The sequence below is a fragment of the Cohnella sp. GbtcB17 genome, from assembly GCF_019091135.1.
Lineage (GTDB): Bacteria > Bacillota > Bacilli > Paenibacillales > Paenibacillaceae > Cohnella.
The window spans coordinates 1-49,351 of record NZ_JAGXJW010000057.1 but is presented as its reverse complement, the minus strand read 5'-3'; the positions used below and the strand labels follow the sequence as shown (position 1 = coordinate 49,351).

The window sequence follows — 49,351 nt, the reverse complement described above, 5'->3', positions numbered from 1 at the left end:
TAAGGCATGTTCGTAGGCCCCGGCGTGATAGTCGCTCAGGCCGTGGCTGCACCGATAGGTGCGGCAATGTACAACGGAACATTGCTGCTTCCGGATAGCCAAAAACGGTCAGCTTCCTTTTCCCGGCAAGTACTCGCGAGCGAATGCACCGCTTTACATAAAGCTCCCGCTTTTCTGCATGAACTGCGCTGTCCCAGGCCAATCTAACGGAGCGGAGGTGCATGATTCATGTCAACCGAAGATAAACTTACGATTCCTCAATCCGAGCTTGTGCAAAGATGGCAGAGCGAGCTTCAGCAGCATTTGCACGGCGGCGACCAAGCCGAGGTGCGCGCGGACGAAGCGAACCCGGACGGTCTGCTCGTTCAGATTCGCAGTGCTGGGCGTCAGAACCTCGAGTTCGACTTTTCAGTCCGCTATGTGGACAGCCGCGAGATCGAGATCGGTCTCTCCGACGTCGAACGGGACGGTCAGGCGGTGGATGAGCGCAGCGATGTGCTGCAGGAGCTCATCGTCGACTATCGCAGACATCTGCACGAGTGCGCGCAGACGCTGCAGCCTTACACGCATGCTTAGGGGTGAACGAAATGGCCAATGACAACGGGATGGCGGATAAGAACCTGAGCAACGTCGTGGAGCATCTCGCGGAGGAGAAAGTCAACGCGCATCATGCCCAGCAGCTCAATCAGCAGCACAACGATCGCCGTCACCAGGATTCGATGAACCATGATCAGCCGGTCAACGACAAGACGCTGAAGCACCACGACTAACGAGCGAAGGGAGCCTTTCCGATGAGCAAGCCCAAATCGCAGCCGGTGCCGGAGGCGAATCCGCAGGAAGAGCGGGACGAGCGCAGTCCGGGACACCGTGGCGGACAGGAGCCGTTGTCCGGCTCCAAAAAAGTCAAAAACCGCAATCATGTGAGCCACAATAACCCGCAGGGTTAACGGAGTCTGTGGCGGCCGCGCAAGGGTATAAAGCAACGAACGATACCCTGTGCGAGGCCGCAACGGCCTCTCCTGTGCATATTTAGCGATTTAAGCTGCCACTGAGCGGCCTGAATCGCTTTTTTGCGTTGAAAATGGCCAAATTCGCTTAAAAATGCCCGAATTTTTAATACTGTGTCTTTTCTGCGCATACTTTAAACTGTTATAATAAAATCAGAAACTGTCCAGCAGGAGGTGCCTATGACCAGTTCGAAGAAATCCAAACTCCAGTCTCCCCCAACGCAAGGCCACGCGGCGGTCCAAGCGCCTGCCAAGAAAACGCAGCATTCGGGACTTCCGTTTTTTGAAGTCGCCAAGCGCGTCATCGCCATCATCGTCGGCGCCGTACTGGTCGGCGCGGCGCTCGAAGTATTTCTGGTTCCAAACTCCATCATCGACGGCGGCATCACCGGCATTTCCATCATGGTCGCCTATCTTACGCATTGGCCCATCGGTATCTTCCTGTTCCTATTCAACATTCCTTTCCTCATCATTGGCTACAAGCAGATCGGCAAGACTTTCGCGCTGTCTACCTTGCTCGGCGTCGTCACGCTGGCAATTACGACGCAGGCGCTGCACCACGTAGACCCCTTCACGGATCAGACGCTGCTGGCCGCCATCTTCGGCGGGATCTTTCTCGGCGTGGGCGTCGGTATCGTCATCCGCTTCGGCGGTACGACGGACGGGACGGAGATCGTCGCGATCCTGTTCAGCAAGCGCAGTCCTTTTTCCGTCGGCCAAATGGTCATGTTCATCAATGTATTCATCCTAGGAAGCGCAGGTCTGGTATTCGGGTGGGACAACGCGATGTACTCCCTGATCGCCTATTATATAGCGTTCAAGGTCATCGATCTGACGATCGAAGGCTTCGACGAATCCAAGTCGGTCTGGATTATCAGCGACAACTACCGCGATATCGGCGATGCGATCGTCAGCCGTCTCGGCCGGGGGGTCACCTATCTGAACGGAGAAGGCGGCTATTCGGGCAATGCCAAGCAAGTGATCTTCTGCGTCATCTCCCGTCTGGAGGAAGCCAAGCTCAAGCTGATCGTCAACGAGCTCGACCCTGTCGCTTTCCTCGCCGTCGGCAATATTCATGACGTCAAGGGCGGCCGTTTCCGCAAAAAAGATATCCATTAAACGGGAAACGGATACAAGTCCCTTTAATCTACTTTTTAACAAAAAATAGCTTCCATCTTCGTCCCCAATGGACTAAAATGGAGGCTGCTTCTATTTTTAGAGGTCATCATCCAGAATCGAAGGGGGCATTTGTTATTTTGTTTACATCCAAAAGGTTGCTGGCCGTCGTCGCCGCGCTGCTGGTGCTCATCCTGGTGGCAGGCTGCACGGGCTCCAAGTCGACCGAAGAGACGCTTCAAGACGCGCTGAAGAAATCATCCCAAATCAATTCCTATAGCATGAAAGGGAGCCTCCAGATCTCCGACCTGAAGCTGCCCGAAACGGCCGATGACGGCGGGTACACGAGCATGGTCGGCGGCTTCCTGAGCAATGCGGAGCTGTCCTGGACGGGCGGCTACCGCAAGGACCCGATGCTCGCCGAGATCAACCTGCAAGTGGCGATCAAGGGCGACCTCGCGATGACCGTCACCGTGCCGATCCTCATGAACAAAGAAAAAATGTGGGTCAAGGTGCCGAACATCCCGATGCTCGGACTGCCTGCCGAGATCGTCGGCAAGTATATCGAGGTCGATCTGAAGAAGCTCGCCGAACAGCAAGGCCAAGAGATCCAATCGCTCGACATCGGCACGACGCAGAAGCTTGTGAACGACGTGTCGGCGATCGTATTCAAGCACATCGACGAGGAAACCTATCTGAAGGATGTCTCAGCCAAGGATGCGGGCATCACGGCGGACGGCGTGGACAAGGTCGTGCAAACACACGTGACGAAGGACCAGGTCGAGCCGCTCATCCAGACGGTCGTGAACGAGATTGCGCCGGAAGTCATCGACCTGCTCTCCAAGAACGAAGAGTACCGCAAGATGCTCAAAATCGAGCAATCCGACCTGGACGAAGCGAAGAAGAGCTTGGCCGAATCCAAGGATAACGATATCTCCAAGGACCTCGAGGAATTCAAAAAGAGCGTGCAGACGCTCGATATCCTCTCCAATATCGGCATCAACGGCAAGGGCTACGTCAGCTACAGCGATGCCAAGATCGCGTTCGCCGGCTCTGAGGACGGCCAGTCCGCCAGCGGCACCGTGAAGATTGTCCAGGAGCTGACCGATATTAACGGCGACGTGAAGCTGTCGGGAGAGCCGAAGGCCGAGGACGTGCTCACCGAGGATCAGCTGAGCCAGCTGGGTCTTCCGGGAGTGGGCGGCGGCAGTCTCTAAAACTATACGGATAAGCAACTGCACGGGCGGCCTTCGGGCCGCCTTTTTTAATGGTTGATCGGCTTGGTCGGGGCTGCTCAATCGTTTCAAGCAGCAGCAACTTTTTTACAGGATGATCGTCCTATTATAGGAAATGTTTGCTTATCAACCAAAAGGGGATCGAGCCATGAAGCTGCAACGTACGCGTATGATTCGGCAGGCCACCGCGCTTGCCTTGCTCACTTCCCTGCTAGTTGGAGCCGCCGGCACTGCAGCTCCCGTGGCTGCGGCGAATTGGCAGATTTACGATCGGGGCGAGCATTTGCTGCTGCCTGAAGGACCGATCGACGAGCAGGGGACGCTGATGGTTCCGCTGCGTCCGATCGCGGAGCGGTTTGGCTACACGATCGCCAAATCGACGGCGTCCGAGGTTGTGCTGAAAGGCGGCGTCATCGGGCTGGTCAGCCTGAAGCCCGGCAGTACGAGTGCCGTGCTCAACGGGACCGTCGCGAAGACGATTGAACCCGCGCCGCGCTCGGTGAACGGGACGCTGTTCATTCCTTTAAGCTTTGCGGGGGAGCTGACGGACATCGGCTACACCGTCGTGCCGGGCACGAACCTGGTCCAGCTTCGTCCGGCGGAGATCCCGGCGGGCGGCAGCGCGGCAAGCTTGCTCGACGAGCAGTACTGGTATTCGTTTAATGCATATAACGGAACGGTCTACGTCGACAATCAAGGCAAGGAGCGGCTGCGCAAGCCGGGGCTCTTCGGCCTGGGCTTCGGCTACGAGGACGTGGTGGCGGTCAAGGGACCGCTTGGCGGATATGGGCTCATCGACCGCACGGGCAAGACGGTTATGAACGTGAATGCCAAGTACTACGGAATCGACTCCTTCAGCGAAGGGCTGGCAACCTTCAAGACGCTGACCAAAGGCAGCGTCGTCAAAATGGGTGCGCTGAACCGTCAAGGCCGCGAGGTGCTTCCGGCGGTTTACGACAGGCTGTACTCGTTTTCCGAAGGCTTGGCCAAGGTGGTGAAGGACGACAAAACCTACTATATCGACCATACGGGTCGCACCGTCATTCCGCCGATCGCGGGTACGCTGCATACGAGTTCGTTCTCGGAGGGGCTGGCGCCGGTCAGCAAGCTGGTCAAGGTCGGCGGGAAAAGCGTCGAACGTACGGGTTATATCGACCGCACGGGCAAGTTCGCGATCGCGCCGCAGTTCGAGACGGCTTCGAACTTTGCCGAAGGGCTTGCGAGCGCCGTGCTAAACGGCAAAACCGGCTACATCGACCGCCAGGGCAAGTGGGTCATCAAGCCGACGTATACGCCGGGCTGGACGGGCGACTTTCACGAAGGTTACGCACGCGCGATGGTGAAGGAGAATGGCGGCTACCGGAGCTTTTTGATCGACAAGACCGGCAAAGTCGTCAACATGGGAGCGGCGCAGGATATCGGCGACGTGGGAGACGGTCTGGTATCCTTTAATGAAGACGGGCTGGTCGGCTTCAAAAATCTGAAGGGCGAGACGGTCATCACGCCGCAATTTACGTCGGCCTGGATTTTCGATCATGGCGTCGCGCAATTCTCGAATTGGAAGGGTGGCAATGACTACGTTCACGGGCTCATCGATCGGACGGGCAAAGTGTTGTGGACGAGCGAAGAGGCGTCGGAGAGCTAAGAGCTAAGAGCTAAGTGCTAAGAGGTGTGAGCTGAGCTACCCGAACCGCGAGGGAGAACCTGGCGGTTTATTTTTTCTTTAAACATTATAACGATATATTGTATTTATCGATTTGTATGCTATCTTTAAAGAGCAGAGGTTAGACAAAATCGCAATTCCACAACAAGCGGGTGAAAGTATGGACAATCGCATCTTGCTGCGCAATCTGAAGCTGCTCGACGGGCGGCAAGTGAACATCGAGATCGCGTCGGGCCGAATCGTTCGCGTGGACGAGACGGAAGTCGGCAACCTCCCAAGTACAACGCATGATGGCCCGGATTCAACTACACACCTTCGCACGGTCGATTGCGCCGGTGCCTATGTATCGAGCGGCTGGATCGACATGCACGTGCATGCCTTCCCGGCGTTCGACCCCTACGGGGACGAAATCGACGAGATCGGCGTGAAGCAGGGCGTGGCCACGATCGTCGACGCGGGCAGCTGCGGGGCGGACCGGATCGGGGAGCTGGCGGCGAGCGGGGAGAGCGCGAAGACGAACCTGCTGGCGTTTCTGAACATCTCGCGCATTGGGCTGAGCAGGATCGACGAGCTGTCGCAGCTCGACTGGCTCGACGGGGAGCGGGTCGGCGAGGCTGTGGCCCGTTATCCCGATGTGATCGTCGGCTTGAAGGCGCGCATCAGCCGCAGCGTCGTCGGCGACAGCGGCATCGCGCCGCTGCGTGTCGCCCGGGAGCTGTCGGCCTCGACGGGATTGCCGCTTATGGTCCATATCGGCTCCGCGCCGCCGGCCATCGAGGAGGTGCTCTCCTACCTGAGGGAAGGGGATATCGTCACGCACTACCTCAACGGCAAGCCCAACAATCTGTTCGACGCCGAGGGCTGGCCGATTCCCGCGCTGCTGGACGCGCTGGAGCGCGGCGTACGGCTGGATGTCGGGCATGGCACGGCGAGCTTCTCGTTCCGTGTCGCCGAGGCGGCGAAGCGGCACGGCATCGGGCTGCATACGATCAGCTCCGATATTTACCGGGGCAATCGCCTGAACGGTCCGGTGTTCAGTCTGGCGAACGTGATGAGCAAGTTCCTCTATCTAGGCTATTCCTTGCAGGAAGTCGTCGCGGCGGTTACGTCCAGCGCGGCGCAGTGGCTCGGGCGACCCGAGCTCGGACGGATACAGGCGGGGGATCCCGCGCATCTGACGGTATTTGACGTCCGGGAGGAGCCGGTGTCGCTCGTGGATTCAGAAGGCATCGAACGCAAGGCCAATCAACGGATCGTACCGAGAGGAGTCGTGACGAATGGCGAATACATGGCATGCGAAGTACGGACTTAAACGCGTCATCAATGCAAGCGGGAGAATGAGCATCCTCGGCGTATCCGCGCCGACGGACACCGTCATGGAAGCGATGAAGCAGGGCGGGCAGCAGTATGTCGAGATCGCGGATCTCGTCGACAAGGCTGGCGACCGGATCGCGGGCATTCTGGGTTCGGAGGCGGCGGTCGTCGTCAACTCCGCGTCGAGCGGCATCGCGCTGTCGGTGGCGGCGATCGTCACGCAGGGCAACCGTCGTCTCAGCGAGCGTCTGCATCAGGAGCCCATCGCGCGAAACGAGATTGTCATGCTGAAGGGGCACAATGTTCAATACGGCGCGCCTGTGGAGACCATGGTATACCTGGGGGGCGGCAAGGTCGTTGAGGCCGGCTACGCCAACGAAGGCAAAGCCGAGCATATCGAGGACGCGATCGGCGAGCGGACGGCAGCGATTTTATACGTGAAGTCGCATCATGCGGTCCAAAAGAACATGATCTCCGTCGAGGAAGCGTGGGAAATTGCACAGCGGCGCGGAGTGCCGCTCATCGTGGACGCCGCGGCGGAGGAGGATGTGCGCAAGTACGTGAAGTGCGCGGACTTGGCGATCTACAGCGGCTCCAAGGCGATCGAAGGCCCTACCTCGGGCATCGTCGGCGGCAAACGACAGTATGTCGAATGGTTGAAGGTACAGCTGCACGGCATCGGGCGCAGCATGAAAGTCGGCAAGGAGACGACGTTCGGCTTGCTTCAGGCGCTGGACGAGTATATGGTCAAGGAAGATACGAGCGAGCGGGAAAAGGAAGCGCTGCAGGCGCTGGCGCCCCTGAACGATCTGGCGGGGGTACAGGTGTCGATCGTGCAGGACGAAGCGGGCCGCGCGATCTACCGCGGACGGGTCCGGATCGATCCCGCGCTCGCGGGAACGACCGCCGTGCGTCTGGCGAAGGCGCTGCAGGAGGGCGACATCGCCATCTATACCCGCGATTACGGCGTCCGCCAAGGCTACTTCGATATCGACCCGCGCCCGCTGCAGGGCGACGACATTCACATTATCGCGTCGCGTATTCGCGAGCTGGCAGGAGGACAATAAGATGACGAGCGGTTTGACGAAAAGACTGTACAAAGAGCGGGCGGCGCTGAACGTCTTGGCGAACAGCGTGGACAACGCGAAGGAAGTGTTCGATGCGGCCGAAGGGCATGTACTGGTCGGCGTGCTGTCCAAGGACTATCCGACCGTGGCGGCGGCAGTGGAGGCGATGAAGGAATACGGCCGCGCGATCGACGATGCGGTATCGATCGGCCTCGGCGCCGGCGACAACCGGCAGGCCGCGGTCGTCGCGCGGATCGCGAAGCATTATCCGGGCAGCCATATCAATCAAGTGTTTCCCGCAGTCGGCGCGACGCGGGCGAACCTGGACGGCCAGGACAGCTGGATCAACAGCCTCGTCTCTCCGACGGGCCGGGTCGGCTATGTCAACGTGTCGACGGGACCGATCAGCGCGGCTGCGGCCGAGCAGGCGATCCTGCCCGTCCGTGCAGCCATCGCGCTCGTGCGCGACATGGGCGGCAACGCGCTCAAGTATTTTCCGATGAACGGGCTGAGCCGCGAAGACGAATACAAAGCCGTGGTGGAAGCCTGCGCCGCGGAAGGCTTCGCGCTTGAGCCGACGGGCGGCATCGACCTGGACAACTTCGAGCCGATTCTCCGTATGGCGCTCGAGGCCGGCGTGCCGCAGGTGATCCCGCATGTCTATTCCTCGATCGTCGACAAGGCTACGGGCAAAACGAAAACCGACGATGTGCGCCGCCTGCTGGCGACGATGAAGGAGCTGGTCGACCGGTATGCCTAAAAAAGTCGCCGCCTTCGGCGAAGTGATGATGCGTCTGCAGGTGCCGGGCTACGAGCTGCTCACCCAGGCGGATACGCTGAAGTACTCTTTCTCCGGCACCGGGGTCAATATCGTCTCGGCGCTCGCGCGGTTCGGGCATGACGGTTATCTGGTCACGACGCTGCCCGCGAACCCGCTTGGCGACGCCGCGGTCGCGTATTTGCGCAAGCTGGGCGTGGCCCAGGACTTCATTCGGCGGGACGGGAAGTATGTCGGCCTCTACTTTCTCGAGAACGGCTTCGGCGCCAGGCCCAGCCGCGTCACGTACACGAACCGGCTGGAGAGCAGCTTCAACACGGCGCCCGCCGGCGCCTATGACTGGGAAGCGGTCGCGGAGGGACTGGACGCCGTGCATTTCTGCGGCATCACGCTCGCGATGAACGATACGGTGCGCGGTCATATGGCGGAGCTCGCGCGCGCGGTCAAGCGCAAGGGCGGCCTCGTCGTTTTCGACTGCAACTATCGCCCGACGCTCTGGGGTGAGGGCGGCTACGCCAAGGCGAAGCCGCATTATATCGAGATGCTGAGCCTTGCGGACCTCGTGTTCATGAACGAGAAGGACGCGATTCACATCCTCGGCATGGAGACGAGCCGGACGGTCCGCAGGGATCAGCTCGAGGATCTTATCCCGGCTGTTGCCGATACCTACGGCATCGCCGCGATCGCGGGCACCCATCGTGCCATCATCGGAGACGGGACCCACGCCCTGCAAGGTTTTTTGTATGAAAACCGGCAATTCGCTTTTTCCAAAACGCTCACGTTCGCGGTCTATGATAGAATTGGAGCAGGAGACGCGTATGCCAGCGGCATCCTGCACGGCGCGCTGAAGGGGATGCCGTCCGGGCGAACCGTCGAATTCGCGGCTGCCGCAGCGATGCTGGCCCATACGGTTCAGGGCGACACGCCGATGTCGACGGAGGCGGAGATCTTCCGCGCCATGACGGAGGCGGCAGGCGACATAGAAAGGTAGAGATCGAGACCGTGAATCTGTCCCGCAACAAGCGGCCGTTGTACATGCAGATCAAAAACATACTGAAGGACCGGATTCTGCACGGGCAGTATCCGCTCGACACGAACATTCCTCCCGAGCCGCGGCTCGAGGAGGAGTTTGGCGTGAGCAAGATCACGATACGGGGCGCGATCAAGGAGCTCGTGCAGGAGGGCTACCTCGAGCCGAGCAGCGGGCGGGGTACGCGGGTCATCCGCAATACGCGGGCGGCCAAGCGCTCGACGTGGAAGAGCTTCACCGAACTGCTCGTCGAGGAAGGCCATGCGATGCAGAAAAGGCTGCTTGGCGCGGAGGCCGTTCGTCATGCGCCGGACACCGAGCCGCATCGGCTGCTGGGGGACGAGGGCCTGCGGGTCGAGCGGCTGTATTTGCTGGACGGGGCGCCGTATATTCACTATGCGCATTACCTGCCGGCGCGGCTGGAGAAGGCGGACTTGACGGGGCTGGCGGAGCAGTCGTTGTACGGATTTCTGGAGGAGAGCGGCATCGTGCTGGCGCGGTTCCGGGATGCGTTCGCGGTATCGGCCGCCCCTGCCGGCGTCGCCGAGCAGCTGAATCTTGCGGCAGGCACGCCGCTGCTCAAACGGTTGCGCTACGCCTACGACGAGGCGGGCGGCGTGGTCGAGTACAGCGAAGGATACTATAATACGGCGCTGCAGCATTATGTGGTGAATTACGACGGGTGAGCTAGCGTGCAATTTTCACGATAGATCGCAAAAAAACCGCCAAACTAGCTCTGTATGATGCACATTTGCAGGATAGCGCTACACTGTATGCGAAACGAAGGACCGTCAGGGCGAGCTTCCCTGGCGGTTTCTTGTTGTATGAACGACTTGCGCGCTCGGGGAGGGGCTCGGGCTAATTGCCGCCATTAGCGAAGAAACCGCCGGAAATTTTGCTATAATGAGACTATCAAACCGAGTTGGAGTGGGTCGGAATGGAATGCCGGGGAGCCGCCATTGACCGAGATTATCCTGATGAATCCTTACACCGACAAGGACGACCCGCTCGATAAGCAATCCATCTTCGACGTTTACGCCAAGACGGCGGAGGGCAAGCTGATTGACATTGAAATGCAGCTCTTCAACAAATACGATATTGAAAAGCGGACGTTGTTCTATTGGAGCAAGCGTTATGCCGGCCAGCTTCAGGAAGGCGAGAGATATCAAGCGCTGAAGAAGTGCGTCACTATCAATATTTTGAACTATGCCTTTTTGCCGAATGGCGAGTATCATAATGTGTTCCATCTTCGCGAAGACCGGACATTGATCACGCTTAGCGACGATATCGAAGTGCATTTTCTCGAATTGACGAAGCTGGAAGATGTAATACCGACGCAAGGCGGCTTGGAAAACTGGCTGCTTTTTCTGAAAGGCGTGGATACGACCTACTGGGAGGTGCTGAAGATGAATGAACCAGGCTTGGAAAAAGCGATGGACACGCTGCAATATTTGAGTCAAGACTCCGAGGCCCGCCGTCTGTACGAAGCTCGCCAGAAGTATCTGCATGATGAGGCGTCGATGCTTGAAGGAGCGAAGCAGGCGGGCATGAAGGCAGGCAGGGAGGAAGGCATGAAGGAAGCCGCCAAGAACATGCTGCGGTTAAACGTAGATGTCTCGATCATCGCCCAAGCAACAGGGTTGTCTGAGCAAGAGATTCTTGCGTTACAGAGAAACCAATGACCTGGCTCACAAAAAAGCGGCCCGCGAGGCCGCTTTTTCTATACCAGCTTTATTGCGCCGCCGCATATTCACGAAGCAGCTTACCCGCCATTTTGTCGTTTTCCGCGACGATATGGCTCACATAATCGTTGCCGTTTCTGCGATTGAAGGCTGCGGTTAACGAGGCGATCTCGCCGTCCAGCCAATCGAGCGTCACGACGTCGGCCGCGGCGAGCTTTTTTCTGCGACGTTTCCGGTGCCACTCCCGCAGGAACTGCCGGACCGCCATCCAATAGTGAAGCCGGATCCAGCCGTTCTTGCTCTCCAGGGCGAGATGCACCGTGCGGTTGTACAGCTTCTCCGCCTTGGCCAGGTCCGTCACCGTATAGAAGGCCAGGAACAGGCCGAACTCCTCCAGATACATCGGCCCGTCCAACAGGTGAATGGACTTTTTTGCGGCAGCAATCGCCTGCTCGTAATCTTTGACCTTCAGGAGCGGCATAATGATCTGCGCATACGTATTTTGCGGAATGGACCTGCACCGCATTCGGCCGTCAAGAATCGGTTTCAGCGCCTGCAGCCCTTTTTTAGGGTAACCGGCCTGGAAGTGATACTTGCCGAACAGGTTCTGTTCGCAAGCCTTGCAGTCCGCCAGCGAATCCCGCGGCGCGGCGCGCCATTTCTTATAATAAGCCGCGGCTTCCGCCTGAAGGCCTTGTGACAGCAGCAAGTTGATCTTTTGCTGGTAATAGGGCCGCAGGCTGTAGCCGAACTGCAGGCACCTTTCCTTAAAGTCCGCATAGATCCGCTCGATCTGCGTCAGGCTAAATTCCGGCATCTGCCAGAGCTCGTTCAGCACCCATTTGTAACACCAGATCAGCATATGATGCGCGTAGACGCCGGGATTTTTCTCAAACTTGGAGACACACCAGGAAAAGACGACGAGCATCTTTTCCGGGCGGCCCGCCTCGATTGCCGCGGACAGGTAGTCCATCCGGATGTCGTACGCATCTTCTTCGGTCATGTATCGGTCCGCGATGAGGATCATTTCCTCCATGACCGCCAGCTTCTGCTTGCCGTCCGGCAGACTCCAGGTCGCTCGCCTCAGCTCGTCGTATCGATTTTTCATCGGCTCGCCTCCGTCTCCCCGTCGAGGCCCTTGTTCATGAATTGCAGCAGGGAATCGTTCATCATCCTCAGCTCGTCCGCACTCATCGGATGGTTGCCCAGCAGCAGGGCCTGCGTGTAGAAAAGCTCGATGCTCGCCTTCCGCAGCGCCGAATCGCGCGTCTGTGCCGCTTTGCGAACCATCGGATTGTTGTAGTTGAAGCAGAGCCTGGCATAAGGCTGTTCGTACATGTCATTCTTGACCACCCGCACGACTTCGCCGAAGAGCGGATTCGTTTCCTTCTCGCTCTCTTCGACCAGCCTGAAGAAGTTGGCCTCCTGGTTCGTATTGTAGAGCACCGGGATGTCCGCAGGCTCGAACCATCGGACGAGAGAACGGCAGTTGAAGCGTTCGAGGAGTCGGTCGCTATGCTCCAGCAAAGGCTGTGCGGCGCGCTTGTCCTCGGCGTCCAGCTGCTCGAACCGTTCGGCGAAGGTGAGGCTGTCGAGAATGCTGACAGTGACGTTCTCCGCCACAGCGGGCAGTCGACGGATCAGATCCATGTCGTGCACGTAACCGCCGTTGACGACCATCAGCTCTTGCGCTTTGGCTACGCGGGACACTTGGCGGAACTCGTCCACCGAGGCAGTGACTGCGAGTGTCGTCCGCTCCTCCAGAATTTGCGCCATCTTCATGTCGCCATAAGAAGTCTCGAAGGTCAGATGCCGGATAAAAAGCGCGTACAGCTCCTCGTCCTCGACGGCCATCGTCTTGATCGAAGCCCGGTGGATGAGGACGATACGCTGGAACAGCTCGGGATCGCGCTCGCTCAGCTCGATCAGATATTGCTTGATGCACGCGCCAAGCTCGTCCCGGACGGCGAAGAACAGGTCGTTCTCCTGAAAGGCCTCGCGTGAAGCCGTGGGCCGCAGATTCTCCGTGTTGATGATGCCGTTCACGAAAAACGCCCACGCAGGCAGGATATTGCTCATTTTGTCCGACAGCAGCATATTTTTCAGATAAACCCGATGCTTTTTCTCGTCCTGCAGACTGACCGCATAAGGAAGCACATGCGCGATGCCCGTGACGCCGCCGATGGCCGAATGAAGCGGGATGATATCCAGGGGCTTGGAGAAGGTCGACTGCTCGATATATTCCATCGCTTTCGGCTTGCTCAGCTTCCAGGGCTGAACCGCGTCGTTGATTCTGCGTTCGTACTTGTCTTCCCGCAGCAGGATCGGCGTCGGCAGATACGCGCCGTACTTCTCCAGCAGCTCGCTCACCCGGTAATACTCGAAAAACTCCTCGTAATCCGGCTTTGCCTGGAGATAAACCGTGGTGCCTACGGGCACTTGCCGCTTCAGCTTCTTGATCGTATAGGTGCCGTCCGGCTTGCCCCGCCACTCCAGCGGATCCCCATCGAGCGCGGACCGCGTGATGAGCACGATCTCGGCGCTCACGACGAAGCAGGCCAGCAAGCCGACGCCGAATTGGCCGATAAAGTCGTCGGCCGCATCCTGATCCTCCCGTTTGGTCGAGCTGCCGATTCGCGCCAGAAATTGCTCGATCTCCGCTTCCGTAAGGCCGCAGCCGTTGTCGGAAAAAGACAGCGTGGACGAAGCGGGGAACAGCTCGACCTTGACGGATTCCTCGAAAACATGCCCCAGACGTTTGCGCGCGGTGACCGCGTCCACGCCGTTCTGAAGCAGCTCACGCACGAATACGCCGGGGTCCGAGTACAAATGGTTGGACAGCAGATCGATGACGCCTTGCAGATTGACTTGGAAATTCATATTTTTCATCGTATACCTCGCTATAATCGTAAATAAGCTATTACCGATTTTCCCAGAAAACGGGTGGCGTGAAAAGGGCGGATGTATGGCAATAGGGAAAGACGCGTGATTTTGTATAAAAAAGACTGCCGAGATTTCTCGACAGTCTGAGCTTAAACATCGTTATTTCCGACGCTATTGCAGTCTTATTTCAGCCGTTATTTTAGAATTCCTCTACCTCGCGCACCTTCCGCTTCTTCCAAGCCAGCTCGTAAATGACCGGCACGACGATGAGCGTGAGCAGGGTCGACGTGAACAATCCGCCGATGACAGTCACGGCCAGGCCGCCGGAGATAAGACTGGTCGAGGAGCCGGACAAGGCGAGCGGCAAGAGCGCGAGCATCGTCGCGAAGGCGGTCATCAGAATCGGTCTGAGGCGCGTCTTGCACGCTTCGACGATCGATTCGGTGACGGCCATGCCCGTCTTGCGATTTTTCTCGACGCGGTCGAGGAGCACGACGGCGTTCGTGACGACGATGCCGACGAGCATGAGCATTCCGATCATCGCGCTCATGGACAAGGCCTGACCGGTCACCAACAGGGCGCCAAGCGAGCCGACCGGAATGAAGATCAGCGACGACAGAATGATCAATGGAGTAACGATGCCACCGAACGTCATGCTCATGACGAGGAAGACGAGCGCCACCGCCGCGGCCATCGCGATGCCGATGCTGGTGAACCCTTCGCTGATCATGGCGAGCCCCCCGCCGAAGCTGAGCTCCACATCGGAAGGCAGGGCCAGACTGCGGACGTCATCCTCCACTTTTTTGGTGATGGAGGCGGTGTCGCCGCCGTCCTTGATGCTCGCGCTGATCGTCGCGTACGTTTTGCCGTCGTCGTGATTGATCGTCGCCAGCGCATTTTGAACGTCGACGTCGGCGACGTCCCGCAGCTTCATCAAGCCGGCCGCGGTCGGAATCGCGATTTGTTCGAGCTGCTCGCGCGAGCCGATCTGCCGGTCGTACGAGAGGACGACGTCCCGGCTCTGGCCGTCGAGCCGGTAAGTGCCGGCGTCGATCGGCTTCAGCTGCTCGTTCACGGCCTGCATCACGGCCATTGCGCTGACGCCTGCATCGAGGCCTTTTTGGTTTAACGTCAACACCCACTTTGGCGAGACGTCGTTCATATTGTTCCCGGTGTCCTTCAAGTCCGTGTTCGCGAGCATCAACTGCTCGACTTGCTTGGCCGCTTGGGACAGATGGTCGACATTGTCGGAGTAAAGCGTGACATCGATGCCGCTGCCGTCGGGCAGGCCTTGCTGCTGGCCTTCCCGTACCTTGACCGTCGCGTCTTCAGCTTCTGCGGCCACCAAAGCAGGCAAGCCGGCGTTCGCCTGCTCCACCATTTTTTCGATGTCCGCTTTTTTGGCGAACTGAACGGTCACCGTAGCTTTGTTGTACTGCGAGGGGCCTCCGCCGAACGGGCCGCCGGAGCCACCGATGCTCACCTGATAGTTCTCGACATCCTTCAATCCCTGCACATAGGTCTCGGCCTTCTCCGCCGCCTTGTTCGTCTGCTCCAGGGAGCTCTTCGCGGGCAGCGATATTTCGATCGAAGCGGTCGGCAGCGAATCGGCCGGCAGGAAGGCGACGCCGAGGATCGGGATCGTGCCGAGAGAGGCCGCAAGCAGCAGCACGGATGCGACCAATACGAGCGCCTTGCGCTTCAGCGCCCCTTGAATGAGCTTTTCGTAGCCGCGGGCAAGAAGGCCTTTGTCTTCCTTGTGCGGCTTGACGTTCTTGAAGAACTTCGCGCCGAGCACCGGAATCAGCATAACCGCCACTAGCAAGGATGCCAGAATCGAGACGACGACCGCGACGGAGAACGGACGGAAAAACTCGCCGATAATCCCGCTCACGAACGCCAGCGGCGCGAAAACGACGACGGTCGCGATGGTCGAGGACCCGACCGCTCCGATCACTTCTTTGGTCGCTTTGTAGGCAAGCTCCTTACCTTTCAGCGCGCTGCCTTTTTCCTGCCGCCATCTGAAGATGTTCTCGATCACGACGATGCTGTCGTCCACGATGCGTCCGATGGAGACGGCGATGCCGCCCAGCGTCATGATGTTCAACGTATAATCCATCTGGTTCAGAATCGTGATCGTGGCGAAAATCGAGATCGGCAGAGAGACGATGGAGATCAGCGTCGCCCTGATATTGCGCAGGAACAGGAAGATGATGATGACGCAGAACAACGCGCCGAACGCGCCTTCGCGAACGAGCGACGATACCGACTCCTCGATCGCCTCGCCTTGATCCTGGATCACATGGATGTCCAGCTCGCCCTTGTCCTGATAAGCCTTTAAAACGTCTTTGACTTCGTCGGCGACGTCTGCCGTATTGGCCTCTTGGCTCTTCACAACGCCGATCACAAAGCTCGGCTTGCCGTTATATCTGGTGATCGACTCCTGGGAGGCGGCAGCGGAGATCGTGGCGATATCCGACAGCTTGACCTTGGCAGGCGCACCGGTACCGGCGCCGCCCGGCCCTGCTTGTCCTCCCGCAGCGCCGAGGCCGCCGAGCTCCAGCGCGCGGATCTGCTCAAGCGAGTCGACGCCGCCCACGAGCCGGACGGGGATCGTCTGCTCGTCTTCGCTCACGTTGCCGAGCGGCAGCGCGTACTGGAGCGATTGGAGCGCGCTCTGTATCGCGCTGAGGGTAATGCCACGCTGGCCCGCCTTCTCCTTGTCGACGACGATATTGAGCTTCTCCGTCTTGGTCCCGGTCAGCGTCACCGAGCTGACGCCGTCCAGCTTCTGAAGCTTCGGCACGACCTCGGTCGCCAGCTTGGCCGCCAGCGCGTCGGAATCGGCGCCTTCTCCGTCGGAGAAGACGGCCGCCTCATAGACCGGCACGGCGCCGGCGGACAGCCGCTGGACGGTCACGTTGGCGCTGCTCGGCAGCGGCACCTTGGCCAGCGCCGTCTCCACGTCGGCGGACATCTTTTCCACATCCGTGCCGAACGGGAATTGGATGAAGAGACTTGCCGCGTTTTCCCCCGTGGAGCTCGTGAGGGAGTCGTAGCCCTTGAAGCTTTTTAACGTATCCTCAATCGGCTTGGTGATCTCCGATTCGATCTCCTCCGACGAAGCGCCGGGGGCGATCGCCTGGATGGACACGGCGGGCAGCTCGATATCCGGGAACGTCTGCTGCTTGATTTGCGTCGTGGAATAGAAGCCGTATCCCAGCACCAGCATGCATAGAATAATGACCGCAACCCCGTTTTTAAGACTGATTCGACTCAACACGTTCATCTATCTATCTCTCTCCTCTCCTTGTTGAGAGGAGTATACCGGCCTTATTTGTCGTCAATGTGAAGCGTTGCTTACAATTCGCGGGAAGGCGGAGCCAGAGGCAGCGTGATCCTGAACGTCGTTCCTTCTCCCGGCGCGCTGGTCACCTGGATATCCCCATGATGCAGGCCGACGATTCGCTTGACGATCGACAGACCGATGCCGTTGCCCGGTACGGCTCTCGTGCGGGATGGATCGACCTTGTAAAACGGCTGGAAGATCGCGTCCAGTTGGCCTTCCGGGATCCCTGTGCCGGTATCCTGCACCGCTACGACAGCCGTCTCTCCTTGCTGCCCGGCGATCAGACGAATTTCTCCGCCCGGATCCGTGAATTTGATCGCGTTGCCTAGCAGGTTGATCCACAGCTGGTGAATGCGATCCTCGTCGGCGACGATGTCCAGCGAAGCCAGCTCAAGCTCGATCCGAAGACCCTTCTGCGTCCACTGGGGCTCCAGGGCAATGACCGCCTTGCGCAATTGCTCGTCCAGCCGGTAGGCACGGAGGTTCAGCTCCAGATGCTCGTATTCCAGAGAAGACAGCTGGAGCAGATCCTCGCCGAGACGGGACAGACGCTCGGTCTCCTCTTCGATGACGGACAGCAGCTGCAGCCGCTTTTCCTCGTCCATCTTCTTGTGCTTGAGCGCCTTCGTGAACCCTTTGATCGAAGTGAGGGGGGATTGAATCTCGTGCGAAACGTTGGACACGAACTGCTGCCGGATCTTCTCGAGCGCGCCGAGCTCCTGCGCCATCAGGTTGAAGCTGCGCGTCAATTGTCCGATCTCGTCCTTGCGCTTCGAACGGATGACGACGCTGAAGTCGCCCTTGCTCATCCGCCGGGTCGCTTCGGTCAATCGCTTGAGCGGTTTGACGATAAATACCGCCGCGATCAGGATCAATACGCTGCCGATGAGCAGCACGAACAGCAATTCCAATCGAAAAAAGTTGCCGATCAAGCGCATGAACGGGCCGATCTCCGGTTCAGTGAATAAGGCAAACCGTTCGCTGCCGATTTGAAACGGAAGACCGACGACAAAGGGATCGGCGGGAGCTTTGCCGCGGTATACGCTCCCGTTCAGCACGAAGTCGATTTTTTCCGTATCGACCGCGATTCGCTTGTCCGCCGGCATGACGTCCTCATGCAGCATTTGACCGCTCGGTCCGTAGAAATTGACGGTCGCGGTCACGGCGATCCCCTTCGCGAGCAGCTCCGAATGCCCGGGGTAGGAGCCGATATAAGATTGGATGATATCCTTGCCGTTTGCGATCATTTCGTTTTGCACGTAATCGATGATCTTCGTCTCGGACAGCCGCAGGACTAAATATAGCGAAACGAACAAGCTCACGATGACCGCGGCCAGGAAGGTGAGCACGATGCGGATATAAAGCGACTTAGTCATGATAAGCCTCTAGCCGGTAACCGAGTCCGCGCAGCGTCACGATCTTGAAGTCGGCGGCATAATCGCCGAATCGCTCCCGCAGCCGCTTGATATGCGTGTCTACCGTCCGCTCGTCCCCGTCGTAGTCCATGCCCCATATTTTTTGAATCAGCATATCTCTAGTGAACAGCTGTCCGGGGTAGCTGGCCAGCAGGTATAAGAGCTCGAATTCCTTCATGGGCAGGGTCGCGGTCTGCCCGATGTTCTCGAACGCCACCAGGTAACTTTTTTTGTCGAGCAGGACGTTCCCGAGACGAATGGTCTGCGAGGTCGAGATCCGGTAGCGCTTCAGCAGCGCCTTGACCCGCATCACCATCTCCATCGGATCGAAGGGCTTCACCAGATAGTCGTCCGTTCCTAGACGAAACCCCTTGATCCGCTCCGCAGGCTCGCCCTTGGCCGTCACCATCAGAATCGGCGTGTCCCCGTTCTCCCTGATCAGCCGGCACAGGTCCCAGCCGTCCATCTGCGGCATCATGACGTCGAGCACGACGAGGTCGACCGATTGCTTCAGCATATACGCCCATGCGGCCGCGCCATCCGCTTGCTCCACGACCTCCATGCCTTCGTCCTCCAGATAGAGCCGAACCAGCTCCCGGATCCGCGCTTCGTCGTCCACGACCATCACGGTTGTCATCAGGACGCTCCTTTCCGTCTGCGGCTGACCGCGTTCGTCCTTTTATCGTATCGTTTCCATTTGTACCGTATATGTACGGGGGATTACAAGTTGAAGGGGAAAATAAAAAGAAGCCCTGGAATCCAGAGCTTCTGTCATTGTATTGGATGGTCGAGACGACAGGATTTGAACCTGCGACCTCTTGCTCCCGAAGCAAGCGCTCTACCAAGCTGAGCCACGTCTCGAAGATGCCGAAATTTTAGCGGCAAGAGAAATTATAGCACAGCCTGACGCAAAAGCAAAGAACGGATTTAGGCTAAATTTTAGGATGGCAGCCTGTTATCGTTAAGTTATCTGTTATATAATAAGTATAACAGAAACAAAGAGGAGGATGCGCGATGTGGATGGAGATCGATCTGCAGTCGGATGTACCCATCTATACGCAACTCGTCGATCAATTGATCGAAGGCATCGCTTCAGCGCAGTTAAAGCCCGGGGACCCGCTGCCGTCCGTTCGGAGCCTCGCTGCGGATTTGGGCATTAATTTGCACACCGTGAACAAAGCTTATCAGATTCTGAAGCAGGATGGGTTCCTTCAGGTGCACCGCAAGCAGGGAGTTGTCGTGCAGCCGGGCGGGATGCCCGGGGCGGATGCGGCGTTCCGCGCCAAGCTGGAGCGGGGCATCCGGTCGCTCGCCGCGGAGGCCGCGGTGCGCGGGATGACGGAGGCAGAGTTCGCCGAGCGGAGCGCTGCCGTCTACAGGCAATTGATGTCGAAGGGAGAGGATGCGAAGTGAATGCGACGCAGACGGAATGGCTGGTATTGGGCGTACTGGATGCGCTGATCTCGCTGACGATAATCGGGACGGTGTTCCTGGCGTCGAAGCATTTGTTGTTTGGCTTGTACGTGCCCGAAGCGGATCGCGGCAGCGCGGAGGTCCGGCGGATTCGCGGCAGACATGTTGGCGCGATGGTCGTCTTATGGATACTGGGTTTGGCGGCAGGGGTCGCCATCGGGCTCTGGAGCGGCGGCGAGGAGGGCGGCAGTCCCGAGGCGGCATTCGGTACGGCGCTAATCGTCCAGATCGGCGGCCTGATCCCGATTTGGCGTTCGGGGCGGGTGCAGGCACTCCGTTTGAAGCAAGCCCGGAACTGGAGCGCGGAGAAGCCGTCCAAGGTCGTCATCGACCTGCTGTTCCGGCAGCGCCAGCGACTCGTAGGCAACGGGTGGTTCTTGATTCATGTGGCGATCGTTATCGTATGCGTCATATCGGCGATCCTACATTGGGATGTCATCCCTGACCCGGTACCGACGCACTTCGGAATTACCGGAGAGGCGGACGAGTATTCTCCCAAGGGTTTTGGCGCCGTATTTATGCTGAATATCGTCCAACTCGTGTTGATCGTCGTCTTCCTGCTGGTTAATATGAGCATTCGCCAAGCGCGGCAGCAGCTCGATCCTGCGAAGCCGGAGGCGTCCCGAGAGAAGCAGCTGCGGTTTAGAAAAGCGAACTCGGTGTTCATTTACGCGCTCTCGCTGTTCGTCGTCGTCATGCTGGGTCTGGGTCAATCCGTGACGCTGTACGGCTGGCCAACCGGACATTTTAGTCCTGCGATTCTGGGTCTGCCTGCGCTGCTGATCCTGGCGGTATTCGGCTTCGTCTGGTACGTGGCGCGTCAAGGCCTTGACGATGTCGGGAGCAGCCCGCACGTGCAAGAGGACGAAGCGTGGCGCGGCGGCTTTTTCTACTACAATAAGGCGGATCCGGCCCTGATGGTGGAAAAAAGGTACGGGGTCGGCTGGACGATCAACTTCGCTCATCCACTGGGTGTCCTCATTTTTGTCGCGATGCTGCTCGTGCCGATCGCGATCGTCGTGCTGGCGGCCGTATTCTCTTGACGGCCAGCTTCGCCTTACCGGCTGCCAGGCTTCGCTAATCGGCCAGACCTATCGCGATCGCCGGAGCACGCGCGGGGTCGAGCGCAGCCATCAGCTTGAGCAGGTTCGGCTCGGACATGGCGATGCAGCCGGCCGTCGGCTTGTCCGCTCCGCGCCACAGATGAAGAAAGATGGCGCTGCCGCGGCCGGGCACGATCGGATCGTCGTTATAGCGCACGACGATCGCATACTTGTAGAGCGGCTGATAAAGGCGCTCGTAGGAATGCCACTTGCGGACGGGATTGCCGTCATAAGCGACCCATCGGTTGTAATCGGCGGATGACGGATCGTCGACCCAATAGTCCTGCTTGGTCGTTTGCTTGTAGGCGAGCTTCAGCGCCTTCGGCTTGCTTGCCGTGCCGAACGCGTCGCCCAGCGGATAAACGCCGGAGGGCGTACGGTCGTCGCCTTCCTTTGTCTTGGCGATGCCGTTCTTGCCGAGCGTGACGGGAATGCCCGACAGGACGACGGTCCAGCCGCCGTCCGACCGCTTCTCGCGCAGCGACAGCACGCCGGTCTGCGATCGGAGGGACTTGGCCTCGACGACGACGACCTGCTCCGCGCCGAGCAGGTTGGCTTTGTAGGGCCAGGATGCCATAAAGCTGGCGGCGCCAGCGTTAGCGGGTGCCATGATTAACGCCGGCAGCAGCGCGAGGACGATCGCTACGGCGATCATGGCATGGATAAGCGGGTATGTGCGTTGGCCTTGCGGTCGACGCCAATTCATGAAGCGTTCCCCCTTTTTATAAGCGTACCTCGGGATGCGGTTCGCGAATCGCGAGGCGTCTTGGTAGTTTGCCGCTTGGGGACGTTTTAAAGACATATTGAAAAAGCCTGCGGCATTCGCCGCAGGTTTCGATTTATTGCAATAGCTTCTCCTAGCGTCAGGCTAACCTCTATCTCCAGCCTGACCCAGGGGGATAGGGCACCGCCGCCGCCCCCTGCTGCTGCGGCATCCCGCTTTGCGGCATCACGCCCGGCATCGTGCCCGGATACATCGGGCCGGGCGATGCCGCGCTCTGCACCCCCGCATGCGGATAGCCGACCTGCGCCGCCGCGCCCTGCACGGCGCCGGCCGCGGGCGAGCAGCCGGGAGGCGGGCCCAGGATGACCGGCTTCTGAATCGGAGCGACGGCTTGGGCATAGGCAGCGGGATTGACGCAGTAGGCGCGTGCGGCGACTTCGGGCGGCAGCATCCGCAAGAAGTCGCCCGCGTACACGATGTCGGGCGTCGGGACGTCGAAGATCGTCAGCAGGTGCGTGTGATCGGTCAGCGCCACCAGCCAGTGGAACCAACCCATCGGGAACTGCGAGACTTGACCAGGCTTGAGCCGATACGTCATCAGCAGCTGGGTGAACGGATTGAAGACGGACGTCTGGATCTCGCCGCTGATCAAGAAAACCAGCTCGGCAGCGTTGGTGTGCCAGTGCGGCGAGACCACGACGCCCTGACTCAAGTGAATATTGAAAAAGCCGGTTCTGACGGCAGGCATTTGTTCGGCAAACAGCTGCGTGATGACGTTTTGATCGTTTTTGGCATAATTTACCTTCTGGGTCGAGTCCGCCGACAGGTTCAGAGCCGGCGATTGAAGCACCGGCGTCTGGGGCGCCGACGTCTGGAGCACGGTCGTTTCGGAATAAGACATCTCCCATACCTCCCGCATAGGCGAATCGAATCGCATCGCAGAAGTATATGATGGAGGCGCGCGCGGCAGTCCGACATTTTCTTCGGAAAGACTCGTCCGGCTCGATAAAATTCGAGGTTGTCCGAGGCAGCCGCCAGGACGTTAACCCGTCTCCTCCGCTTCAGCCAAACCCGCGCGAACTGTCCGCAGCAGCGCTTCCTGGTTGTCGGGATGGCAGGCGATCAAGTAAGGCTCCGCCTGCATGCCCCTAAACGGCCTTCCTTCGAAGTCAACGACGACGCCTCCCGCTTCTTGAACCATCAAGATCCCGGAATACAGATCGTCGCCTTCAGAGTTGTACAGCACGATCCCGCCGATGTCTCCTTTGGCGAGCATGCACCACTGCAGCGCCGGCGCCCACAGCCGCATCATGCGCTTGAAGCTCAGATCGATATGATGGCGCAGCCGGACGGCGCGCGGATCGTTGCGCACGGCGTGACCTTGTATCCAGCCGATGTTGGCTTTGGCGAGACTTGCGGCCGGTTGGACGCGCATCGGCTTCCCGTTTACGAAGGCGCCTTCGCCTGCGGCGGAGACGAACATTCTGCCGGTGAGCGGTTCGTAGACGACGCCGAGCGCGGGCTCGCGCTTGTACATGAGCGTAATCGACGTCGTGAAGACGGGCAGGCCGATCGCGAAATTGTTCGTTCCGTCGAGCGGGTCGATGAGCCATAGCCAGTCACTTTCTCCGCCGAGACGTCCCGCCTCTTCGCTATGGATGGCATGGTCCGGGAAAACAGACTGGATGCCTGGTAGAATGATCGCTTCCGCCAGATGATCGACCTCGGTGACGACGTCCCCGTATTCGTCTTTTTCCGTCAGCTCCGCGATATTGTCGAATCGCTCCAGCGCGACGGCGCCCGCTTGCCGAATCAGCTGCTCTGCCAATGCTCTCGCTTGTTGAATGACATTTCGATCCATGAGTCCCCCCCGGTTGGAATGGATGTAGTAGAATAGAGTCGTTGATAGATGAGAGACGTGACGTTGATGGGCAGCTGAGTCTGATTAAACCAGCAGGAGGTACGCGATGCAACCTTTTTTTCGATACAACTGGATCGTCCGCGAGCAATGGTACGCATGGTGCGAAGAGGTACCTGAAGAGGAGCTGCTTAAAGCCCGCACGGGGGGCGTCGGGAGCATTCTGAAGACGCTGTTCCATATCGCGGACGTGGAATACAGCTGGCTTATGTTCATGCAGGACAAGCCGGAATTCACTGATCCGTTCGAAAGGTACGCCTCGCTCGATCAAGTCCGGGCGCTCGACCGACGGCTGCGGCCCGACGTCGAGGCGTTCGTGTCGGCCTGGGACCCGTCCATGGAGACGCGGCCGCTGCGTGGCATGCGTCCGGACGGCACTTCGGAGGTGCACGCCTGGGGCGAAGTGATGCGCCACGTCATCGCGCACGAGATTCACCATATCGGCCAGCTGTCCGTATGGGCAAGGGAGATCGGGCGCGCGCCGGTGTCAGCCAATCTGATCCGCAAGGGATTGATTGTACCGTCAACGTGACGAATATCGCGTTATTCATTTGTTCGCCCCGCGACGCGCGGGTTCTCTACGCCGAAGCTTAACGCAGGCCGTCAACGGGTTTACAAGCGCGGCCCCGTGGGTTAATATAGAAGGTAACTGCATATCGGGAATACCGGAGGAGCCTGCCATTTGGTGGGCTTCTCTTTGCTTTTTTTGGCCTCTCCAAATGGATTGAAGGGCATACGCCGGACGGTTGCGGACATCCTATTTCCATCAATTGTCTTAGGGAGGGGTCTTATGGAGCAGCAAGCCATTTGGGCAATCGGCATTTTTTTGGTTATTTACGCGCTCATTATCTCGGAGAAGATTCACCGGACGATCGTGGCCATGATCGGGGGACTGCTCATGGTCGTCTTCGGCATCGCCGATCAGGAGACGGCGATCCATCATATCGACTTCAACACGCTGGGGCTCTTGATCGGCATGATGATCATCGTGAGCACAACCGCCGAGACGGGGGTATTCAAGTATATCGCGGTACTGGCGGCCAAGAAGGCTAAAGGAGAGCCGGTCCGCATCCTCATCCTGCTGTCGCTCATCACCGCGGTCGGATCCGCCTTTCTGGACGACGTGACGACGGTGCTGCTCATGGTGCCCGTGACGTTCAGCATCACGCGGCAGCTGCGCGTCAACCCGGTGCCGTTCCTGGTGACGCAGATCATCGCCTCCAACGTCGGGGGCACGGCGACCCTGATCGGCGTTCCGCCGAACATCATGATCGGCAGCGCCGTCAAGGTGCTGACGTTCATGGCGTTCATCAACAACCTGGCGCCCGTCGCCGTCGTCGTGATGGCTCTTTATGTACCGCTGTTCATCTGGATGTTCCGCAAAAAGATTCGGACGACCGACGAGCTGAAGCGCGGCGTCATGGAGATGAACGAAAAGGAGCTGATCTCCGATCCGAAGCTGCTGCGCAAGTGTCTGATCGTGCTGGGACTGACGCTGGTCGGCTTTTTCACCCACCAGCTGTTCCATCTCGAGTCCGCTACCGTCGCCTTGGCGGGCGCCTTCCTGCTGCTGCTGCTCACCGGCGAGCATATGATGGAGCAGGCGTTCACGAAGGTGGAGTGGATGACGATCTTTTTCTTCGTCGGCCTGTTCGCACTCGTGTCCGGCCTGATCGAGACGGGCGTCATCGCCGAGCTTGCGAAGCGGGCGATCGATCTGACGGGCGGCGACCTGGTCGCGACGTCGCTGCTGATCCTGTGGCTGAGCGCGATCGCTTCCGCGTTCCTCGACAACATCCCGTTCGTCGCGACCATGATCCCGATGATTCAGGAGATGGGCAATATGGGCGTGAGCAACCTCGAGCCGCTCTGGTGGAGCCTGGCGCTGGGTGCATGCCTCGGCGGCAACGGATCGCTCATCGGCGCGAGCGCCAACCTGATCGTCGCGGGCATGGCCGGCAAAGAAGGCCATCCGATCCGGTTCGTCCAGTTTCTGAAGATCGGATTCCCGCTGATGCTGCTGTCCATCGTGATATCAAGCGTATATGTTTACTTCCGTTACCTTATCTAGCGCCTGGGAGGCTAATCGATATGCTAAATTATAGTTACGACGAAGCTGCGTTACGCATCGGCGAGTCCGCGAACGAGAACGACGTGGAGTTCCATATCGCACTCTCGACAGATGATCCGTCCATACTGGCGGGTCTCAAGCGGGTGAGGCAGGAATTCGACGAGAATCGCGTGTATACGGACGTGCTCTTCTATCACTATCCGAATCACGAATATAAAGTGATCGTTCGCAAAGACTATTACGTGGACTTCGTGCTCGAGCTGATGAAGCAGCGCGTGCTGCGAAGCGTGGAGTGGGCCGGCTAAAGCGGGATGACGCGGCCGGTCAAGGCATGGACCGTGAGGTCCAGCGACGACTGGCCGAATCGTTGAAAAGTTACGGCGTATACGAGCGGGATGCCGGCGCGGTCGGGGAGGTAATAAGGACGAACCTCGGCACGGCCGGCATCCGCGCGTCCGATGCCGGCCGCGCCTGCGGCGATGCGCACGGCTTCCGCTTGGCTTACGGCGGCATGACGCGGTCTATTGAGGGTCGCTTTCGCCAGATTCGGATGTATTCGTCCTTCCACGCGCCGGATGATCCCGTCGCGATCGATATCGATTCGCAGCTCGTCTCCCCATACGGGCGTCTTGTAAAGCAAATGGACCAGCCGCACGCGGACAATCGACGCCGACGGCTCGCCGATCTCCGCCACCTGCAGCTTGGAGTGGGGACTGTGAATGCCGTATATTCGCTTGGCTTTGTTCGCGAATTCAAGCGCGATCCACGCCGGCGAATGCTTGGAGGCCTTGGACAAGGCGCCGGTCAGCAGGGCCGGCGTATGCGTGCGGTCGTCCATTCGGATCTCCAGGGGAGTCCCGCCGCCGCCGGACAGACGCTTTAGCGCGGCATAAGGATCCGCGTCCGCGACGGCGATCGGAGCGGGGGAATATCCAAACAATATACAGGCGGCCAACGCCGCGAGGATTCGATACATGTTGATCCTCCTATCCATATTAATTCCCATTGTCGGTTAAAATGGATGAAGGTATTCAATTTTTTGGGAGGATCGGAATGGAACAGCAAGCGATTTGGGCCATCGGCATATTCTTGGTGATCTACGCACTCATTATCTCGGAGAAAATTCACCGGACGATCGTCGCCATGATCGGCGGCCTGCTCATGGTCGTCTTCGGCATCGTCGATCAGGAGACGGCGATCCATCATATCGATTTCAACACGCTGGGACTCTTGATCGGCATGATGATCATCGTGAGCACGACGGCCGAGACGGGCATGTTCAAATATATCGCCGTTCTGGCGGCCAAGAAGGCGAAGGGTGAGCCGATCCGCATTCTGATTCTTTTGTCGCTCATCACGGCCGTCTGCTCTGCCTTTTTGGACAACGTGACGACGGTGCTGCTCATCGTGCCCGTCACCTTCAGCATTACGCGGCAGCTGCGCGTCCATCCGGCGCCGTTCCTGCTCACGCAAATCATCGCATCCAACGTCGGGGGCACGGCGACGCTGATCGGCGACCCGCCGAATATTATGATCGGGAGCGCCGTCCCGGAGCTCACTTTTATGGCCTTTATCGAGAATCTGGCGCCCGTCGCCATTCTGGTCATGGCCGTTTACGTGCCGCTCTTCATCTGGATGTTCCGCAAAAAAATCCGGACGACCGACGAGCTGAAGCGCGGCATCATGGAGATGAGCGAGAAGGAACTGCTCACCGATCCGAAGCTGCTGCGCAAGTGTTTGATCGTGCTGGGATTGACGCTGGTCGGCTTTTTCACCCATCAGACGCTTCATCTCGAATCCGCCACCGTGGCGTTGGCCGGCGCTTTCCTCCTGCTGCTTCTCACCGGCGAGCATAAGCTGGAACATGCGCTCACCAAGGTCGAATGGATGACGATCTTCTTCTTCGTCGGACTGTTCGTGCTCGTATCGGGCCTCGTCGAGACCGGCGTCATCGCCGAGCTTGCGAAGCGGGCGGTCGATCTCACAGGCGGCGACCTGGTCGCGACTTCGATGCTCATCCTGTGGCTGAGCGCGATCGCCTCCGCCTTTATCGACAACATTCCGTTCGTGGCGACGATGATCCCGATGATTCAGGAGATGGGTACGATGGGCGTGAGCAACCTCGAGCCGCTCTGGTGGAGTCTGGCATTGGGCGCGTGTCTGGGCGGTAACGGCACGCTCATCGGCGCGAGCGCCAACTTGATCGTGGCCGGCATGGCAGGCAAGGAAGGCTATCCGATCCGGTTCGTACAATATCTCAAGGTCGGTCTTCCGCTGATGCTGCTGTCCGTCGTTATCGCGAGCGCGTACGTGTATTTGCGATATCTGATCTAACAAGGGAGTTAAGGTGGGGCGGGAGAAAGAAACGATGATCGAGATTGTCTCGAAACAGCCAATTTCATTGATCGGTAAGCTGGGTGAAGGAGTTTCATCTCAAAGCTTGGACTGGATCGCGCCTTTATGGGAAGAAGCGAATCGCAATTTTTCGGCAATCCGCAGCATCGCAAAGGTGGATGCGGAGGGAAATCTTGTCGGCATCTGGGGAGCGATGAGCGACGTGAACGGAAATTTTGAAAGATGGGGGGAGAGAGGAAGGTATTTGGCAGGATGCGAAGTTAATGATTACGCACTCCCGCCAAGCGGTTGGACGAAGTGGACGCTTCCCGCATTTAAATACGCCGTCTCCAAATGTTCAAGGGAATCGTATCAAGACACGTTGCACACGATGCTCACGGACGACTTGCCAAAGAACCATCATCAAGTCGTCGGCGCCATACAGGAGTTCTACCATCCAAAAGATAACGATGGGGAATTGTATTTGTACTTTCCCATTGAGAGGATCTGATTGCCGTCACGATATCTTCTGAAGCTTAAATGTAAATTTCCACATCGCCGTATTCCCGGAGTAACGTCCCCGGTTCTCCGTGACGATGACGCTTAGCGCTTTGGATGTATCCTGGCTTATTTGGACCCCTTGGCTCGAAGAATCCTGAGCGCCAGGACATAGACGACAAGCGCGGCGAGGCCAAGCGCGATATCTCCGACCCAACCGATGCGATAAACGATGAACGTCGTATCGTGGTACGCAAAATCGCTAGTGTCGCCTGTGCTTAATCTTCGTGAGATGGCCGCAAGCGCCAGATGCACCAGCGCGGGAAACGCAATCGCAAGCCCCAAGCCTAAAATCCATTGGCGCACAGTCATCCGGAATCACGCCCTTCAAGAGACTGCCGGACAAATGCCGCCAGCGCTTCTTTTTCCGCTTCGGGAATCCCGTCGCACAGGCGGGCCGCGGCAACGGGAGGCATCCAGCGTTCGATCTGCTCGCGCGTCGTGCCGGTCTGCTTCGCATAAGAGAGCAGGTAACCGTCGAGCAGCTCGGCACGCATGTCGGTCAGCCATACGGCGACCTCGTCGGGTGCGTCGTCCGGCAAGCTCCCGAATCGGAGCAGCAACGCAGTTCGGGCGGCGTCGCCCGCCGGATGTCCGCTCATGCCCGTCATCCAGTCGATGATCCATTCCTGATTGTCGATCATAATATTGTCCGGATGAAAGTCGCCATGGCAGAGGCGGTCGCCGTCGGGCAAGGCTTGCAGCATCAGCGCCAAGCGATCCTTTACCTCGTCGCTCAGCAAGGGGGCGTGTGCAATTCGATCATGAAGACTGCTCTTCTGGTCGGGCAATCCCGGTACGGCGATCCTGTGAATCTGACTGTGAAGCCGCGCCATTCGCTCGGACTCCCCGGCTACGCTGCCGTCGCGTCGCGCGAGCGCTGCGAGCATCGTGCCGCCGGCGATCTTCTCGAATACGATCCCGTGCCGGTCGTCATATCGTACGCGGGCCAGCGCCATAGGCGTCCGGATGCCTGCGCGGCCAGCGGCTCCACTGATTCGAAATTCAGCCTCCACCTGCGCTTCGGGTAGGCCCGGAACGTACAGCTTGAGAACGCGCTGCTCGCCGTACTCGTAAATCTCGGCCGTTCTCCCGGCGCCGATGCGCGTACCGTACATGCCAAGTCTCCTCTACGTTTATCTATTCGGATCATATTTTGTATAAGGATGTTCGTCAATACCGCGCTTGCGGGAAAGGCGGGACTCGTCCAGTTGTCGGCGGGAGATCGCCTCGCCGATCGCCATCGATGTCTGGTAAACGTTCATCGCCATCAGCATGCCGAAATTCATAAAAGAAACCGTCAGGGTGAATTTGCATTCCCCTGACGGTTTCTTTTCTCTATGAAAGCTTAATTTTGATCCTCGATCAAACCTGCCCCATCCAAAAGGCGATATAGGATGACGGCGGCTTCGGCACGCGTGATATGGGCTTTTGGAACGAGCATGGATGCAGTGCGCCCCCTCAGCCAGCCATCCGAGACAGCGGCCCGCATACCTGGAATTGCCCACGTTGCTACGGAATCGGCGTCCTTGTATCCCGACATCCAGGCATCGTCATTCGCGGATTGTTCCTCGGAGCGCCAGATCGCGGTTCTATACACGATAGCGGCAAGCTCTTCGCGGGTCATCGGATCGTTCGGCCGGAAACGCCCCCCCGCTCCTTGAACGAGGCCGAGGCGGCTGGCCAGTATGACGTCGGCCGCGTACCACGAATCGTTCCGCACATCCATAAACGCTGCGCCAACGCTTCCCGCAGGCGGTTCCGGCAGCTTGCCGGAAGTCCGCATCAGCGAGACCAGCAGCTTGACCGCTTCTGCCCGCGTCAACTGGCGGTTCGGCTCGAATGTTCCAGGCGCAACGCCCGACAGCAGGCCGCGGCTCGCCAGCACTTCCACCTCCGGACGGCTCCAGTGCCGCTGTATATCGCCGAACGTGATATCGCGGAGGAAGACGGCGTACATGCCCCATTCGGATATCTCCGCCAGAACCGTCGATGCACTAGCTTTTACGATGCCGCCGACATAGATCCAGTTCGCCGGATTAGCCGGGTCCTGCCGATACACGCCCAATTTACGCGCATCTTGGCCTTTCAGAAGCGCGGGATCGTACTTGATCTGCAGCGCGGTCGGCTTCGCAGGCGTAGCCGCGGATTGATCCAAGGTCAGCGAGAACGCCGGACTGAGCGGGATCAAGCCGGATGCGTGCAGGTACGAGCCGATCGGCAGCTGCTTGATTTTCAGCTTGTGCGGCTCCTTGTAGACGCCGGCCGGGTAGGTGAGCCGCAGTGCGCCCTCGAACAGCGAATGCTCGCCCTTCGAAGCGTCCAGGTCGATCTCGGTCAGCAGCGGATCCGCCGGATCACCGCCCGGATTTCCACCCGGATTGCCGCCAGGGTTGCCCCCCGGCTCCGAAGTTTGGCCGTCTATAACGACGCCAGTCGAACCATTCAGCCGCTGGTCGAACGAACGCAGCATAATTTCATACGTTTTGCCGGCTTCGAGCCCTGCCAAGCGGATCTGCTGCTCGCCCTTGGCGGCATACAGCGCTTTGCCGAACTCCTCCGTGCCCTTGACTCTATAGGATACTTCGACATGGTGCAGGTCCGCATCGGCGGGGTCCGTCCAGGTCACAATCAACGGGCCGTTATCCCAGTGGGCCGAGGCATTCGCAGGCTCGCCCGGCGGCGTCGTATCGGCCTGCAGCTCCGCCACTGCCTTCGTAATCGCGGTCGCGCCGATTCCGGCAGATTCCGCGCCGTTGAAATCTACCGAGGTCAATCGCAGCACGTATTCCGTTCCCGGGCACAGTCCGGTGAACGAGGCGCTGCTGCGGTCCAAGCCGATCTCCGCCGCAACCGGCTCGCAGCCTGAACGGCCTTGCGGCGTGGCGGTCAGCCGATACTGCTTGGCATCGGGGCTGCCTTGCCTCTTCCATTCCGCCAGCAGCTCGCGCTGACCGGCGATCGCCTTCAAACCGCTTGCAGCTTCCTGTACGGGGGTATCGGCGGGCAGTACGGTCAGATCAAATGCCCGTTCCATATCCATCCCGACATGCGCGTAGGTTTGAACGTGCGCCAGCACGCGCATCCGGTAGGTTTCCCCCTCGGCCGCCGGTTCTTCAGGCACGAAGCGGAAGCTGCGGGCAAGCGTCTGGCCGGCCTCGTCCGTCTGCGGATCGACGGCTTCCATATGGCCGCTTACTTGATCCCCTGCGGCATTTTCCACGATAACACCGCCGGATACGACCGTATTTGCGACCATATATTTGCTGAACGCGAGGCCGATCGGTTTACCGGCAACAGCTTGGCCTGCAGTCGGAACCGGAGCCTCCAGCGACACCATGGCGACATTGACGTCAAAGTGGGGCGGGAGCACGGTCAGATCCTCGCTTTGCGCAGGCAGATACCCCTCCTTGGAGAACATAACCCGCCATCTTCCCTCCGGCACGTCCCAGCCGTACTTGCCCAGCTCGTCGCTGATCAGCGGGTTGGTCTGACCGTACCAGTCGGCATCCCATTGTCTCCATTCGCCCGGATGCGCCGGATCCTCCTGCAGCAGCGTCGCCTTCACGCCTTCGACCCGGTTGCCGGTCACGGCTTCATAGACGTAACCGCTAGGGTCCCAGATCCATACCGGATCGGCCACCTTTTTCTGCGGCTCCTCCTCATCCTTCGGCTTTTTGTTGCAGCGCTCGATGGCGCCGGCTGCAGCCATTTTGTCGCGCCATTCCTTGTTTTCCTCGAATTCTTCTTTCAATTCTTTCAGACCCTTGGTCCAACTGCTCCCTATGGCGTCGTTGACCATCGTCATATACAAGGAAGCGGAGCCTGTCGCCCATGACGGCAGCTTGTCCGTGACAAACCCCGCAACGAGTCCAATGCCGGTGAGCGTGTTCTTGGCGAGCAGACCGGTGCTGGCCAAATCGAACATCGCATTGGTCCGGTTTATGAAATAATTGACGCTCGGCGTGTGGCATTCGTTTTGAATGACGTAGTCTTGGAATTGCAGCAGCTGGTCGGCGAAATTTATAAAGTCCATCGTGTCGCTGACATAGCTTTTCAGACTATTCAATACGCCGTATGTCTTATTGAATTTATCCGCGAATTCCGCCGTTGCCTTCGGGAAGGAAACGGAGATGGCGATCCCGAGATAATCGGTCGACAACGGGTCCTGCGGATCTGCGAGCGTCTGCAGCTTGGGCGACAGTGCAGCCAGCTCGTGCCGTTGATCCTGTGTCAAGGCGGCGCGGGAGATACTGCCCTTAATAGTCAGCACGCCCGTCGAGTCCAGGTAAGGCGTGAAGCCGCGGTACGGAACGGCGGCGCCTCCGAGCTTCTCGGCTTTAAGACTCATTCGGACGTTCGCCTCCGTATGGTCTTTGTCCGGGAACACGACCTTGTACGTCGGCGTATACGTCGCATCGGGGTCCGGCCCGTCCGTGCTTGATAAGATGCTGCCCTCGACCGGCCCCCAATCGGCGGCCAGTGCGGCTTGCTGCGCCTCCCATTGTTCCTCGGTCGGTTCCTCCGTTCTGGCCTGATATTCCGCAGGCGCCGTGTCGTAGCTGACGAATACGCCAGCCCCCACATTATATTGGGGAATGATAACCGCTTCGAATTGCCCAGGTTCTTTTTCCGTCAGCTCAGCCGTTTGCCTGCCGATCGAGACGGTCGGATTACTGATCCGCTCGGCATGCGAAATGTGCATGTCGATGAAAATCGGGTGACCTGGCACGATGACGAACGGGAAAAGGGATATACCGTTCGCCGGGTTAAACACGGCCTTCCGTCCTCCCTCCTGATACATCGATATTTCGCCAATAGCCGGCGCATCGGGATCAAATTTGACGAGCGAAGGGCGAGACTCGGCATAACCGCTCTCCTCTTCGATCTTGGCGGTCAGACGGTACACAGCTTGCTTCTGCCAGACCAGACCAGGCGCCCTCTCGGGCAGCTCGATCGGGGCAGACCATAAGCCCCCCGCAGTCGCCAGCCCGCTGCCGACAAGCGCCCGATCGGCGTATACCAGCACCCGCTTGCCGGACGGGGCGCGACCGCTGACCGTGAACGACCGCTGACTCGCCGTCTCCGGCGCCTCCAGCGTAATATCGGCGGTGCGGACATAGGCGGATCCGATCGTCTCTTGGTTCGTGCCGCCGCCCTGCGGCTTGCTGTAACGGATAAAAACCTGGTGCAGCGATTCATCCGGGACAGCTTCGTCGAGAGCAACGCGATAGGACACCGAGCCTTGCGCTCCCGGCTCCAGACGACCGAGCTCGATCGCATACTCCCCGCCGCCCGCATCGGCAGCAGCGACTTGCGTCCGGTTTAACATCACGCTGTCCGTCATCAAGGAGGCGCCGGCCGGGACGGAGACGATCAATACGGCGTTATCGACTGCATCAGTCCCGTCAAGCCGATAGGCCGCCTGCAAAGTCGCCGTTCCTCCGGGCACTGAGCGGAGCTCGCTCTGCATATAGCCGTTGCCGGGCTTCTCCGCGAACCTCGAGGCCTCGGAGCTCATCGTGACGGGGGGGAGCCGCAGCCATTGATCTTGCGCGACAGCGCCTTCCGATTGATACGATCTCCCTCCGTTGTCATAGATGTTGAGACGATACTGTCCGGGGGTGGGAATAGAAAGATTGTATTCGCCTTGGTCGCTGAAGGAAAAGCTGTGACTGTAGCCCCAAGAGGCGCTTCCATTCTCACGATACATCAAGAAGCCCAAGGTAGACGGCGTGTAATTGGCGACTTTGCCCGATATTCTCGCGGCTTCCTTCAAGACAAGCGCTGCAACGGCTTCCCTGGCGTCGTTCAAAGTGACTTCTGCGCAAGCCCCGCTCAATCCAGCCTGTACGCCGTCGGCGCAAATCTTGTAAATATCGCCAGGCGTCCCGTATACGGGGATGCCACGCTCGTCGACGGCATCCAGACGGTATCCTTGCGCGGCATTGACGGCACTCGCTTTTAATTGGTAGTGAACGGCCGATCTCCAGTCCGTAATGGCAACCGGCTCCAGTCTGCCGTCCACACGCTGTACCTTCGCATCCAGCTTGATCCGCCCGAAGCCTTGATTGTTGAGCGGGATCTCAAGCGTTTCCGTTTTTCCTGCTTGAAGCGTGACCGACAGATCCTTGCTCATATACAAAGGCGGTGCATCCGTTCGCTCGCCTATCGCTGTGTACTTGCCCGCCGGTGCCCGCAGCTGATAGCGACCTTGTGCATCCGTGACGTTTTTGCTGATTACGCCGCCATAATCCGCCAGCAGCTTGACGGTTACGCCGGCAACTGGCTTGCCGCCGACGATCGCGGTTCCCTTCAACGTCCCGAAGTCGAGATTGACCAGCTTGATCTCGCGTTCCTGCCCCCCCGCCTTCAGTGTAACCGTCTGCGGAGCAGGGGATTGGTAGGGAGCGGGAGCGGATACCCGCATCTCCACCTGCTGTCCGGCTAAGTAGGTGCCCGCAATCGCCAGACGTCCGTCTCCGGTGGTTTTGCCGCCGTACAGGAGCTCACCGGTGTCATTGCTGCGGATTTCCACCCGCACATTCCCAACGGGAAGTCCTCGCTCGTCGACTGCCACAACGACGAGCTGCGCGGCAGGCACGACAGCGACGGACAGCTCGCTTTGTTCCCCGGCCTTCACTTCGATGCCGGTCGTCTCCTTGAGCAGCCGTCCATCGGCGTCGACAACGCGCAGCGTATAGTCGGCCGCCGCCTTCGCCGCGATCGCGGTCTCCAGCATTTCCGGAAAGGCCGACGATCCGCCAAGCTTGGCAGTCGGGCTCCACAGACTCACGCGAGCGCCCTTCAGCTGAGCGGCGTCCGCCGTGGTCAGCTTCACCTTCAGCGAACCCGCGACTTCTACCGGTACGCCGTCGGCTGTCTTCCCATTCTCGGGTTTGTCCTTCGGTTGCACGCGCACGGACACGATCTCGCGCGCGCCGGCCGGCACCGTCCAGTCCGCCCGGTAAGCGCGCGGCTCGTCGGAGGCGGCGACAAGCGGTACGGTGGCAGTCAGGCTGTCGTCCTGCCCCGATAACTTGTAGGCAACGCTCGCTTGCAGCTGTAGATTCGGCTGCGCCAAGGCGCGAATGACCACCGGGCCGTTCATCGGAACGGCGCCGTTCACCTGCTGCGGCAGCTCGATGCTCGCTTTGGTCACCGCATCCCCGGGCGGCGGCGTGTCCGAGCAGGAGGCCAGGCATACGTAGCGAAGGTGAATGCCTTGAGGTTCGCTCGAATGTTCTTCGTCATCCGGATTCGGATAGCGGCTATAGGCAAAAACGCCTTTCGTTCCGTCCTCGCTCAGACTGAGCGAGCTGTCGATCAACGGCCTGCCGACGTAGCTGTACGTATTTTCCTCGCGAATATCGTAACGTACGTAAGCGCGCGATCGATAAGGCTCAGCCGGGGAATAAATGTCTGCGTTGTGCAGCTTGACATAGACATAATTCCCGTCGCTCGTCAGCTTCGGGACACCCATTGAAATGTTGTTGATGGTGCCCAAATGCCAGATCTCCGCGGACTGGGTCCGGTCGTACACGCCGACGCGGACCTTGCGTCTGTTGTACTCGTTCAGATAGCTGATTTTACTGCCGTCGTCGGATAAAGAAGGCCAGAAGAAGGTGGCAGAATCGGTCTCTTCGTCCACGATCTCGAGGTGCGTCACGGTCTGCATGTCATAGAGGTAAAGCCGGCTGCGGTCCGTGCCGCTGTCGTCCTTGTCCGGCACGTATTCCCACGCCTCGGATACGAACGCGACATAACGTCCGTCCGCGCTGATCGCCGGCTGTATGCTGTCATCCTGCGCCTGCCCGCCGTCCGCGGTCAGGCTGATCCGGCGCAGTCGGTCGGCTTCGGGCAGCGCAAAGTCGTACAAGAAAACGTCCTTCACCTCGTTCGTATCCCCCTGCACAAGGTCGGTCGAGGAGGAGTCGAATACCAGCTTGCCCCCGTCTCCGCTCATGCCGACGGTATCGAAGCCGGTCGGGCCTAGCGGAGCGACCAGTTGACTGGTGCCGGCAACCGTATCGAAGCGATACAGTCCATACCCCGTATCGTATCTTCCCTTCGGGTAAGCGACATATCTACCGTCGCGGCTGATCGCAAGCGCCGAGCCCGCTCCGCCCATATCGGATGCGGCGTCATCCAGCCGCACGATGCTCCCGTTCCCCGCCGGGCGATAAAGATACAAGCCGGTCTTGCCGTCCTCGGAGCCGGGAAGCCCGGGATTTTGGCCGCTCGCCATGAAGACGACCGCGGAGCTGTCCGCGCTGACGGTCTCATCGTACAAGCCGAGTTCGGCGCCGGAGAGGATGGGCCGTTCGCTCTTATGATTCGTCGCTCCGCTGAACAAGAAGTCTACGCTGCCGCCCGTTTCGTCGTAGACATAAAGTTTGTAGTCCGCAAAGCTCGCCTCGGGCAGCCCGGTATGGAGGAAGTAGAAGTCATCCTCCGTTACCTTTAAGGTCTCCCACGTTCCTCCGACCTTCCATTTCAGCTCATAATGGTCGACCCCCTCCGCAGGGATCCGCTGATTGCGATCCTTGGGGTCGGGAATCGTCAATGCGTCCCAACGAATCTCGATCTCGTTGTATGCTGCCAATTCCCATCGTAAGTGGACTTCGCCTTGACTCCAGTCCGCCGCGGCAGCGACGCCAAGCGACGTCGGGTCTACAGGCGGAAGGCTGTCGCCGCTTGCGGGCGTCTCCACCTCGGCGACCTTCACCGTATGAGTAACCGATTGTTCCGTCAAGCTGACCGGCCGTGACAGCTCTAACGCATCGAACGCCGATCGGTCCGCCTCCAGCGCCTCCGGCGCGGCCAATGCATTCAAGTTGCCGTTGAGCAGAATCGATAGGGCAAAGACAACAACCGCAAGGGTCCGCATCTTTCTCCAAGCCCGTCCCACGCGTATTCCTCCTCTTCAGATACTGACACGTATCGCAGTATTCCTGTCATCATCTCATGGACGGCTCCGCGTACGTCAGGAACGACGTACCTAAACTCGGCATGACTCCGTCATGAATTGTTGTCATGAAAGTCATAAGAACGGCGCGCGACGGGCCGGGCGGGCGCCCGAAGACGGCTTCGTCGGATCGTCCGGCAGGCAAGCCGGACCGCGATCGGTTAAAATAAGAAAAAACGGACGGGCGAGGACGCGAGTATGAACGGGACCAAAATTTTGATTGTCGAAGACGAAGCGGCGATCGCCGATCTGCTGGCATACGGGCTGGGAAGGGAAGGCTTCCGCACGCAGACGGCAAGGACAGGCGCTGAGGCGCTGCGGGAGGCGGAGCGGTTCGAACCGGACTTGCTCCTGCTCGATTGGATGCTGCCCGACATGAGCGGGCTCGATCTCTGCCGGCGCATGACGGCGGAGCGCAACCTTCCGATCCTGATGCTGACGGCGAGGTCGGATATTACGGACAAGGTGTTGGGCCTCGAGTTCGGGGCGGACGACTATATGACGAAGCCGTTCGACATGCGGGAGGTCGTAGCCCGCATCCGAACGATTTTACGCCGGATGGCGCAGTCGAACCGTGCGACGGAGGAGCCCGGGGAAGCTGCGGCCGTCCGCTTCGGCGACGTGGAGATCGCCGTCGGCGAGCGGCTTGTGCGCAAAGGCGGGGAGACGGTCGAGCTGACGCCCAAGGAGTTCGACCTGCTGATGACGCTGCACGGCCGCCGCGGCAAAATTTTCACACGCGCGGAGCTGCTGGATCTGGTGTGGGGCTATGATTTTGCGGGCGATACGCGGACGGTGGACACGCATGTGCTGCGGCTTCGCAAGAAGCTGGACGCCGGCGACTGGATCACGACCGTCTTCGGCATCGGCTACAAGTTCGAGAAGCGGGAGGATTAGCGCATGTTCCGGACGATCCGCACCAAGTTCGCCGTCGGCTTCTTCGTTATTTTCTGCGTCTCGTTCCTGCTGCTGAACCAGATCATCGCAGGCATCATCGCGTCGGGCAACCGCAAGATTATAACGGACGATCTGATCGGCCTCAAAAACAACAGCGGCGTGTACGTCCGGCAGGCGTTCCTCATCAATCATTACGCAAGCGACGAGATTTACTTCGCGCAGATGGCGGAGGAGATGGTCGGCGATTTGCGCCACGCCACCTCGAACGCCGTCAGTACTTATTCGTCGGCAGGCGAGCTGTTGTACGCATCCGACAAGGCGGCGTTCTCCGGGGGGACGGCCGACGATCTGCGGCATGCCGTCGGCGGCGAGACGGCGTACTCGGTATCCTACGAACACGGCACGGCCGCGGTGCTGTACGCCTATCCGGTCGTCGTGGACGGCAAGAAGGTCGGCATCCTGCGCTTTGCCAAGGACTACTCCCCGCTTTACGAGCAGAGCCGCCGCATTCTCGATTCCCTCTATTATATCGCGCTGGCCGTCTTCGCCGCCGCCTTCCTGTTCGCCTACCTGCTGTCGCGCCACGTCACCGTGCCGATCGTCAAGCTGACCAAAGCTTCGTCCCAGGTGACGGACGGCGATCTCGACGTCAATCTCGCGATCCGACGGCGGGATGAAGTCGGCCGGCTGGCCGACAACTTCAATACAATGATCGGGAAAATCCGGGGTCAGATCGCGACGATCGAGTCGGATCGCGACCGGCTGAAGGCGCTTCATGCGCAGCGCAAGCAGTTTTTCGACAATGTCACGCACGAGCTGAAGACGCCGCTGACGTCGATCATCGGCTATGCCGAGATGATCCGGTCGAACGGGACGGACGATCCGGCCTTCTTTGCCAAGGGCATGGACCATATCGTTCAGGAGAGCCGCCGCCTGCACGAGCTGGTCGTGCATCTGCTGGAGCAGTCGAATCCCCGGGCCGAGCCGCGGGCGGACGAGCTTGAACGGCTCGACGCGGCCCGGCTGCTGCGGGACGTGTGCGAATCGATGGCCTTTAAGGCGGAGCGCTACGGGAAGGCGATCGCGTGCGCGGCGGACGACGGGCTGTTCGTCGAAGGCGATGCGGATCAGCTGCGGCAGCTGTTCATCAATTTGATCGACAATGCGATCAAGTACGGCGACGCGGGAACGAAGATCGACGTTCAGGCGGAGCGGGAGGCGGGGACGGTTCGCTGCCGGATCGGCAGCATCGGCGAGCCGATCGGGGACGCGCAGCTGGCGCGGATCTTCGAGCCGTTCTACCGGGGCGAAGCCGGCTCGGGGGAGACCGGCAGCGTCGGGCTGGGTCTCAGCATCAGCCGTGCGATCGTCGGGCGGCACGCCGGCACGATTCAGATTCAGAGCGGTGGCAGCATCGGCAGGTTAACGACGGTGCGCGTCGAGCTGCCCTTTGCCGAGGAGAGGGGGATGTTCGGGCGATGAGACCTGCAACATGGCGCAAGGTGGGAAAAGCGCTGCGCGGCGGGGCGCTCGCGCTCGCGGTGGCGGCGGCGTTCGCCCTGCAGGCGGGCTGTGCGAGCCGTCTCCGCTCGGAGACGGTCGTCATCCCCGACGCGGCGGCCACGGCTGCGGCGACGGACGGCGCGGACTCGACGTTCGAGGTGCAGTCGATCTTCAAGGTCTCGTTCGGAGAGCAGTCAGCCGGTTATCCGCTCGGCTGGGCGGCGGACGGACGGCTGATCGGCTATGCCAACGATGCCGAACACGGCTTTGTAGCGCTCTCGGCCCCGTATCGCGACACGGTCGCGCTAAGCGACCCCTACATCATGCCGTTGGGACTGTCGCCGGACGGCCGTCGACTGCTTGGCATGGCCAAAGCTGAAGACGCCAAAGGGGACGCTTATACATTGAAGTTGCTCGCCTCCGACGACGGCCGCGAAGTCGCGGCGATTCCGTACGAAGCGCTCAAATGGCGCAAGTATCCGTTCACCTGGTCGGACAATAGCCGATACGTGGCGTACGGCGTTCGGGATCGCGGCGCGAGCGCCGACCGCATCGAGATCTATGACGCGCAGACAGGCGGCACGGCAAGCTATGCATGGACTGGCGACACGTCGTCTTCGGCCACGATCGTGACGGTCAAGCTGTCCAATGACAAGGCGAAGGCGCTGATCGTCTACCAGGACGACGAGAAGAGCCAGGCTGGGCAGTTAAGCGAGAGCCGAAGCTATGTCATGCTCGCGGAGAGAGTCGGCAGCGCCTTCGAGAGCCGCTATGTGCATCCGCTCGCCGACGCCGGGTCGGCCGACTGGGTCAATGACAGCCAGATCGTCTTCGCAGGCGCCGACGACACGTTGTTCGGCTACGACGTCCGCAATGGCGCGCTGACCGTGCTCGCGGAAGGGACGGGGCTGTTCTGCCTGTCGGCGGACAAGCAGACGATCGCCTTCTCCCGCAGCGACGATACGGTCGTGGCCGGAAGACTGCAGGGCAACAACGTGCTGAATGAAGCTGTCGTCTATCAAGGGCTCGTCCCTGTGCTACTGGCCTGGAGTCCGGGCAGCGACATGCTGCTCCTCGAAGGGACGAAGCCGCCGTATACGAAGGAGCGTCCGCTTCCGGTGCCGGCCGAAGATATCGACGGCAGATATGCCTCGTTCGTGCTGCAACTCCGCTAGCTTTTCTCCTGTCTCCCCATCCGTGAAGCGGCTGCCGTATCCGGCAGCGTTCACGGATTTTTTTCGTTCGGAGACAATTTGTTCACAAGTCGGCGAAGAGATAGCCACATCCGTGTATTACATTGGACGGGCGGCGGGAATACGGATCGACTCCGGCGTACGCTCATTATCGGAAGGTGGATGGCGATGAAAAGAACAGGATGGATCGCAGCACTCTGCGTGTTGCTGCTATGTCTCTCCGCTTGCAGCGGAAACGGCGGGAATGCCGGCAGTTCGCCAAGCGGCACGAGCGCAACAAGCGGATCTTCCACAGGCGCGCAGCAAACGGGGGCGCCTGCGGATGGCGAGGGCGCGGGTACGGAGGCGCCGGCGGTCGAGCGAGAAGAGATCAAGCTGCCGACCGGACCGGTCAAGCTTGTCGTGGCCTCGTTCGAGCCGAGCGAGCAGCTGAAGCAGGCGGTCAAGAAATACGAGCAGGCGCATCCGAACGTGACGGTAGAGCTGCAGGCCGCCCAGACGGAATTCAAAGACCTCGATTCGCAGATTGCCAATATCGAGAAGTATGTCTCAACGACGAACACGGCGCTGCTGTCCGGCAAGGGCCCGGACGTCATGGAGCTGGACCTGCTGCCGCGGGAGAAACTGGTGGGTCGGGGTTTGCTGGCCGATCTCGGCGACTGGATGAATCGGGATGCGGCTTTTAATAAGGCGGACTACTTCGTTAACGTGCTGGACCATATGCAGATCGAGGGCGGGCTGTATGCGATGCCGCTGTCCTTCTATCCGGTCGCCCTCATCGGCGACAAAGCCGCGATCGACAAGGACGGCGGCGTGCAGGATGGCGACTGGACCTGGGACGAGTTTGCCGAGTCGGCGCAGCGGCTGATCCAGAAGGGCACCCACCCGCATGCGCTGGCCAACACGCCGGACTATATGCTGTCGGAGCTCGTAGGCGAGCGGTACGCGCAATTCGTCGACGAGGCGGGCCGCCGCGCAAGCTTCGATTCGCCGGCCTTCGCCGGGTTGATGACGCAGGTCAAGCAGCTGTTCGACGACGGTGTCGTGATCGATCTAATGAAGGCGAATTTCCGGAACGAATCGAAGGCGGATAATCCCAAGATCAATACCTATTTCCAAAGCACGCAAATCCCCTCGCCCATGGAGTTCTTATTGTTGATGGATCAATATGACGGCAATACCCATGTTTACACGAAGCCACATGCGAAGGAGATGGGACCGGGCGGTTATTTCATGGCGAACCAGACGATGGGAATCAATGCCGCCTCGCCCGTCAAGGAGCAGGCGTGGGACTTTCTCAAGTTTCTGCTGTCCGAGCAGGGCGCCGCCGATCCCGATATCTCGCTGGGGCATACGGGATTCCCGATCAGCAGAGTCGCCTACGACAAGGAGATTCAGAAGCTGCGCGACGAAGGGGAGGTGCCCGGCTACAAGAACGGCCCTGCCGAAACCGAGCCCTTCAAGGTGAATGAAGCGTATCTGGATCTGCTCGACGGCATCGTGACGGCGGCGGTGCATCCGGTCGGCCAGTCGACCAAGATCGACGATATCATCAGCGAAGAGAGCAAAGCCTTTTTTACCGGTCAAAAATCCGCGGAAGCCGTCGCGAAGCTGATTCAGAACAAAGTGACGACTTATCTAAATGAATAGGCGGCTGCGGGGCCGATGGCGCGGAGGCGACGGGGCGGCGGCATTGCTGTTCCTGGCGCCGGGCGCCGCGGGCTTCGCGCTGTTCTATCTAGTCCCGTTCGCGATGGGGCTGTGGTACTCGCTGACGGACAGGACGATCGGCGGCCACTTCGTCGGACTGGCCAACTACGAGTCGCTGCTCGCGAGCGGCTCGTTCCGCAAGGCGGCGGTCAACACGCTTCTGTTCACGGGCATCAGCGTGCCGCTGCTGATCGTGCTGTCGCTCGGCCTCGCGCTGCTGCTCAGCCGGCCGCTGTTTTTGCGCAGATGGCTGCAGACCGCTTTCGTGCTGCCGCTCGTCGTGCCGGTCGCCTCCGTCGTCGCCATCTGGCAGATCTTCCTCGACTGGAACGGCAGTCTCAACGCCTGGCTGCACGGCCTCGGCTATGGGCGCATCGACTGGCTCCAATCCGATTGGGCGATGCCGACGCTCGTGGCGATGTACATTTGGAAAAATGTCGGCTACGACATGATCCTTTTTCTCGCCGGCCTGCTGTCGATCCCGCAGTCGTATTACGAGACGGCGCGGATCGAGGGCGCGGGCCGCCTGCGCCAACTGACGCATATCACGCTCGTCTATCTAACGCCGACGACCGTGTTCGTCATTCTCATTTCCATCATCAACTCGTTTAAGGTATTTCGCGAGACGTATTTGCTCGCAGGCGACTACCCCTACGATCGCATCTACATGCTTCAGCATTATATGAACAATATGTTTTTCTCGCTCGACATTCAGAAGCTGACCTCCGCGGCGGCGCTGATGGTCGGCTGCATCGTCATCCTCGCCGGCTCGCTGCTGGCGGCGGAGAAGCGGTTCCGATCATGGATGGAATGACGGGAGAAGAGGAGGGGCAGGCTGCCGTTGGAGAAAAGAAAGCTGATCGCCAGGTTGGGCCTGAGCGTGCTCCTCGTCGTATTCGCCGCCGCCGCGCTGGTGCCGATCGCGCTGACCTTCACCAACTCGCTCATGACCGAGCGCGAGATCGGCGCCAACTACGGCTTGCTCGGCGAGATGACCGACGTCGCGGCAGGCGGGCGGGACCTGTTCATTAATCTGAAGCTTCTGCCCGACTGGCTGACGTTGTCGCAATACGGGCAGGTGCTGATTTTTAACCCGGTATTCCTGCGCATGTTCTGGAATTCCGCCGGCATGGTGCTGCCGATCGTCGCGGGTCAGACGGCCGTGGCTTCGCTGTCCGCCTATGCGTTCGCCAGACTGCGCTTCCGCGGGCGGGACAAGCTGTTCCTCGTCTACCTGATGACGATGCTGATGCCGTTCCAGGTGACGCTGGTGCCCAACTATATCATGATCGACAGGCTGGGGCTGCTGAACAAGGAGGCGTCCATTATTTTGCCGGGCATCTTCGGCGCCTTCGGCGTGTTCATGCTGCGTCAGTTCATGCTCCACATTCCCGGCACCTACACGGAGGCGGCCAAGATCGACGGGGCGGGGCATGGGACGATTTTCGCGAGGATCGTTCTGCCGCTCGTCATGCCGGGCGTCGCATCGCTGACGGTGCTGCTGTTCGTCGACTACTGGAATATGGTCGAGCAGCCGCTCATCTTTTTGCAGGATACGTTCAAGCAGCCGCTGTCGCTCTACCTGGCGCATATCAACCGGGCGGCGCGCGGCGTCGGATTCGCCGCGTCGGTGCTGTATATGACGCCGATGATCCTGCTGTATTTGTACGCGGAGTCCTACTTCGTCCAAGGCATCCAGCAGTCGGGGATCAAAGGGTAACGGATCGAAGCGGATCGTGGAAAAGCAGGGACATCGTGCTGTGCGCGTCATGACAAGGGAGGGATACGATGGATACCGAGGCGACGGGTGCGGGGCAGAAGCTGCGCCAGCGCCGTATCCGGGTGGCTGCAGGCGTGTTCGCCGGGCTGCTCGTCGCGCTGACGCTGCTCGGCAATACGCTGCTGGCGCTGACGCTGCCGAAGGTCGCCGTCCAGTCGGTTCAGAGCGGCCGGGTGAAGGCGCAATACGACGGCACCGCGGTCGTCCAGCCGGTCGAGACGCTCAGCCTGCCGAATCCCGCCGGCTGGAAGGTCAAGCAGGTGCTGGCGAAGGAGGGCGACCGGGTTCACCAGGGGCAGGTGCTCGTCACTTACGACGATCGCGATGCCCGGCAGCAGATCGAAGCGCAGCAGGCTTCGCTGAAGAAGCTGCAGCTGCAGGTTGGGCTTTTGCAGCAGCAGTATATACAGGCGGCGAAGGAGGGGGACGCGGCGGACGTGGCCGGCGCGAAGGCGGACCTAGAGAACGCTGATATCGACATCGCCGCGCAGCAGCAGCTGATCGCCGGGCTTCAGGCGGACATGACAGAGAAGGGCAAACTCGTCGCGCCCGTGGACGGGATCGTGAAGGAGGTGCACGCGCTGGCCGGAACGGCCGGCGTATCGGCAGGACCGGACGTGCTGCTGGTGAGCAGCGGCCGCGGGTACCGGTTCGAGCTGCGTCCGCCGGTCTCGCTCGCGGAGACGCTGGCGGTGGGCGACAAGCTGGAGGTGCTGGTTGGGATGAAAGGGCAAGTGCAAGGTGAAGAGCAAGGGCAAGGTGAACTGCAAGGGCAAGGTGAAACGCAGGGCGAAGTGCAAGGGCAAAATGGAGTCCAAAACGGCGGCAGTCGCGCGGTAGAAGGCGTCGTGACGGAGATTCTGCAGGATCTGCCCGGCTCGGAGGGGAGTGGAGGCGGAGATGTGGAAGATGGAACCGGAACTGCTTCTGCTCCCGGCTACAGGATCGTCGTTAAGCTGACGGACGCCTCGATTCGTGGCGGCGAGACGGTTAAAGTCCATCTCGAAAAGGAAGCCTCGGAAGCGGATACGATGCTCGTGCCGAGCGCGGCGGTCCACCGGGACGCCGACGGCGCCTACGTGCTCGTAATCGAGGAGCGCCAGGGGCCGCTGGGCAACGCCTACTATGCCTCGCGCAGATCGGTCTCCGTCAAGGAGACGGACGGCGGCATGTCCGCCGTCTCCGGCAGCCTGTTCGAAGGCGATCGGATGATCGTCGAGAGCGAGGAGCCGCTGAGCGAGGGCGAGCGGGTGCGAATGTAAAAACAGGCTGCCGGAGCGATCCGGCAGCCTGTAGGCATTTGCGTGAGATAAAACTGGCGGCCCCGAGATGAATCGAACATCCGACACCACGTTTAGGAAACTGGAATTCATAGAAAATATCCCGAGAAAAGTAACAATGCTTTGAGCCTTGTCCTGACGCGGTCGAGTGAACATGAAGATATATACCGCTTGTACTTTAAATGCATGGTTTGTTGTCACGCTGTTGTCATGATACTCAGAGTAAGTACTTTCATCGCTCAGTCACGGTAGGAAAAGAGCAGAAAATGTGCACGTTTCTAAAGGTAAATTCATGTTCCATATCATCTTTGGACTTCGAAACTTCAGGAATGTAAGAATTGAATTCACTTTGCTCGCTTATAACCTGCTCAAGCGATAAGCTAACGATCAAAAGCAAAAAGGGATGAAGCAGACAATGCCCCTGTTTCATCCCTTTTTTGCTTTGTGGTGCTCTATTTAGAGGACCGAGCAGCGGACAGCTGTAAAGTAGATGGATGAGTTGTCCACGGGCTGTGGAGCCCGATCATAGGCCAGCTACAGTAGGGGGCCTACACGGACTTCTGATTACCGTGATCTGGGCCGCTCTGCGATGGTGTTCTTCACACTCTTGTCGGAAAAAAAGAAGCATATTGGCCGAATGGCTCGAGTATTAATCAAACGCCAAATTTTTAAGAATAGCAGGTTTTTGGGGTGTGCGCCGCTTTTATTTAGACGACGTTTAACCAGAGTGCTGATCTTGCCGCTCTAAATAGTTTTGCGCTATCTCTATGTAACGAAAAGTATCCTCCAACCGAGCTACGAATTGCCTTTTATTGTGGAAACTTAGAAAATAGCATTTTAATTTCATATCCCGAAAACTTTTAAAATAATCGGACAATGCGCCCTTCTCTAACATCTCACCAAGAACCCCAGATAAACTTGTGCTTACTCCGTTATGATCAAGATCAATATTTAACATACATCGGTTCGCTTCTATCTTGTAGATGATTTGTAATTGCTGTTTCGTATAAGAAAATTCGGCCCCGACTGAAGCCCAGTGGTTTAGATCGACCTGTTTCCTGATAAATCCATTTTCCTTATAATAGAGATCTGCGGATTCTTTTAACGCCTCGTTGATATCAAAAACTTCATATCTCTGCGATTCTAAAAAAGGAATGCCCTTTTCCAAAATCATATGAAGAGCGCGCTTTAATTGTGCCACCAGTTCCTTTTCTGATTTATAAACATATGTTTCTTTAAGGCCAGCGTTTGCTTGCTTAAAAACTTCCTCCGGATGCTGGCTAGTGGGATATCCATAACCGATTTGGAAATCACGTTCTCCGTAGTGAAAGGAAATGAAGTAAAAAAATGCATCATATTCTTTTTTAAAATATAAATTGCTTTCCGCACCATGTTTGTCGGAGGTATCGGGATCTTCAATGTATCCACTGAGTTTTAGAGCCGATTCGCAAATATTCCGAATGATATTGCTCACTATAATTGGCTGTTTATTCGACACTAATTCAGCTTTATACCCGAGGAGCGTCTTTTTATCAGCGTGAACAAAAAAATTGTATTCCAAGAATTCTAAGGAATTGCACCAATCAAATGCTTGTTTTAAAAACTTGAGTGCTTTAGTGTGGTCCATTGTCGGCTCAATTTGATCTATTGCTTCTGGATAAGACGCAAATGACTTTAAAACATCCAAGTGCATTTTCTTGGTGTGGTTTGAGCGGTCCTCATCCAACTGCCAAATATACTGAGCTATTCTCTTTCCACTTTTGAACACACAAAGTTCCAATTGATAATCCTCATAATATTTAATATCAGTTGCGATTGCATCTAATGATTGGGATAAGCTTTGAGCACGTTTAGAGGATATAGTTAAACCATTTTTTAATGCGATTGCATTCCATTCCCCATTTGCCGGAAATACATAAGCTTGTAGTTTAGACTCCAAGATCCAATTCTTGATTGAAGGTAATGCTGCAGAATAGACAAGTATCAAACCTGAGTTTTGGCTCATACCCCGCTCCTTAGTAAGAAGCCCGATGCAATTAATAATTGGCATCGGGCTTCAGTGTTATAATGCCAATCTGGTGATAGCGGTTTGTAGCATCCTACCGGCTATTGCAAATCCAACCGCATCATCTGCCACCCCAACAACTGAAACATCGTCAATTAATGTGGCAAGAACAACAACAGTTGCTCCACCAACCAGAGCAGTTACCACAACTACATTTCCGAGGGTTCCGTTTTTATTTTTTTGTCTTACTACTACTTTGCCTTGAACTTGTTGTCCATTATAACTTAATGAGACTGCAGGACCATATACGGGGCTAAACACTTCCATTCCCGACGTATCTTCTACTTGTTTTTTACTATCAAAAAGTCTATAGTAAATCATTCCGGGCTGATTGGAAAATTGATATAAAATAATTATACGATTCATCGCAGGAACTGGAATAACTCTATTTTGCACGTTCCAGAATGCAGAAGTACCCTTGGATACAGTTTTATTTTTAAAATAACTTTTATAGGCATTTACGTATCGTCCCAGCTGTGCAGTCGCATTAAAGTTTGCACCTGGGTTTTTTTGTAATGAGTTAGATATTGGTTTAACTTCAAATATTCTTGCATCACCACCAGTAGAGTTTAAAACATCCTTACCATTGGTATCCCTCCCGTCATCATAAACCAAGTCCGGTTTTAAAGGCGCGTTAGGAATTGCATAAAATGATTCTGAATAGTTCCCAAACGGGTTAATCTGGGGTGAATTTTTAAAATAATTTGCTATCACTTGATGTACTGATGTTCCTAGTATAGCCAAGTAGTTATTTGACGAAGTAAGGACTTCTTCTTCAGTAGAAGCAGTTCCTACCGAACCATTACCCCCTATTGTTCCATCATTAAGGGCAGCTAGGTATTCAATACTTGCTGTTTGACTGGCCAACCATTGCTGATCTGCTGGCGTACCGTAAGTTTTGATATTCGCAACTAAAGATTCAGTTTCAAAATAGTACCCAAGACCTGCTTCTTCAAGAGTCAAAATGTATGCCTGAAGCCTATCTTGTCCCTTAATGCTTAAAGAAGTTATGAAGCTGTTCACATACTGCATGTAGTTTACCATGCTGTTCTTGTAGCTCTCAGCCGTAAGCAATAGCGATTTCGAAGCAGCTGGATCAGATGTATCAGTGTTGAATGTGCTGGGTGATTGCAAGAATACGCCACTATCTAGAGTACCTGTCTATCGTAAAGTAAAAGTACCCCGAATAATCGTCGTACCGTACCCAAAAAAATCGTGCAGTTTTACCCATTATG

40 protein-coding genes, 1 tRNA gene and 1 pseudogene are annotated in these 49,351 nt (G+C 58.4%); 26 read left to right on the top strand and 16 right to left on the bottom strand.

The genetic code is table 11. From position 1 onward, the window contains the following. Nucleotides 1–228: 228 nt before the first annotated feature. The 12 genes and pseudogenes from KVT38_RS26345 to KVT38_RS26290 all read left to right on the top strand — a co-directional run. Nucleotides 229–576 carry a hypothetical protein gene (locus KVT38_RS26345; RefSeq protein WP_217596726.1) on the top strand — a complete coding sequence of 116 codons (348 nt, stop codon included), beginning with the start codon at nt 229–231 and terminating at the stop codon, nt 574–576. A gap of 11 nt (nt 577–587) precedes the next feature. Further along, nucleotides 588–770, top strand: coding sequence for a hypothetical protein (locus KVT38_RS26340; protein ID WP_217596725.1), 183 nt, complete (start codon nt 588–590; stop codon nt 768–770). A gap of 21 nt (nt 771–791) precedes the next feature. Beyond that, entirely contained in the window at nt 792–947 is a 156-nt protein-coding gene (locus KVT38_RS26335) for a small acid-soluble spore protein P (RefSeq protein WP_090117766.1), read from the top strand. Between the two features lie 240 nt (nt 948–1,187). Beyond that, nucleotides 1,188–2,126, top strand: coding sequence for a YitT family protein (locus KVT38_RS26330; protein ID WP_217596724.1), 939 nt, complete (start codon nt 1,188–1,190; stop codon nt 2,124–2,126). 137 nt (nt 2,127–2,263) lie between these two features. Next, nucleotides 2,264–3,340 (top strand): hypothetical protein, encoded by a 1,077-nt coding sequence (locus KVT38_RS26325; RefSeq protein ID WP_217596723.1) that lies wholly within the window; start codon nt 2,264–2,266, stop codon nt 3,338–3,340. Nucleotides 3,341–3,506: 166 nt separating this feature from the next. Next, entirely contained in the window at nt 3,507–5,003 is a 1,497-nt protein-coding gene (locus tag KVT38_RS26320; RefSeq protein ID WP_217596722.1) for a WG repeat-containing protein, read from the top strand. A gap of 178 nt (nt 5,004–5,181) precedes the next feature. Further along, nucleotides 5,182–6,333 carry an amidohydrolase/deacetylase family metallohydrolase gene (locus tag KVT38_RS26315; RefSeq protein ID WP_217596721.1) on the top strand — a complete coding sequence of 384 codons (1,152 nt, stop codon included), beginning with the start codon at nt 5,182–5,184 and terminating at the stop codon, nt 6,331–6,333. Continuing rightward, the gene (locus tag KVT38_RS26310) at nt 6,299–7,402 is read left to right on the top strand and encodes a DgaE family pyridoxal phosphate-dependent ammonia lyase (RefSeq protein WP_217596720.1); all 1,104 of its coding nucleotides are present in this window, start codon (nt 6,299–6,301) and stop codon (nt 7,400–7,402) included. Before KVT38_RS26315 ends, KVT38_RS26310 begins: the two co-directional genes overlap by 35 nt. Before the next feature lies 1 nt (nt 7,403). Further along, a complete protein-coding gene (gene dagF, locus KVT38_RS26305) occupies nt 7,404–8,162 on the top strand; it encodes a 2-dehydro-3-deoxy-phosphogluconate aldolase (protein WP_217596719.1) in 759 nt (252 codons plus the stop codon). After that, nucleotides 8,155–9,171, top strand: a complete 1,017-nt coding sequence (locus KVT38_RS26300) for a sugar kinase (RefSeq protein ID WP_217596718.1) — start codon at nt 8,155–8,157, stop codon at nt 9,169–9,171. Before dagF ends, KVT38_RS26300 begins: the two co-directional genes overlap by 8 nt. 44 nt (nt 9,172–9,215) lie before the next feature. Then, nucleotides 9,216–9,896: a GntR family transcriptional regulator gene (locus KVT38_RS26295; RefSeq protein ID WP_217596732.1), complete on the top strand. Its 681-nt coding sequence runs from the start codon at nt 9,216–9,218 to the stop codon at nt 9,894–9,896. Nucleotides 9,897–10,154: 258 nt separating this feature from the next. Continuing rightward, a pseudogene (locus KVT38_RS26290) lies at nt 10,155–10,892 on the top strand (Rpn family recombination-promoting nuclease/putative transposase); the annotation flags it as partial. A gap of 49 nt (nt 10,893–10,941) precedes the next feature. Here KVT38_RS26290 and KVT38_RS26285 read toward each other — a convergent pair. From KVT38_RS26285 to KVT38_RS26260, 6 genes are all read right to left on the bottom strand, one after another. Further along, nucleotides 10,942–12,000: a hypothetical protein gene (locus KVT38_RS26285; RefSeq protein ID WP_217596717.1), complete on the bottom strand. Its 1,059-nt coding sequence runs from the start codon at nt 11,998–12,000 to the stop codon at nt 10,942–10,944. Continuing rightward, complete coding sequence (locus KVT38_RS26280; protein WP_254639573.1) at nt 11,997–13,781, bottom strand: HSP90 family protein; 1,785 nt, start codon at nt 13,779–13,781, stop codon at nt 11,997–11,999. Before KVT38_RS26280 ends, KVT38_RS26285 begins: the two co-directional genes overlap by 4 nt. Nucleotides 13,782–13,974: 193 nt before the next feature. Further along, nucleotides 13,975–17,064, bottom strand: a complete 3,090-nt coding sequence (locus tag KVT38_RS26275) for an efflux RND transporter permease subunit (RefSeq protein WP_217596716.1) — start codon at nt 17,062–17,064, stop codon at nt 13,975–13,977. Between the two features lie 71 nt (nt 17,065–17,135). Next, nucleotides 17,136–18,500: a sensor histidine kinase gene (locus KVT38_RS26270; RefSeq protein WP_254639572.1), complete on the bottom strand. Its 1,365-nt coding sequence runs from the start codon at nt 18,498–18,500 to the stop codon at nt 17,136–17,138. Further along, nucleotides 18,493–19,176 (bottom strand): response regulator transcription factor, encoded by a 684-nt coding sequence (locus tag KVT38_RS26265; protein WP_217596715.1) that lies wholly within the window; start codon nt 19,174–19,176, stop codon nt 18,493–18,495. The genes KVT38_RS26270 and KVT38_RS26265 overlap by 8 nt, the downstream gene beginning before the upstream one ends. A 147-nt stretch (nt 19,177–19,323) precedes the next feature. Continuing rightward, nucleotides 19,324–19,400 (bottom strand) — tRNA-Pro (locus KVT38_RS26260). A gap of 153 nt (nt 19,401–19,553) precedes the next feature. Here KVT38_RS26260 and KVT38_RS26255 point away from each other — a divergent pair. Both KVT38_RS26255 and KVT38_RS26250 read left to right on the top strand, forming a co-directional pair. Next, nucleotides 19,554–19,952, top strand: a complete 399-nt coding sequence (locus KVT38_RS26255) for a GntR family transcriptional regulator (RefSeq protein ID WP_217596714.1) — start codon at nt 19,554–19,556, stop codon at nt 19,950–19,952. After that, nucleotides 19,949–21,055 (top strand): DUF1648 domain-containing protein, encoded by a 1,107-nt coding sequence (locus tag KVT38_RS26250; protein WP_217596713.1) that lies wholly within the window; start codon nt 19,949–19,951, stop codon nt 21,053–21,055. Before KVT38_RS26255 ends, KVT38_RS26250 begins: the two co-directional genes overlap by 4 nt. Before the next feature lie 34 nt (nt 21,056–21,089). On the opposite strand, the gene KVT38_RS26245 is transcribed toward KVT38_RS26250, so the two are convergent. From KVT38_RS26245 to KVT38_RS26235, 3 genes are all read right to left on the bottom strand, one after another. Continuing rightward, nucleotides 21,090–21,821, bottom strand: a complete 732-nt coding sequence (locus KVT38_RS26245) for a L,D-transpeptidase family protein (protein ID WP_254639571.1) — start codon at nt 21,819–21,821, stop codon at nt 21,090–21,092. A 169-nt stretch (nt 21,822–21,990) separates the two neighbouring features. Further along, nucleotides 21,991–22,740: a cupin domain-containing protein gene (locus tag KVT38_RS26240; protein ID WP_217596712.1), complete on the bottom strand. Its 750-nt coding sequence runs from the start codon at nt 22,738–22,740 to the stop codon at nt 21,991–21,993. Between the two features lie 141 nt (nt 22,741–22,881). Then, nucleotides 22,882–23,700, bottom strand: coding sequence for an inositol monophosphatase family protein (locus tag KVT38_RS26235; RefSeq protein ID WP_217596711.1), 819 nt, complete (start codon nt 23,698–23,700; stop codon nt 22,882–22,884). Between the two features lie 106 nt (nt 23,701–23,806). On the opposite strand from KVT38_RS26235, the gene KVT38_RS26230 reads away from it, so the two are divergent. From KVT38_RS26230 to KVT38_RS26220, 3 genes are all read left to right on the top strand, one after another. Continuing rightward, nucleotides 23,807–24,289: a DinB family protein gene (locus tag KVT38_RS26230; RefSeq protein WP_217596710.1), complete on the top strand. Its 483-nt coding sequence runs from the start codon at nt 23,807–23,809 to the stop codon at nt 24,287–24,289. Nucleotides 24,290–24,547: 258 nt separating this feature from the next. Then, entirely contained in the window at nt 24,548–25,828 is a 1,281-nt protein-coding gene (locus tag KVT38_RS26225) for an ArsB/NhaD family transporter (RefSeq protein ID WP_217596709.1), read from the top strand. 20 nt (nt 25,829–25,848) lie between these two features. Further along, nucleotides 25,849–26,133 (top strand): hypothetical protein, encoded by a 285-nt coding sequence (locus KVT38_RS26220; RefSeq protein WP_217596708.1) that lies wholly within the window; start codon nt 25,849–25,851, stop codon nt 26,131–26,133. Here the strand turns inward: KVT38_RS26220 and KVT38_RS26215 are convergent. Beyond that, entirely contained in the window at nt 26,130–26,804 is a 675-nt protein-coding gene (locus KVT38_RS26215; RefSeq protein ID WP_217596707.1) for a hypothetical protein, read from the bottom strand. The two genes, KVT38_RS26220 and KVT38_RS26215, sit on opposite strands and share 4 nt — an antisense overlap. A 77-nt stretch (nt 26,805–26,881) precedes the next feature. Between KVT38_RS26215 and KVT38_RS26210 the strand changes: the two genes are divergently transcribed. Further along, on the top strand, nt 26,882–28,162 hold the full coding sequence (locus KVT38_RS26210; protein WP_254639570.1) for a sodium:proton antiporter: 1,281 nt from the start codon (nt 26,882–26,884) through the stop codon (nt 28,160–28,162). 34 nt (nt 28,163–28,196) lie between these two features. Next, nucleotides 28,197–28,673: a GyrI-like domain-containing protein gene (locus KVT38_RS26205; protein WP_217596705.1), complete on the top strand. Its 477-nt coding sequence runs from the start codon at nt 28,197–28,199 to the stop codon at nt 28,671–28,673. Between the two features lie 116 nt (nt 28,674–28,789). Here the strand turns inward: KVT38_RS26205 and KVT38_RS26200 are convergent, their stop codons facing one another. Genes KVT38_RS26200 through KVT38_RS26185 form a run of 4 tightly spaced genes read right to left on the bottom strand, consistent with a single transcriptional unit; the run spans nt 28,790 to nt 37,631 of the window. Continuing rightward, nucleotides 28,790–29,032 (bottom strand): hypothetical protein, encoded by a 243-nt coding sequence (locus KVT38_RS26200; protein ID WP_217596704.1) that lies wholly within the window; start codon nt 29,030–29,032, stop codon nt 28,790–28,792. Next, nucleotides 29,029–29,838: a phosphotransferase family protein gene (locus tag KVT38_RS26195; protein ID WP_217596703.1), complete on the bottom strand. Its 810-nt coding sequence runs from the start codon at nt 29,836–29,838 to the stop codon at nt 29,029–29,031. The genes KVT38_RS26200 and KVT38_RS26195 overlap by 4 nt, the downstream gene beginning before the upstream one ends. A gap of 18 nt (nt 29,839–29,856) precedes the next feature. After that, on the bottom strand, nt 29,857–30,009 hold the full coding sequence (locus KVT38_RS26190) for a hypothetical protein (protein ID WP_217596702.1): 153 nt from the start codon (nt 30,007–30,009) through the stop codon (nt 29,857–29,859). A 59-nt stretch (nt 30,010–30,068) separates the two neighbouring features. After that, nucleotides 30,069–37,631 carry an S-layer homology domain-containing protein gene (locus tag KVT38_RS26185; protein ID WP_217596701.1) on the bottom strand — a complete coding sequence of 2,521 codons (7,563 nt, stop codon included), beginning with the start codon at nt 37,629–37,631 and terminating at the stop codon, nt 30,069–30,071. 255 nt (nt 37,632–37,886) lie between these two features. Here KVT38_RS26185 and KVT38_RS26180 point away from each other — a divergent pair, with 255 nt between their 5' ends. The 7 genes from KVT38_RS26180 to KVT38_RS26150 all read left to right on the top strand — a co-directional run bounded on the left by KVT38_RS26180 (nt 37,887) and on the right by KVT38_RS26150 (nt 46,033). Next, a complete protein-coding gene (locus KVT38_RS26180; RefSeq protein ID WP_217596700.1) occupies nt 37,887–38,585 on the top strand; it encodes a response regulator transcription factor in 699 nt (232 codons plus the stop codon). 3 nt (nt 38,586–38,588) lie between these two features. Beyond that, nucleotides 38,589–40,067: a sensor histidine kinase gene (locus KVT38_RS26175; protein ID WP_217596699.1), complete on the top strand. Its 1,479-nt coding sequence runs from the start codon at nt 38,589–38,591 to the stop codon at nt 40,065–40,067. Next, nucleotides 40,064–41,263, top strand: a complete 1,200-nt coding sequence (locus KVT38_RS26170; RefSeq protein WP_217596698.1) for a hypothetical protein — start codon at nt 40,064–40,066, stop codon at nt 41,261–41,263. Before KVT38_RS26175 ends, KVT38_RS26170 begins: the two co-directional genes overlap by 4 nt. Nucleotides 41,264–41,449: 186 nt before the next feature. Next, entirely contained in the window at nt 41,450–42,931 is a 1,482-nt protein-coding gene (locus KVT38_RS26165; protein WP_217596697.1) for an ABC transporter substrate-binding protein, read from the top strand. After that, nucleotides 42,924–43,805, top strand: a complete 882-nt coding sequence (locus tag KVT38_RS26160; protein WP_217596696.1) for a carbohydrate ABC transporter permease — start codon at nt 42,924–42,926, stop codon at nt 43,803–43,805. The genes KVT38_RS26165 and KVT38_RS26160 overlap by 8 nt, the downstream gene beginning before the upstream one ends. Nucleotides 43,806–43,847: 42 nt before the next feature. Continuing rightward, on the top strand, nt 43,848–44,711 hold the full coding sequence (locus KVT38_RS26155; protein ID WP_483298195.1) for a carbohydrate ABC transporter permease: 864 nt from the start codon (nt 43,848–43,850) through the stop codon (nt 44,709–44,711). Between the two features lie 68 nt (nt 44,712–44,779). Further along, nucleotides 44,780–46,033, top strand: a complete 1,254-nt coding sequence (locus KVT38_RS26150; protein ID WP_217596695.1) for an efflux RND transporter periplasmic adaptor subunit — start codon at nt 44,780–44,782, stop codon at nt 46,031–46,033. 736 nt (nt 46,034–46,769) lie between these two features. On the opposite strand, the gene KVT38_RS26145 is transcribed toward KVT38_RS26150, so the two are convergent. Beyond that, the gene (locus KVT38_RS26145) at nt 46,770–48,056 is read right to left on the bottom strand and encodes a hypothetical protein (RefSeq protein ID WP_217596694.1); all 1,287 of its coding nucleotides are present in this window, start codon (nt 48,054–48,056) and stop codon (nt 46,770–46,772) included. A 57-nt stretch (nt 48,057–48,113) separates the two neighbouring features. After that, entirely contained in the window at nt 48,114–49,160 is a 1,047-nt protein-coding gene (locus KVT38_RS26140) for a hypothetical protein (protein WP_217596693.1), read from the bottom strand. Nucleotides 49,161–49,351: the final 191 nt, after the last annotated feature.

Bases quoted from the DNA above. Each gene is read 5' to 3' on its own strand.
- KVT38_RS26345 (WP_217596726.1), top strand. From the start codon at position 229: ATGTCAACCGAAGATAAACTTACGATTCCTCAATCCGAGCTTGTGCAA.
- KVT38_RS26340 (WP_217596725.1), top strand. From the start codon at position 588: ATGGCCAATGACAACGGGATGGCGGATAAGAACCTGAGCAACGTCGTG.
- KVT38_RS26335 (WP_090117766.1), top strand. From the start codon at position 792: ATGAGCAAGCCCAAATCGCAGCCGGTGCCGGAGGCGAATCCGCAGGAA.
- KVT38_RS26330 (WP_217596724.1), top strand. From the start codon at position 1,188: ATGACCAGTTCGAAGAAATCCAAACTCCAGTCTCCCCCAACGCAAGGC.
- KVT38_RS26320 (WP_217596722.1), top strand. From the start codon at position 3,507: ATGAAGCTGCAACGTACGCGTATGATTCGGCAGGCCACCGCGCTTGCC.
- KVT38_RS26315 (WP_217596721.1), top strand. From the start codon at position 5,182: ATGGACAATCGCATCTTGCTGCGCAATCTGAAGCTGCTCGACGGGCGG.
- KVT38_RS26310 (WP_217596720.1), top strand. From the start codon at position 6,299: ATGGCGAATACATGGCATGCGAAGTACGGACTTAAACGCGTCATCAAT.
- dagF (WP_217596719.1), top strand. From the start codon at position 7,404: ATGACGAGCGGTTTGACGAAAAGACTGTACAAAGAGCGGGCGGCGCTG.
- KVT38_RS26300 (WP_217596718.1), top strand. From the start codon at position 8,155: ATGCCTAAAAAAGTCGCCGCCTTCGGCGAAGTGATGATGCGTCTGCAG.
- KVT38_RS26295 (WP_217596732.1), top strand. From the start codon at position 9,216: ATGCAGATCAAAAACATACTGAAGGACCGGATTCTGCACGGGCAGTAT.
- KVT38_RS26285 (WP_217596717.1), bottom strand. From the start codon at position 12,000: ATGAAAAATCGATACGACGAGCTGAGGCGAGCGACCTGGAGTCTGCCG.
- KVT38_RS26280 (WP_254639573.1), bottom strand. From the start codon at position 13,781: ATGAAAAATATGAATTTCCAAGTCAATCTGCAAGGCGTCATCGATCTG.
- KVT38_RS26275 (WP_217596716.1), bottom strand. From the start codon at position 17,064: ATGAACGTGTTGAGTCGAATCAGTCTTAAAAACGGGGTTGCGGTCATT.
- KVT38_RS26270 (WP_254639572.1), bottom strand. From the start codon at position 18,500: ATGACTAAGTCGCTTTATATCCGCATCGTGCTCACCTTCCTGGCCGCG.
- KVT38_RS26265 (WP_217596715.1), bottom strand. From the start codon at position 19,176: ATGACAACCGTGATGGTCGTGGACGACGAAGCGCGGATCCGGGAGCTG.
- KVT38_RS26255 (WP_217596714.1), top strand. From the start codon at position 19,554: ATGTGGATGGAGATCGATCTGCAGTCGGATGTACCCATCTATACGCAA.
- KVT38_RS26245 (WP_254639571.1), bottom strand. From the start codon at position 21,821: ATGAATTGGCGTCGACCGCAAGGCCAACGCACATACCCGCTTATCCAT.
- KVT38_RS26240 (WP_217596712.1), bottom strand. From the start codon at position 22,740: ATGTCTTATTCCGAAACGACCGTGCTCCAGACGTCGGCGCCCCAGACG.
- KVT38_RS26235 (WP_217596711.1), bottom strand. From the start codon at position 23,700: ATGGATCGAAATGTCATTCAACAAGCGAGAGCATTGGCAGAGCAGCTG.
- KVT38_RS26230 (WP_217596710.1), top strand. From the start codon at position 23,807: ATGCAACCTTTTTTTCGATACAACTGGATCGTCCGCGAGCAATGGTAC.
- KVT38_RS26225 (WP_217596709.1), top strand. From the start codon at position 24,548: ATGGAGCAGCAAGCCATTTGGGCAATCGGCATTTTTTTGGTTATTTAC.
- KVT38_RS26220 (WP_217596708.1), top strand. From the start codon at position 25,849: ATGCTAAATTATAGTTACGACGAAGCTGCGTTACGCATCGGCGAGTCC.
- KVT38_RS26215 (WP_217596707.1), bottom strand. From the start codon at position 26,804: ATGTATCGAATCCTCGCGGCGTTGGCCGCCTGTATATTGTTTGGATAT.
- KVT38_RS26210 (WP_254639570.1), top strand. From the start codon at position 26,882: ATGGAACAGCAAGCGATTTGGGCCATCGGCATATTCTTGGTGATCTAC.
- KVT38_RS26205 (WP_217596705.1), top strand. From the start codon at position 28,197: ATGATCGAGATTGTCTCGAAACAGCCAATTTCATTGATCGGTAAGCTG.
- KVT38_RS26200 (WP_217596704.1), bottom strand. From the start codon at position 29,032: ATGACTGTGCGCCAATGGATTTTAGGCTTGGGGCTTGCGATTGCGTTT.
- KVT38_RS26195 (WP_217596703.1), bottom strand. From the start codon at position 29,838: ATGTACGGTACGCGCATCGGCGCCGGGAGAACGGCCGAGATTTACGAG.
- KVT38_RS26190 (WP_217596702.1), bottom strand. From the start codon at position 30,009: ATGAATTTCGGCATGCTGATGGCGATGAACGTTTACCAGACATCGATG.
- KVT38_RS26180 (WP_217596700.1), top strand. From the start codon at position 37,887: ATGAACGGGACCAAAATTTTGATTGTCGAAGACGAAGCGGCGATCGCC.
- KVT38_RS26175 (WP_217596699.1), top strand. From the start codon at position 38,589: ATGTTCCGGACGATCCGCACCAAGTTCGCCGTCGGCTTCTTCGTTATT.
- KVT38_RS26170 (WP_217596698.1), top strand. From the start codon at position 40,064: ATGAGACCTGCAACATGGCGCAAGGTGGGAAAAGCGCTGCGCGGCGGG.
- KVT38_RS26165 (WP_217596697.1), top strand. From the start codon at position 41,450: ATGAAAAGAACAGGATGGATCGCAGCACTCTGCGTGTTGCTGCTATGT.
- KVT38_RS26160 (WP_217596696.1), top strand. From the start codon at position 42,924: ATGAATAGGCGGCTGCGGGGCCGATGGCGCGGAGGCGACGGGGCGGCG.
- KVT38_RS26150 (WP_217596695.1), top strand. From the start codon at position 44,780: ATGGATACCGAGGCGACGGGTGCGGGGCAGAAGCTGCGCCAGCGCCGT.
- KVT38_RS26145 (WP_217596694.1), bottom strand. From the start codon at position 48,056: ATGAGCCAAAACTCAGGTTTGATACTTGTCTATTCTGCAGCATTACCT.
- KVT38_RS26140 (WP_217596693.1), bottom strand. From the start codon at position 49,160: ATGGTAAACTACATGCAGTATGTGAACAGCTTCATAACTTCTTTAAGC.